Genomic DNA, 56,840 nt, shown 5'->3' with positions numbered 1-56,840 from the left:
GCCAATGTATTGCGTGGTCGCAATGTGGAACCATTCGTTCCGACGCCGCCGCCACGGCTCATGATCTCCATCACTTGTTTACGATGATCCGAAATGCCTTCGCGGGAATCCGCAACAAACGGCATGACGTAACAGTTGAAAAATGTCACTTCCGTGTCTGACCCTGCACCATATAACACACGCCCCGCCGGGATGAAGTTCATATTAGACAGTTGTCCATAAAATCGATTGAAAGAGGTTTCGCGTTGCTCTTCTGTCTTTTCAACTGACGCGAGACCAGTCGCATTCCTTTTGGCAATCTGTTCATAAAAGACTTCAAGCGGCTTTTCAATAACGTCGATCGGTCTCGTAATAATTCCTGTTTCCATACTCTCAGGATTATCGATTGCACTGCGGTATTCCTTTTCAATCCAAATATCCGCTTTTCTATTTTCTTTATCAAGAGCTGTGATGAACCCAAGACCTCTCGCCGGGAATTTCGGATCTTCCTTCACTGTTAAGACGACGAAATCACCGACTTTCAGTGTTTTCTTTTCGATATCCTTAAAAGAATAACGGTCGATCATGACGAGGCGGGACACCCCGCTGTGTTCAATATTCATATCTTCTGTAATTGGATGCACTTGCGGGAATTCGGCAATATCCGCGTTCAACCGCAACTTGTCCAGAATTGGTTCCTGATGCTTTGAAACAACTAACATTAACGCATCCTCCTTCTGGTATATTTTCAGCAACACAACATGTTGTGCTGATTCTATTCCCTAATCTACTACATATTGAAACATCATTCAATATGATCATCTTTTACATTTCTATCCAAATGGCGCAACTAAGATGTTTACCGTCTAAAAATAGAACAAAAGTGCCACTGCTCACATTTTAAAAGTCCAATCTTTATTCGCATATTTCCTTTGTTCGATTTCCTTCACGAAAAGCAATTGTTCTGGTGAAAGCTCCAACGGATGGAGTTCAATTTCTAATGCCGCCTCAAAACCTTTGGCAAAGGCGCCTACGCACTCTTCCATCGAAATTTCCCTATCCGTCAATCGATCGACAGCAACAGCCTTTTCAGGAAGACTTCTACGCATTCGCTCTCTGCTCTCTTCAGAATCAAATTTGAACAAAGAAATCAATTTCTCCTCATCCAGACCTAATAAAATTGCGCCATGCTGCAAAATCACGCCTTTTTGACGAGTTTGTGCACTGCCTGCAACTTTTTTTCCTTCAACGACGAGCTCATACCAGCTGGGAGCGTCGAAACAAACTGCGCTCTTTGGCTTCTTCAGATCATTGTTCTGCTCCTCGGTGACAGGCACTGAGAATTCTGCATGCAAGCCGAGATTTCGGAACCCTTGCAACACTCCGCCCGAAATGACCCGGTAGGCTTCCGTGACGGTCTCCGGCATGCCTGGATAGTCTTCCGTGACGATTACGCTATATGTAAGTTCATGCTCATGTAAGACACCTCTTCCACCCGTCGGACGGCGAACAAATCCGAGGCCATGCTTCTCGACGGCTTCCAAATCGATTTCCTTCTCCACTTTCTGAAAGTAACCGATCGACAAGGCAGCCGGCTCCCATTCATAAAAACGCAGAACAGGTCCGATCTCCCCTCTGCTATGCCATTCCAATAATGCCTCATCAAGTGCCATATTGTAGGAAGGTGAACACTTTCCTGAATTTATGAAATGCCATTTAGCTAAAACCAAACTGAATCTCCCCCCTCCACAACAATGCTTTTCATTCTAACATCCCTTTGTTCATATGTGCTATTTTTTCACACACAATATCTCAATAGTACCACGAAGCCTTTTCTCAAATAAGTATTGATTTTTTATTAAACGTGAGTTCTGCATATTCTTCCCTTATAAAAATCATTCCCATTGAACAAGCGCCTTTCATTCTATATAATGATACTATATATCGAAAGGGGAAAAGTGGTTGTGAATTACTATGTTTTAGGTGCAGTTGTATTAGCTATGATTTTATATTTTGTCATTACCATGCTGCGTTTGCGAAAAGCAGTATCTAACTTGACACAAGAGCAATTTATCGAAGGTTATCGTAAATCTCAATTGATTGATGTGCGTGAACCGAAGGAATTTGAAGCGGGCCATATTTTAGGTGCGCGCAACATCCCATATTCCCAGTTCCGTCAGCGTCATAATGAAATCCGGCCTGATAAGCCCGTCTATTTATACGATCAAAATACCGGTAAAAGTTCCAGAGCAGCACTGTTCTTGAAGAAAAAAGGTTATACTCAACTGTTCCAATTGCAAGGCGGATTCCGCACTTGGACAGGCAAAGTGAAAAGCAAATAACTGAATAACGTCGTATGCAGAAATTAAGTTCTTCCATCGGAGGAACTTTTTCTATAGGAAAAAGATAGGAGACTTGAATGGATAAAAAGACTTTATTACCAATTGACGATTTTTTTCGAGATTCGCATCCTAATTATGAAAACTATGCTTTCATTATCAGGAATGTCATCGAGCGCTTAAATGAACGAAAAGAACAAGACTGGAAAATCATTCAGGCGGATGCACTCATTTCTCATGCGGAATCGGTCATTGATGAATTGATGAAAAAAGGGAAATTACAATTCGAATCGCTCGGTCTTGTCTATGGAACGCGTCCTTCCGGGAAGGTTGAAAAAACCGAGTCAGATCGTTCATTTGAATTGCGGGTTTCTGAAACATTGGAAAATCAATTGTTCTATTTCCCCGACTATAATATCGCTTTCACGCAAATGCTTTATTATGTCGACAGTGGTTCTACATGGCCCGAACACCATATATTTGCGCCATCATCCGAAAATGTATTGCTCTTCATCGAAGATGTGAACCGATTACAACGTGAACAGATGAAAACGACAATTACCTATTTAGTGGACTCAGAGAGCGGTGTTGTTAAAAAGAGTTTTGCATATGAACATAAGATTACTCGCGGCGATGTTTTTCTTGAAGACACGATAAAAAATGATATTTATCGATCCGTCGATGAATTTTTCAAAAATGACGGCATCTTTTATAAAGAGTACGGAATTCCTTATAAGCGCGGCATATTATTGCATGGAGCTCCAGGGAACGGCAAAACGACTCTCGTCCGTTCAATTACCGGTTCAACGACAGCTCCAGTGATCTACTGGCAAATCACAGAGTATACAGGCAGTTATTCTGTCGAAGAGGTATTCAGCACCGTAGCAAGGATGGCGCCCGCGATCCTTGTCATCGAAGATATCGACTCGATGCCTGAGCATACGAGGAGTACATTCCTGAACACATTGGACGGCGCACGGGTTCGAGATGGGCTCTTTATCATCGGCACGACCAATTACCCGGAGCGTATCGACCCAGCACTGATCAATCGTGCAGGACGCTTTGACAGTACGTACGAAATCCCCTCGCCGACGACGAAAGTAAGAAGAGCATACTTAAAACAATTGGACATTAAAAACCTTTTCAATGGTGAACAGCTTGACGACATGGCCGGAAAAACAAAAGGACTGTCAATTTCCCAGTTGAATGAACTATATATGTCCATAGCGATCGGGTATCACTATGACGGGAAAATCACCTATGATCGAAGGATTGAAGATCTTCAAAAACAGCATAGACGGTCTACAAAAGGTGAATGGGAACAAAACGGTTCCATCGGCTTTTAATACACATTTTAAAAGGAGAGCCCCAAGTCGGGACTCTCCTCTTTTCATTGCTATTCTCAAGCATTTACAAGCTCTTCTTCTTTTACATAACGCAGAACCGGTTGACGGGCCGCTTTCGTTTCATCAAGGCGGTTGATGACTGTCGTATGTGGTGCTTCCTGAACGATTTCAGGGTTCTCATCGACTTCCTTAGCAATTTGGATCATTGCATCGATGAACGAATCAAGCGTTTCCTTTGATTCCGTTTCTGTCGGCTCAATCATCATTCCCTCTTCAACATTCAACGGGAAGTAAATTGTAGGTGGATGGAAGCCGAAGTCTAGCAGACGTTTCGCCATATCCAAAGTACGGACGCCCAATTTCTTTTGGCGACGGCCGGACAAGACAAATTCATGCATACAATGCTGTTTGTATGGAAGGTCGAAATACGATTCCAGTTTGCGCATCATATAGTTCGCATTCAATACAGCATACTCAGTTACAGCTTTCAAGCCATCTGGCCCCATGGAACGGATATATGTGTATGCGCGTAAATAGATGCCGAAATTACCGTAAAACGGCTTCACTCGGCCGATTGATTGCGGGCGATCATATTCGAACGTATATTGATCGTCTTTTTTTACGAGAATCGGCTTCGGCAGGAATGGAGCTAATTCCGTTGTCACGCCGACTGGACCAGATCCTGGACCGCCGCCACCGTGAGGACCTGTAAATGTTTTATGCAAGTTCAAGTGAACTGCATCAAAGCCCATGTCTCCCGGGCGTACTTTTGCCATAATGGCATTCAAGTTAGCCCCATCATAGTACATCTTGCCGCCAACTCCATGTACGATTTCCGAAATTTCAAGGACATCTCTTTCAAAAAGTCCAAGTGTGTTAGGATTTGTCAACATGAAGGCAGCTGTGTTTTCATCAACCTTCGCTCTCAAGTCTTCAATATCCACCAATCCAGATTCATTGGTCTTGATTGTTACTGTATCAAATCCCGCAACAGTGGCAGAAGCAGGGTTCGTGCCGTGGGCAGAATCCGGTACAAGTACTTTTGTACGGTTGCCTTCTCCGTTCGCTTCATGGAATGCGCGGATCATCATTAACGCAGTCCATTCTCCATGCGCACCTGCAGCTGGTTGAAGTGTCACTTCATCCATGCCTGTAATTTCGGATAGATGCTGTTGCAAATCGTACATTATTTCCATAGCGCCTTGGACAGTCGATTCATCCTGCAATGGGTGAATGTTCGCAAATCCAGGGAAACGGGCAACTGCTTCATTGATTTTCGGATTGTATTTCATCGTACAAGATCCAAGTGGGTAAAACCCAGTGTCAACTCCGTGGTTACGATTCGATAAAGCCGTATAATGTCGCATAATATCAAGCTCGGAAACTTCAGGAAGTTCAGCAGATTCCTCCCTTACATAACCGTTCGGCAAGTGGCTGGATAAGTCGATTTCCGGCACATCAAGCTCAGGCAGACTATAGCCGATCCGACCTTCTTTCGTCATTTCAAAAATTAGCGGTTGGTTATCTTTATGCATGGGTAGCCTCCATTTCCTGCACGAGTGCATCGATTTCTTCTTTTGTACGCTGTTCAGTCACAGCAATCAATACATGGTTGGAAAGCTCAGGATATGTCAAACCAAGATCATATCCACCGATAAAACCTTTTTCAAGAAGTTTCGCATTTACTTCTTTAATAGGCTTCTTGACGTCAACGACGATTTCATTGAAATGCGCACCGTTATATTTCACGTCAAAGCCTGCTTTTTCAAATGCGCTTTTCGCGTAAGCTGTTTTTGCGATATTTTGGTAAGCAATCTCTTTTACACCGACTTTGCCTAATGCAGTCATTGCAACTGAGGCCGCAAGTGCATTCAATGCTTGGTTCGAACAGATGTTGGAGGTAGCCTTATCGCGTCGGATATGCTGCTCACGTGCTTGAAGCGTCAGCACATAACCACGTCTGCCTGCTTCATCTGTCGTTTCACCGACCAATCTTCCAGGCATTTTACGCATCAATTTTTTCGTTGAAGCGAAGTATCCGCAATGCGGTCCTCCGAACTGTTCCGCAATACCAAATGGCTGAGCATCTCCTACAGTAATATCCGCACCAAGTTTGCCTGGCGGTGTCAAAACACCAAGTGCAAGCGGGTTCGCTGATACGACGAATAAGCCGCCTTTTTCATGCGTCATTTCACCGATTTTCTGAAGATCTTCCACTTGTCCGAAGAAGTTCGGGTACTGGACGAGCACACCTGCAGTGTTGTCATCTATTAATTCCCCAAGCTGATCCAAATCAGTAACTCCATCTTTCTGAGGAATTGTCACGACTTCGATTGATTGACCTGTCGCATAAGCAAGTACAACGTCACGCGCTTCCGGATGAACCGTTTCGGAAATAAGGATTTTCGTACGACGTGTATGTCCTGCAACCATCGTGCCTGCTTCAGCAAGGGCTGTACCACCGTCATACATCGAAGAGTTTGCAATATCCATACCTGTCAGTTCACAAATCATCGTCTGGAATTCGAAGATGGCTTGTAATTCACCTTGTGAAATTTCAGGTTGGTATGGTGTATAAGCTGTATAGAATTCGGAACGTGAAATAACATGATCAACGATGATCGGTTTATAGTGATCGTACACACCAGCTCCAAGGAATGATGCATATGTACGAGCATCAGCATTTTTCGCGGCAAGTTGTGCTAGTTCCTTCGTCAACGCAGATTCGGACTTCGCTTTTTTTATATTTAGTTCGCCTTTAAAACGTACTTTTTCCGGAATGTCTTCAAAAAGTTCATCAACCGTCGCAACACCGATAGTCGATAGCATTTCATCGCGATCTGAATCCGTCATAGGAATATAACGATGCTTGAGCTTCATATCCACATTTCTCCTCTTCATTCAATTATCGTTTATAAAATGGTGTAGCAATTAAAGCTGCTTTCAAACGCTTGCCTCGGATTTCAACTTCGACTTCAGTTCCTACAGCAGTATGAACAGATGCCAGAAGTGCGAAACCGATGTTCTTTTTCAAGGTAGGTGATTGAGTTCCAGTCGTGACTTCACCGATTTCCTCGTCACCAACGAACACTTTGTAGCCAGTGCGCGGAATACCCTTATCAATCATTTCAAGGCCGACTAGCTTGCGAGATACGCCATTCTCTTTTTGCTTAGCAAGAGCTTCTTTACCGATAAAATAGGATTCTTTATTCAACTTGACGACAAAGCCCAAGCCTGCTTCAAGCGGTGAAATATCTTTTGATAATTCTTGACCATAAAGCGGTAAACCTGCTTCAAAGCGCAAAGTATCGCGGCAGCCTAAACCAGCAGGGACAACACCTTCCTCTTCCCCCGCTTTCAGAATGATTGGCCATAGCGCAACTACCGATTCTGGAGTTCCGTATATTTCAAAACCGTCTTCACCTGTATAACCGGTACGGGAAACTAGTACGTTATGTCCAGAGACATCGACATTCTCTTTGAAACGGAAAAACTTGATCTCTTCTAATGGCTCAGAAGTCAGTTTTTGCAATACTTCTTGCGCTTTCGGTCCTTGTAATGCAATCAAAGCAAATTCTTCTGAACGGTCTTCAATGACGACGTCCTTTGTCGCATGCTTCTTCATCCACTCAACATCTTTTTCAATATTAGAGGCGTTCACTACGAGCAGATAATCATTATCTTTTCTTTTATAGATTAATAGATCATCGACAGTCCCGCCGTCTTCGTAGCACATTGCTGTGTATTGTGCCTGGCCGTCCTTCAACTTGGAAACATCATTTGTTACAAGGTTCTGCAAGAATGCCAAAGCGCCTTCTCCGGAAATGAAAACTTCGCCCATATGCGATACATCGAATAATCCAGCCTTTGTTCTGACAGCTTCATGCTCAGCTTTAATGCCTGAAAACTGGACCGGTAATTCCCATCCGCCGAAATCGATCGTCTTGCCCCCATATTGTTGATAGCTTTCAAAGAGCGCAGTGCGTTTCAAAGTTTCTGTCACAGTCGTATTCCCCCTTGGATAAATTGATAAAAAAAGACAGAGGTCCCCTTTGAATTAAGAGAACCCCTGTCCGTGTACCTGAAAGTTTGACCTTGCGGCTTTCCTCGTTGGTGGCCGATAATGCCGGCACTCTCCAGAGATGCGTCATGAACGGGTCTTTTTGCCTGAGAGATTCATAACTTGAGTTACTTGCTCCTTCGGCGACGCCTAATGCGTGCTCTCCCCAATCCAATCATCCGCCATATGCAATTTATTGGTAAGTGTATAAAGTTTCGGACAACAAACTGTCCTTTCGCCTTATATCTTAACATTTCATATGTGGAAGCGCAATCCTTTTTAAAGCGGCTCGAAATTAACGAACATTTTTTATTTAATTACCGAATTTCGTTCGTGTTTTAATCATTCGAATTAATATTCATTGTATTTCTTAAACGTTTTAAATTGTTTTCCCTGAAAAGAATATGTCTTAGCCATCCTTAAACCTGGCAATCTGAAATGCTATATACTGTGTAATTTCTTTCAAGGACCTATTGGCAGTCTCGACTTTAAAATGAGCACTTTGGAGATACAGCGGCTTCCTCTTATTAAAAAGTGCTTCTAATTCACTTTTAGTGGATCTTTGGACGATCGGCCGATTTGTATCTGTGGAGATTCGCCGCCAAATATCCCGGAATGTGGAGTTCAAATAAAAGACTAACCCCGTTCTTCTCATAATTTCCCTATTTTCTTTACGCATCGCAACACCGCCGCCTGTCGCGATAATACAATATTCATCCCGGAATGTGTGTAGGAAGGTCGTTTCCATTTCTCTAAATCCTTCCTCGCCATACGTTTCAAAAATTTGAGGAATTGTCATTCCGGTCTGTTGCGCAATAACCGTATCCATATCATAAAAAGGCATATCCAACAAATTGCTTAAACGCTTGCCGATTGCGCTTTTCCCACTGCCCATAAAACCGACCAAATAAACTTTCTTCATATTTTAACCGCCTTGCCCCATTATCTTTGTTGTTTCATTCACATAATAAGTTTCAATTGAATCGAATGTTCTGTATAGATTACTATGCCACGAAACAAGGGTAAAAAGAAAGAGGCTAACGACAATTAGTAAAATAAGTGCAGCGGCTAAAATTGTCCCTTCTTCATTCTGGACTACGGCCAATGGCGAACCATTTTTCCCTTTTCCTGCCGTCAAGCATTTCCACCTCCAAATATAACTCATGTCCGTATTGGTTGAAAGACGCTGAAGATACATTCGTAAACATGGAAATATGGCCCCGGCCCTCATTACCAACTTTTTTACGTATGACCGTACTACTTCGACCGACCTCTATTTTCCCCCTTTCAGTGATAAATGAAATGGATTGGCCTCCCATTAATACATTAAACTCTTCCGCTTCTTTCAGCAGCGCTTGTAAATCAATTCCAAACAGCTCCCACTCTGTTTCATAATAATCTTTTATTTGGCGTTCAATGGGAGCCTTCCAATGGAAAAAGAGGACAAAAAAATGAAGAAATACCGCCATGATCAGCAATTGGAAAATAGATTCAAGAAGTGAATATCCAAATTCATTCTGATGTTTCATACGTCTATGCATTTCATGACTTCCTTTTCAAAGTTTCGGTACGTGACGCAAATGGAATTAGCCTGAATCGACCATCTATATACAGTCTGTTCCAACAAATTTTCCCCTTCTGTCAATCCATACGAGCTGTGAAGGACAGCGGCGTGGTAAGCAGTTTCAGCAGCATGCATATCTAGTTTTTTCATCTCCATTTGCGCAGACATATGAGAATACAGCGGCAATAACGTCCCGAAGATGATCATAAGTATACTGAGGGATAAAATGGATTCAGGCCATGAAAACCCCTTTTCATTGGTCATGGACGAGCACCCTCCCATGTTCCAATTGCAATGTTATCCGTTTATCACCGTTAGTCGTACGTACAATGACCGTGCCAGGATTGATGATATGCCCGTTCGGATGGAATTCCACCACGCTAGTTCGATGGTTGCCACTTACCCCATACATGCCTTCCGGGAAATGGGTCGTTGACTGCGTGACAGAAAGTGGTGCAAATAAGCTATATGACCTGCCCGAATTGTGAAACTTGATTGTTGTCGCCACATTATTCGCAATCGCATACGCTTGTGCATGATGGATCGTTGCAACCAGCGCATGCAACGCCTCATCTTCACTCTGCTTTTGAATCCAACGGTCGCCAATCGGTAATATGACGGCAGTCAGTACAACAACGACGCTAAGCACTAAAAGCAATTCAAGGAATGTAAATCCCGCTTGTCTTTTAGTCGTCATTTCCAGATGCCGAATCATTAGGGACCGAATCAGGACGAACTTCCCCGTCCACTATTGAAATTCCAGTTCCGTCAGGGCAAGTAGCACCACTAGGCAAATATCCTTCTTCTGTTAGCACATCTACCGTAGGAATCTCATGATGTTCCATCTTATATGCCTCCACTTGTCCTTGAGCCATTTTGACAAAAGCAGAACAACCCTTTTCATCGATTGTGCTGGAATGCTTTGCAACGTTCGGTATAGCGATCAAAACCAATACTGAAATGATGAGCAGGACGATCATCATTTCGATGAGCGTGAACGCTCTCTCTTCCTGAATAAACTTCACTTTTCCCCCTCCTTATAAAGTGTCAAACATCCCGTATACTGGCAATAGTAACGCTAGATAGGCGGATAGGATGCAAATGGCCAAAATGGTGAACAATACAGGTTGCAATACAGCTAACCACTTTCCAATTTCCTCTTCAATCAATTCTTGAAGGTTTTCGCTGTAAATGATGAGTTCTTTCGCCAAGTGACCCGTATCAGAACCATGTTTCGCATATGCACTCAAGTCTTCACGCAAGCCATCGGTCATATCAATTGCATGGTCGAAACTTTCTCCATAGACAACATGCTCTTTTACTTCTTTTGCAATTTCACTCATGATCGGGTCTACATTTTGTTCCACCAAAACTTCAAGGGCATCTTGCATGGATAAGCCAGAATGCAGCAGACTACCAATTTCTCCAGCAAAATCTCTTGTTTTCATTTTGGAAAAGAACTGCCCGGCAATTGGTATTCTTAAAGAAAATCGAATTTTCTTTGTCGGCGATAGCTTGCTGAATACGAACACCCCAATAACCGCAATAAGGATGCTAAACGTTCCAATACCGAGCATTACATCCGGGATTTTAGAGACGATAATAGGTAATAAGTTGACGAATCCAGTCGCTTCCTCATTCCTTGCAATCGCCAACGTTTGAAGATTCGGCAGGAAATAGTTTCGGAATACCACTAGCAAAATCCCCATGAACGTGAAAAGGACTATCGGATACAAAAGAAGATTCCTTAGCTTTTTCTTCCGTTCATCCGTTCGTTTTAACCGTTCAGCAATCCCTTTCAACGCTTCCGCCAATCTTCCGTCTATCTCAGACACGATAACAGGCAGAAGAGTACTGGAAGAAAAACCGAGCCTTTGGAGAACGGCCGTAGTCCCATGCCCTTTTTTAAAATCCGATTCTGTCTGTTCAATTAGCTCTACATAATGTTTTGTATGGTGCGGCAGTAAAACAACTAATCCATCATGAAAGGTGTATCCTTCGCGCAATAAAACAGAAAGTCTCTCTAAAAAAGCAGCTCGATTTTCAATTTCGTGCAAGGAGTTTCTGATAGACCATGTTCGAATTTTAACCATAGGAATTCTCTTTTTGAATGCCGTATTTTTTTCTGAGGTGTTCGATTTTCATTTCACGCGGAACTGCCACACGTTCACCTTTAATAATGCCTTCAGAAATCGCGTCCAATAAATCTCCTTGGACAATTTCAAAGACAGCTCCCGTTCCGCCGTTTTTTTTCTGAATGAGCCGTTGGGCAGAAATGCATACGATTGTCTGCCGTAACTCTTCCGGGGTGATGCCAAAATCCATCAGCCTATAAAAACAGCCTTCCGGATCTTTAGCATGTACAGTCGTCAGGACAAGATGCCCTGTCAAAGCCGCAGCAACTGCTGTCTTTGCTGTTTCAGAATCCCTAATTTCACCGATCATGATAACGTCAGGAGAGTGCCTTAAAATCGCTTTCAAGCCGGCAGCATACGTCATGCCAGACCGTTCATTCACCTGAATTTGAAGCAAATGGGAATGATTATTTTCCACAGGGTCCTCAAGTGAAATAACATGTCTTTCGAGAAGATTGACGCAGTGGGCTGTCAATGAATAAATCGTAGTCGTTTTTCCACTGCCGGTTGGACCTGTGACGATAATTAGGCCTTGTTGCTCTTCCGTCGCCCTCCGAAGTTTCTTCTCCCATTGAGGTTCAATGCATAGCTGATTCAACGGCATTATTTTGTCATGCTTTTGCAGTCGAATGACGACACTTTCTTTAAGTTGAATGGATGGAATAGTTGAAACACGGAATGAAAAATTTTCATCCTGTATTTTCTTGTGAAATGAACCGCTCTGAGGTTTTCGTTTGTCACTAATATCTAACGAAGAAAGGAATTTATAAAAGGAGATCATACGGGCCGCCAATTGTGGGGGAAATGAGCCGGTCCGTTCAAGTCTAGAATTCTTTTTGAAACATACGTCATAACGATCACGCAACGGAACAAGATGGATGTCTGTCGCCTCATTTGCAATCGCCCGTTCCAATAGCTCAAAGCATTTTGTTTCGATTAGATTGTTACGCTTGTCCATTGAACACCCCTCTTTCAATATCGAGGTGAAAGGCCGCTTTCCACCTTACAGTGAGTATACGATGAATGAATATAAAATGGAATGATTATACGGAAACTCGAAATAGAATGGCCAAATTCGGCAGATAATTAAATTAGAACCAGCTTTTTCGTCAGAAAAACAAATTTTCTACTGTTTTTCTACAATTCAGTACATCCATTTGTCACAATGTCGATCCGATAAGAGTTTACTTTTAGAGTTGCTATCCATTATAATGATTAGGAGATCTTTGCATTGTTTTATGTTAGGAGGGACGCACTTATGGATAACATGTTCAAGCTATGTGGTTTTTGGACTGGTATTTTCGCTGTAATGTTTTTCATTGGAGGGATGATGCCAGCAACCGTCATCTTTGTTGCCAGCACTATTTTCTTCCTGTTGCTTGGATATTTGAATCTTACAGAGCGTATGTATATGTACATGTTCGGAGCTTACCTAATGATTTTCATGGTAGGATTCAGCTATTATGCAACATTCATTCACGTACCAGGTGGCGGTCACTGATCGCCAAACAAAAAACCCGTCAGCTGACGGGTTTTTTACTTTTTCTATCCTGCTTCGGGCGCTAGAGGCGCCCTTCGCTTTTTTTCATTAAAATCCATTCAAAAATGGATTATGATCCTTTTCTTCACCAGGTGTAGTAGAGGGACCATGTCCCGGGTATACTATAAACTCATCATCCAATGATAATATCTTGTTATGGATGGAATTGAGCAATGTGTTTGTGTTTCCACCAGGCAGATCTGTCCTGCCGATACTTTGCCTAAAGAGCGTATCTCCAACAATGGCTACTTGTGCATCCGTAAAAATAAAGGAGACACTTCCAGGAGAATGCCCCGGTGTATGACGGACCTCGAAATCGAATGGACCAATTGTCAGCTGTCCTTCAGACAGGAACTTATCGGCCGATCCATTTTGAACTAACGGCAAACCAGGATATTTGGATGAACCATTAAGATCGGGATTCCCCAGCCAATCTTTTTCCTTTTTATGAACATAAACCGGTATGGAAAAATGATTTCTTACCTGATCTACAGCGCCAATATGATCGAAATGCGCATGTGTCAAAAGGATGGCTAACGGTTTTCGTTTCATCTTTTCAATTTCCGCAATAATCCGGTTCCCTTCCTCTCCCGGGTCAATTACTAAGCAGCCGCCTTCATTATAATGGATGATATAGCAATTCGTCTGTATCGGACCTAGTGGATATGTACGTACGTTTAACATCATTCACACCTCCCTCATTAAATAGTAATGGACTTGTGAAGCGATTTCAAACAAACGTCATTAATTTGCCTCGACAAAAAGTTTATTAAACAGTACAATAGAGAAGGAATATTGCTAAATCGGCATTCATTTTTTTTCTACTTGAAAGGAGTGTCTTCCACATGAACACGAGTATCATTCTAATGGTGATCTTCGGCCTAGTTGCGATTCTTTCTGTCGTCGGTACTGTACAAGGCTTCAAAGAGCGCAATATTTTAAGCATAGTCTTCAATCTTGCTTCTGCTGTCATCTTTGGCGGTTTTACAATTGCAACACTTGTATTCCAAGGATACCCAGCAACTCTACATTAATTAGAAATGGCGTACCAAAAAACATCCACTGCATAATTGCAGCGGATGTTTTTTCATTCGTTCAATTGAATCCACTTTCGCTTTTCTCCAGAATCAACCTCTATCAACTCATCAAAAGTATAACCATTTAAACAGCGATTACCCGAAGGGGAACATTTGAACGGCTCTGCTTCCAGTCCTTCCATAATCAGTTCGGAGCTTTCTGCTTCGTGTCGGTATAAGTTAAAATTCGATCCAATTTCATCCAACTGGCCAGTTTGGCGAGCGCCTTTGTAAAGAAACTGCCCTTCATTCGTCCATTCAACGTCTGGAATTACCCATTCCGAATAATTACTAACGGCAGGCATGTCCCAACTGGATAATATCGTACCTTTATCATTCCTAATCGAATACATGAAGAGATCCGGCTGCAGAGCTTGGACGATGAATAACGTATCTTTAAACGTATCAAAGTAAATAACATCCTTCTCTACAAAAGAAACCGATGAGCCAGTATCTAAATTATAAATTTGCATATCCCCGCCTTCAAGCGGATGGTCAGGAAAAAGCATATAGGCAATTCCGTTTTCGCCGGACCACTTAGGGAAAGGATCTTCCAATTCAATGATCGAAAGGTTTTCAGTATGTCCATCAAAGACAAATAAATCATAAGACCAGTCTTCATGAAATGCTGTGAATAAAATCTTCTCCGGGTCTAATTCATTCCACTCAATGGATAGCTCAGTCGACTCAATTTCCACCTGATGCTGTAATGATCCATCCGTGGAAATCACTTTAATAATTGCCGAATCAGATTGTTCACTCGTATGTATTAGTAAATAGTTTAGTGATGGATGAACATAGACATCAGTAATAAATGATGAATCTTCATAGATTTGTTTTATTTCACCCGTCTCAATATTAAAGGATTTCACTTGATACAGACCGCCGTTTTTTTCAACATATAAAAGTTCAGTATCTGAAAGCCAATCGGCGATGAAATGAAAGGTGGAGGGGTTTACTTTTAGCATTTCAAAAGGCGGTTCCTCCTTTTGCTTTTCAATCGATGGTTCCGGTTCTGTATCCGGCTGCACAAAGGAAGGCTCTTCTTTTTCCGAACATCCTGAAATGATTAGTAATAAAAAAAGCAAAAGAATAATTTTTTTCATCGCGTCCCCTCCTTTCTCTTTCAAATTATACTAACAAGTCAGCTGCTTTCCATTCCAAGCAATGGAAAGCGCTTTGCACATGATGTTTTAATAGAGCTTTACTTAGCCTCTATCCAATAAAAAAATCTGCACGGTAAGTGAACCCGTGCAGACTTAGTCGATATTAATGCATCTCAACCTTCGACTCTTCCCCGTCTTCCTCCGAGAATCGGAGCAAGTCGCCATTGATGATTAAATCGGAATAGCCAAGTTCAGTTGTGGCGCGTTCAATATAAGGCTCACAAGCTTCTTCATCCGTTTCTACTTCCCCGGTTTGGATATCGTAACATACATCATGTGCGTAAATATTATTTTCTGTCACAAGACGACCGTCTCTGAAAATAACGAACGGCTCATGGTCAGGTGAAAATACATCTGCTCCCATTTGCATGTCTTCTTTCGTATCGATGCCCAGTAAATGTAGAACGGTTGGTCTGATATCCATTTGACCTGAAAGTTCATTTGAAGTTTTCCCTTCACCGTATCCTGGGATATGGATGAAGAAAGGCACTTTCTGTAATTCTACATCGTCAAACGGTGTAATTTCCTTATCCATATACATGCCCATCGCTTTATTATGGTTTTCTGAAATGCCATAGTGATCTCCATACATGACGATGATTGAATTGTCATAGATACCACTTTCCTTCAAGTCATCAAAGAAGATTTTTATAGCTTCATCCATATAACGGACAGTTTGGAAATACTTATTCAACGTTTTCGAGTTTGAATCATATTGCGGGATAATCATATCTTCCTCATCCAAATCGAATGGATGGTGATTTGTTAAAGTAATTACACGAGTCGAAAAAGGCTGTGGCATTTCTTTCATCAATTCTACTGATTGTTCAAGGAAAGGAATGTCCTTCATACCCCAGTTAACCGCTTGCCCTTCCCCGATTTCATAGCTTTCCACGTCATAGAACTTTTGAATTCCTAACGCTTGGTACATAATATCCCGGTTCCAGAAGCTTCGGTTATTGGCATGCATCACGCTCGTAAAGTAGCCATTGTCTCCAAGCTTCTCAGACATGGAGTTGAATGTATTCCCGCTGTTCGTGAAGAAGACAGCACCGCCATTTCGTCCATACAAGGAATTTTCCATGATGAATTCCGAGTCGGATGTTTTTCCCAATCCGGTCTGATGATAGAAGTTATCGAAATAGAATGTATCCGGATCTCGTGTTAATTCGTTCAGGAATGGAGAAATTTCATATCCATTCATCTCATTATTAATGACAAAGTTTTGCAAGGACTCCAATGAAACAAAAATGACGTTGCGGCCTTTTGCAACTCCGAACATTTCAGGATCTGGTTCTGCATAGTTCGCATTGACGTAGTTAGCGACCTCAGAGAGCTCACTACCGTCAGCAAGTGCTCGTTGTGCATGTGTTTTTGATTGGATGAAAAAATCATAAATATGATAATTGTATGTTCCGATGTTTTTAACGAGGAGCTCCCTGTCAAAGCTCCTTGTAAGCAATTGTGGTCTTTGCGCTTCCGCTAATCCTAAGTTCACCATTAGTATTGTGGCAGTGACTACAAAGTATAGTTTACGGCCGATACTGCGTTGGCTTAAGACACTTTCTCTTTCGTTTATGAATTTCAAAGCTAATGCAATGATAATGACATCAGAGAAAAAGAAAATGTCCCATACATGGATATTTGCGACGACAGAAGAGGATAAATCCCCGAAATTATTTGTCTGGAATAATAAAGGCAATGTTATAAAGTCGCTGAAAAATCGGTAGAAAACCGCATTGCTGAACATGATGATAGATGTAATCAAACTGACAGAAAAAATATATATGTTACGACGTTTCGTACTCTTTATGAAAAGTGCAATACCGTATATGAATAACAGAAAACTTAGTGGGTTGATGAATAGAATGAATTCTTGCATCATGTTATCAATTTTCATATTAAAGCTAGATATATAGCCTATATAGGTTGTTAGCCAAGTAGCGACAATGGCAATGCCGAGTACGGAATGTTTGGGCCAAGTTACTTTCTTCATTCTTAATCTTCCTTTCATAGTTGAATCTAATTGTAAATTCACCCTATCATTTGTACATGCACTACACATAATAGACGGACGAGACATTAAAAAGTTTCATAATCCGCCATTGAAAATGTATTTCTAATTTTCAATCTCATTCAATTTCTTCTTTAAAACCATTTGAGCCTTTATATAATCCTCTTTCATAATCAACCCATTATCAAAGAGTTCTTTCACCTCGGACATCATCAGTTCAATGTCCGTTTTTCTATCCCCTGTATAAATAAAGATGCCAAATCGTTTAAGAAGTTGCAGGACACTATAATAATCCGTCATTTTTCATCACGTATTTTTCGGCATTGTATGACTTCATTTTCCGTAATGATCATATCGACTGGGATGTCATGTTCTTCAATCGGAACCGTCTTCCCTGTCTGGATGTCAAAAGCCAATGAAATGCAAGTACCAGGAAAGTCGGTCAAATACCTGTCATAATAACCGCCGCCAAAGCCAATTCTGTAGCCTTCTTTAGAAAAAACGACGCCTGGTACGACTTGAAGGTCGATTTGTTTTTTTTCGATTGTTTCTGTGCGCTCAATAGCAGGTTCCAGTAAATCCATATATACTGTTTCTAGATCTTCGAATGATGTTATGATCCGGAAATCCATTTCTCTTGTTGAAGGAATGCACTTAGGTACGGCAATTTGTTTGCCGGATTTCCAAGCGGTCTCAATTAACATACGCGTATCGACTTCAGGAAAACGCGAAATCGTAATACCGATTGTTCGTGCTGTTGTATATTCTTTTGAGGCAATTAGCTGTTCCATAATTGCAGCTGATTGATTAGCATGATCAGCTCGTTTCATACTTTTCATCATCGTTAACGTTTCATTTCGAAGCGACAATTTACTCATCAGTATTCCCCCAATCTTGAAATAAAAAACCAAAACCCGTGAAGGTTTTGGCATGAGCAATTATTTCGTTTCACGGTGCAAAGTTTGTTTCTTTTCACGTGAGCAATATTTTTTCATTTCAAGACGTTCCGGATTGTTACGCTTGTTTTTCTTTGTAATATAATTACGCTCTCCACATTCTGTGCAAGCAAGTGTAATATTTACGCGCATTGTTGTCCCTCCCACTCATTCGGCAATATAAATTAAAAAATATGAGCATGATTTATACGACTTTTTAATTGTATCATATCACACGTGTATGTAAAGAAGAAAGTTTCAAATTACATTCGTAATATACATATGATACTATGGGAACAAAGTAATCTATTCCCGGAGGCGTATTCAAGTGGATATACCATTAATTTTATTAATTATCGGCATCATTTTCATTGTACTTTCATTCTTTTTCGGCAATTCTTCACGAAGTCACGAGGATGAGATAGAAAATATCTCGATCAGCCTGCATCAGGAAACGAACCAATTGAAAAAAAGATTAAAGACTGTAGAAGAGGAATTGATGATTGGCACTGGCCCACTTGTTGGCAGCCAACAAAAAAAATCAAAGCCGGTACATGAAATCATCGTTAACCAAATTCTTTCCTTACAAGCACAAGGTTATTCAATCCAAGAAATTGCTAAGCGTTCGTCACTGTCTGACCAGGAAGTCATTTCCGTTTTGAAATCTCGCGGGGTATCGTTATGATAAAAGATATTTTAAGAGGAGTCGGGATTGGATGCATCCTGGCAGGTGGTATTTTGTATTTCACGGATTCTGCGGACACCAACACCGATTCACAATCTTACAAAACGCAATTGGACGAGTTACAAACAGAGTTAGATAAAGTGAAAGAAGAATTGGCAATTGCTCAAACGGCAACATCGACCTCCCGAGAAACAGAAGCGAAAGAAAAAACAGATTCCAATGTAAACGAGAATGATGAGAAATCTGAAAAAGAACAACAAACTTCTGAGCCAATAACCAAAATAATTCTATCAATCGAATCAGGGTCTAATTCCACGAGCGTAGCCGAGAAACTTGAAAAAGCTGGGATTATTGAAAACGCAAAAGACCTTGAAGCCTATTTAATGGAAAATGGCTTAGCCGGACGTATTCAAATCGGTGAACATGAAGTTGATACAACGATGGACATTCAGAAAATTGCTCGTATTATTACTAACACAAAATAAGAACATAAAAAAGGAAGCTGCCTATATCGATTTAATCGGTATGGCAGCTTTTTATTATTCTTCCTCATTGGTTTTCGTGTCATTATTACGACCGATTTCATGATCCGTCGTCTCAACTTGGTTAACTTTATCCCGCTTGTCTTTCAAATCGAAATAAATATCAAGTGCTTCCCTTACTAGCTTGTTCGCATCCCTGCTCGGATAATGGCCGCGATCAGTAGAAGCATAAGGAATGACGAGAGCATAGGCTACTTCAGGCTCATCAGCTGGAGCAAAACCAACATGTGTCAAGTTGACGGATGCCATGCCATACTTGCTCCGATCATCTCCATAATATGACGATTGGGCAGTTCCTGTTTTACCTGCTGCCGTATACGAGGCACCATTGAAAAGATTAGGCGCTGTTCCGTTTGGCCCGTAATATACATAGTTCATCCCTTTTTTCACTTGTTCAATTTCTGCTTCTGTATTATTAATACGGTTCAATACTTTCACTTCCGTCTCCTGCAGCAAAGCGCCTAGCGTTTCACCATCACTGGACGGCTCACGGATTTCTTTCAGAATCTTCGGAGCGACTCTGTATCCGCCATTTGCGACCGTTGACACATATTGTGCGAGCTGCAATGGCGTATACGTATCATACTGCCCTATCGCGAAGTCCAAAAGTTTACCCTTATCTACATCATTACCAATTTGCCCTGAATATTCACCAGGCAAATCGATTTCTGTCTTCACGCCTAGCCCGAAGGAGGCATATGCATTTCGCAGACGGTCAAATCCTTTCACATCGATAGGAAGGGGCATATGCGGTCTATATACCGCATTTCCGAGCGACATTGCAATACGGAACATATAAACGTTGGAAGACCTTCCGAGTGCCTGGATGTCACTAATTGCATATCGCCCATTCTGGTTGAAGAGAGAGCGCTTCGGATTAGAGCCTGCAATATAAATCGGCTCATCAATTTTTACGTCGCCGACCGATAATACCCCTTCACTATAGCCTGCCAATACAGTCGCAAGCTTTATTGTGGATCCGACTTCATAAGCCGATGTGAAAGTTCCATAAGCATAGTCACGTACTTCCCATCTACCGGAGTCCTCGTCCTTCACTAGTCTTTTCCCTATAAGGGAAAGCACTTCACCATTATTAGGATCCATCATGACAAGAAATGCGCGGTCCAATAAACCAGATGTAGAGTTTTTCTTTAACTCCAGCAGCTTATCGGAAAGAAGTTTTTCTAATGATTCCTGTAGTTCACTATCCACCGACAGAACAAGATCTTTGCCCGGCTCACCTTCCCGAACCGTTTTTGTCTCGATGACACGCCCTGTGCGGTCTTTCACATTTTTCACGATCGTCTTCTGACCTTTTAAAAGCTCCTCATAATATTGCTCAAAATAGCTTCGACCGATACGGTCATTACGTGAATAATCCCTTGCCAAATAATAATCCAGATGTGTGAGCGGAAGCCCTTCAATCGGACTCGTCATCGTGCCGAGAATGGTGCTATCGGAAAACTTCACGCGATCCCAATCAGTCGTCGTGTTGACTCCTTCAAAATCGCTCAGCCGTTCTGATACCGCGGCAAATTCCTCTTCTGTTACATTTCCGCTTTTTATAATTTGCGGAGAATAGGCATATCCTGACATCATTTCCCGATAGATTGCAAGCACTTCAAGCTCATGGTCGGAAAATGAATTCAATTCATCATCGGTGACTCTTTCCCGCGTCAGCTTGTTCACTTCACGCTGGATATCCTGTTTTGATTTCGTTCCATCTTCGCCTATTTCACTTATCTCTTCGGCACTGACTTTTGCTTTTGCTTCGTCAGGATTCAACAAAATCCAAAAATCCCGCTTATCGCCAATTGTCACCCTTTTTGTATCCTGTTCAATCAATTTCGAAAGCTCTTCGGCGATATCGTACATTTCCATTGCCGTTGTAGATGTTGCCTTCGTATATGTGATGGCATTCATCGGTTTATTATCTACTAGGATTTTTCCCGTGCGATCATAGATTCTACCGCGCGGAACGCTTGTATTAACTGCAATTTCCTCTTTCTGCTCCAACAATCTCGTATAATCTTCGCCTTTGACGATCTGCAAGTATCCAAGCCTGAAAATCAGCATTGAAAATAGGATGAAAATCGAAAAGAAAAGAAGGTTCATCCTGAAGGCAATATGTTTCCGTTGACGGATTTTTGCTTGGTCCACTTTACGCATCGGCTTTTTCATTTATATTCCCCTTACTTTATTAGTCCAAATTGAATTATAGCATTCTAAATTTAAAAAGCATACACCCTGACGAACAGGATGTATGCTTGGTTGCATATTTAATAATTATTTACCAAAGTTTTTTGAGACTTCTTCCCAGTTTACTACGTTCCAGAATGCAGAAACGTAATCAGGACGTCTGTTTTGGTAGTTTAAGTAGTACGCATGTTCCCAAACGTCAAGTCCTAAGATTGGAGTTTTGCCTTCCATCAAAGGAGAATCTTGGTTTGGAGTCGACATGATTTCAAGCTCACCGTTGTTTGACACGAGCCAAGCCCAGCCTGAACCGAAACGAGTTGCAGCCGCTTTAGCAAACTCCTCTTTGAATGCGTCAAAGCTACCGAATTTCTTATCAATCGCTTCAGCAAGCGCTCCAGTTGGATTTCCTCCGCCGTTTGGTGATAGGGTGTTCCAGAAGAATGTGTGGTTCGCATGTCCGCCACCGTTATTGCGGACAGCTGTACGAATGTTTTCAGGTACAGCATCCAAATTGGAAATAAGTTCTTCGACAGATTTGGAAGCCAAATCGTCATGCCCTTCCAATGCATTATTCACGTTCGTCACATAAGTGTTGTGATGTTTCGTGTGGTGGATGTTCATCGTTTCTTTGTCGATGTGAGGCTCCAGCGCATCGTATGCGTATGGTAATTCTGGTAATTTGTAAGCCATTTGTCCATTCCTCCTCGATTGATTCATAATTTATCCTACACTATAAACATTATCAAAATTGGATTGGTCAATCAATATATATGAACTACACAACAAAAGCGGAGAGTGGCGTTAAGCCTCGACAGGCACTGGAGGGCTTAAAAAAAAGGCGCTCTTTGCCTTTTCTTTAAGACCGAAGTGACCCGAGAGGCTGCCGCCCGAAGCTAGACGATAACAAAAGCGGAGGGCGCTCGCCCAGCTGCGACAGGCATAAGACAGGCATGCGAAACGGCGCTTTTTGCCGTACAGCAGGCCTGGCTTATGACCCGAGCAGCTAGCGACCGAAGCTAGACGACAACAAAGAAGACAAAAATAGCAATCATGAGCAGCATTATTGCACCTTTGGCAGCCACTGACGTAAAGAAACCTACTAGGGAGCCGATACCTGACTTCAAGGATTGTTTTAAGTCCGAGCGCGTAATCAGCAATTCTGCAAGTACAGCACCAATAAATGGACCTAGCAGAATTCCAGCCACAGGGATTACAAAAGGGCCGATCAGCAAGCCGATGGTGCTTCCCCACATGCCCGCCTTTGAACCACCAAATCGCTTTACACCGACTACATTCGCTAACGTGTCAGCTCCAAACAATAAAATGACAAATAGGATTTGGATAATCCAAAACAACCAATTCATCTCTTCGAAAGAGACGATCCATCCATACAGTAAAAAGCCAGCCACAATGAAAAGCACGGAAGGGATGATTGGGTAGACCAATCCGACAAACGCAACAATAAACATCATGATGGCCACTATCCAACCAATGATTTCCAAGCCCTTCCGCCTCCTTTACACTCTCTTCCCTAAAATCGCCTCAGCGATGTTCACTGCATGGTCACCGATCCGTTCCAAGTTGGAGACGATATCGACAAACACGATACCTGCCTGGGCAGAGCATTGTCCACCGTTCAAACGGACAATATGGTTTTTTCTAAACTTACGTTCCATTTTATCGATCAAATCTTCTTGTTCAGCGACTGTCTTCGCCAATTCAATATCATTCATGTCGAGCGAGCGAATTGCCTTGTCAACTGTGCCAATCGTCAATGTAAACATTTCCCTTAAATCATCCATTGCGTCTTCCGTCAACTTCACACGGTTCACTTCCCGGAAATCGATCAATTCGATAATGTTCTCAAAATGGTCGCCAATCCGTTCAATATCACGTACCGTATCCATCAACATGACATGTCTCGCCGATTCGATCGGAGAAATATTCACCGCTGAAATATCTACTAGATAATCCGTGATCTTTCTATCAAGATTATTGATAGCATCTTCAATTTGGTAAGCAGTTTCAGCATTTCGTTTATTGCTCGTCTTCAAATATTCATACGTCTCCTGCAATCCTTGGACGGCGAAATCACCCATCCGAATGATTTCCTCTTTTGCTTGTCCGATTGCAACGGCTGGAGATTGATTAATGAAGTTCGGATCCAAGTGTTTCGGTTTGTACTCAATGGTCACATCTTTGCCCGGTATAATCTTAGTCACAAATAATGCCCATGCTCCAATAAGCGGGAATTGCATGACAGTATTTAAGACGTTAAAAGTCCCGTGGGCAAATGCAATCTGCATTTTACTTTCCAAGTTTAAAATACCGGCAATCCATTCAACATATAAAGTGAATGGATAAAGGAATATCATGAACACGATCGTACCAACAATATTGAACAAAACATGTGTCGCTGCAGCTCTTCTTGCTGCTACAGATGCTCCAATCGCAGCGAGAATCGCTGTAATTGTTGTGCCGATATTGTCTCCGAAAAGGACTGGTAATGCAGCCTGCAAAGGGATGAGATTCTCCGCATATAGCCCTTGTAAGATCCCTACAGTGGCACTAGAGCTTTGAACGATAAGAGTAAATACAGTTCCCGCTACTACGCCTAATAAAGGGTGATCAGCCATCACTACCGTAAAATCGGAAAAAGCAGAAAGGGTACTAAGCGGTTTCATCCCATCACTCATCAGCTCAAGGCCAAGGAATAAGCCACCGAAGCCGAAAATGACTTCTCCGATGTTTTTCACAGAATTTTTTCTCATGAAGAAGATGAGGAAAGCACCTACTGCCATGATTGGCAATGCATATGCCCCCACGTCCAGTCCGATAATGAAAGCTGTAATCGTTGTACCGATATTGGCACCCATGATGACGCCGATCGCCTGACGTAGCGTCATGAACCCGGCACTGACCAATCCTACAGTAATTACGGTCGTACCGGAACTGGATTGGATGAGCACGGTCACAATGATACCGACGAGCACTCCCATGAAAGGATTTGTAGTGAATCGGTCCAATATCGTCCGAAGCCGATCACCTGCCGCCTTTTGAAGGCCATCCCCCATATATTTAATGGCGAAAAGGAAAATCCCTAAGCCCCCTACAAATTGAAAGAGCATTTCCTGCCAATTGACTTCCATTACTCAGTCTACCTCCATCATGCTTATGTATTTTCAATCTTATTATGTTGGCAGTATTAAGGAATTGTAAATAGAAGTGGGCTAATCTTTACATTCCCTTAACAATAGCATTTGAAAAAGTCATGATTCTGTCGAAATTCAAATCCATACTTTCACTGACAGGAAATGATAGACTGTTTATACAAAGGAGGTCTTGCTGTGAAGTTTCAACAACTGTTCCTGGCAGCAATACATGAGCCAAAAAAACTTGCGGCATTCAGGTTACTTCCAATAGGAAGGGTCTTCCGCTATGCTTTTTTATTCGTATTGGTGATGACTACAATTTCATTCATCCGTTTTTCACTTGGCGATGCCGATCTTTTTGAGGCTTCAGCTGAATTGGCCGATTACAGCAAGACGATAGGCGGGCTTATTTATCCGATGGCGTTCATTTTCCAATTCGTCATTTCGACGTTTTACGTATTTGTCCGCATCAGTATTTTTGCTGCCATCGGCATGATTATCGGCAATATAATGAAAAGACGTGTTGAATACCGCTTTTTATGGAGGACAACCGCAATTGCGATTACTGTTCCATTATTGATAACAATCATTCTTGATTTCTTCCCGATCCTCGAAACTTTCGGTACAGTTGTGACGTCCATTGTGCATATCGGATATGTGGCCTTCGCTCTCAAGTATTATCCAAAAGCAGCCAAATGAATACTTTCCCTTCTCACGCATATAGTGTCGAAGGGAGGGATTTTCATGCGTACTTTATTCATAGCTGTCATTCTTTTTCTTGCTATCCATATTATCCGGGTTGATTTGTTAGATGGGACAATCCCTCTTGCCGCTTTTTTCGGGGATGAAACCCCTTGCACCGAAACGACTATGAAAGTCATTCAAGTGACAACAATTGAAGGGGATACGATTGAAACACTGTTTTCCATGTACCCTGATGCCGAGTCGACATTTGTTGAGCGATTATCTAATTTTTATTCCCTCAACCCCCATCTTCGAAACCAAGAGCTCGTAGGTGGTCTATCCATCCAGCTTCCGCTATCAAAATCTATTCAAAATAATTGCGATTAAGGATAAAATGAGCTCTGTCCCTTGTCTTTTCATCCGATTGATTGCTAAAATAGAAACTAGTTACGAGTTTTTTAAGGAGAGAAAAATCCATGAGTGAAATGATACACAGATCTAAAACACGTCCCGTACGTGTCGGTAATTTAACGATTGGCGGTAGCGACGAGCTGTTCATCCAAAGTATGGCAACAACAAAAACACATGACGTAGAAGCGACCGTCGCTGAAATTTTGCGATTAGAAGAAGCGGGTTGTCAAATCGTCCGGGTAGCTTGCCCCGATGAGCGTGCAGCCTATTCGATCGGAGCCATTAAAGCTCGTATCAATATTCCGCTCGTAGTAGACATCCATTTTGACTATAAACTTGCGTTAATCGCGATTGAGCAAGGCGCTGATAAAATCCGTATTAATCCCGGAAATATCGGCCGTAAAGAAAAAGTCGAAGAAGTCGTCAAAGCAGCGAAAGCAAAAGGCATTCCTATCCGGATCGGTGTCAATGCCGGTTCTCTTGAAAAACATATTTTGAAAAAGTATGGCTACCCAACGGCAGATGGAATGGTCGAAAGTGCCTTGCATCATATTAAAATACTGGAAGATTTAGATTTTCACGATATTATCGTTTCATTAAAAGCTTCAGATGTGAATCTTGCTGTTGAAGCCTATAAGAAAGCAGCTGCTGCTTTTGATTATCCTTTACATCTTGGAATTACGGAATCCGGCACGTTATTTGCAGGATCCATCAAGAGTGCTGCAGGCTTAGGTACATTGCTTTCTGCAGGTATCGGGAATACACTTCGTGTTTCATTGAGCGCAGATCCTGTCCAGGAAGTGAAAGTGGCCCGTGAATTATTGAAAGTGTTCGGACTCTCATCCAATGCGGCTACACTTATCTCCTGCCCTACTTGCGGCCGTATCGAAATCGATTTGATCTCAATCGCCAATGAAGTTGAAGAGTACATCTCAACAATTAAGGCACCATTGAAAGTAGCAGTACTTGGTTGCGCTGTAAATGGGCCGGGAGAAGCGAGAGAAGCCGATATCGGCATCGCAGGCGCTCGTGGTGAAGGACTTCTCTTCATGAAAGGGAAAACAGTCCGGAAAGTCCCGGAAGCAACAATGGTCGAAGAGTTAAAAATTGAAATCGACAAGTTAGCGGAAGAATATTTCGAAAAAAAACGCCAAGAAGAGCTCCTTTTGCAAAGCGGGACTGCTGAATGAGGGAAATCCGTCTCGGGATTGATATTGACGGGACAGTCACTTGTCCAACGTCTTTACTCCCACATATCAATAAACAGTTTGGCTGCAATTTGGCTTTGGATGATATCAAAGAATACGATTTGACGAAAGCTTTCCCTGTTCAAGAAGAAGAGTTTTATGAATGGTATCGGTCAGCCGAAGAGCTTATTTATGAAACTTCTCCTGCTCAGGAATACGCGAAAATGATTCTATCCGAATGGCAACAACGCTTTGAGTTGTTTTACATTTCTGCCCGTGGGCAAAATGTTTTGGATTGCACAGTTCAATGGTTTGAACGGGAAGAAATCCCCTACGATCATATCGAGCTCATTGGCAGCCATCACAAGATCGAGACTGCAAAGAAATTTGAAGTCGATGCTTTCTTTGAAGATAAGCATGATAATGCTGTTGGCATCCATGAAGAATTGAATATTCCCGTCATATTATTCGACACTCCTTATAACCGAGAGCCGATTCCAAACGGGGTTATAAGAGTAACCAACTGGCAAGAAGCCAACGAATGGATCAACAAATTATTTCCAATAGAAGAAAAAGTGAATTAAAAAAAGGAGTAAGACCCCGAAGTTGAGGTCTTACTCCTTTTTATTGTTCGACGCAAACCGGACATTTACCGTAGATTTCAAATTTATGTCCTTCGACTTCATATCCTTGTAAATTCACAGAAACCGATTCCATCGGGCAATGTGGGATATTCCTCGTCTTACCGCAAGCTGTGCAGATGAAGTGATGGTGATGTACCCCATGATCACATTGCATACGGAAATGACGCTCCCCATTCAATTCGGTCTCTTCCAAAATACCAAGCTCTGAAAATGTCGTTAAATTTCGATATATCGTATCAAAACTAATACCAGGATTATCTTCTATCATGAAATTCCGAACTTCCATGGCAGTCAAATATCGGTCATTCTCTGAGAAAAACTCTAATATCGTTTCCCTATTTTTTGTCCGTTTAAATTGACGTCCCTGCAAAATTCTCCATGCTTCATCGAGTGTCATGCAAAGTCCCCCTTTACCTTCCGGGAATGATAGCTACCTTTCACTTTATTCCATCCTAACACAAACAATAAGATGATAATTGAAGTGATTACGATTGTCCCCCCCGGAGCAATATCAAGATGATACGCAACAAACAAGCCGACAATGACCGAAAGCTCACCGATGAGTATTGAGTAGAGCATCGCCCCTTTAAAGCTTTTAGCGAGCTGAATCGCTGCGGCAACAGGAATGGTCATTAGCGATGATACGAGCAAAATTCCGACGATACGCATTGATGCACCAATAACAAGAGCTGTAATGATCATGAAAACTGCCTGGATCACCTTGCCGTTAATGCCGGATACTTTTGCATATTCCTTATCAAAAGATAAAGCAAAAAGTTCTTTATAGAAAGATCGGATGAAAGCAATGACAACGATTGCGATAATTATAATGATCCATAAATCCTGTCTGCTGACAGCAGACACGGATCCAAACAAATAACCGACAAGGTCTGCCCCGAACCCTTTTGCCATTGAGATGAAAATCGCGCCAAAACCGATTCCCGTTGAAAGAATGATCGGTATCGCAAGCTCCTCGAAATGCTTATATGTACCTCTCAGCTTTTCAATCAATAGCGAACCACCTACCGCTGCCGCCATTCCTAAATAGACCGGATTCAATGCAGAGAAGAATAACACCGATTGGCTCAAGTAAAGGCTTCCTGCAATTCCAGCAAGCGCTACATGGCTTAAGGCGTCCGCAATGAGCGCCAGTCTTCTTACGACAATGAACAATCCTAACAACGGAGCGATGATACCGATGATCAGGCCGGATAAAAATGCATTTTGTAAAAATTCATAAGTAAATAGAGCGCTGATCATCGTTGTCCCTCCTTCTCGTCTTGATGGACACGCCGGACAGGATGACCATACCATGCCGAAATATCAGCATCATTCATCTTTTTATAATCTGATCGGTTCCCATGGAAGTGAATGGATCGATTCAAACAAGCTACATGTGTCGCAAGCTCCGTCACTAGATCGACCTCATGTGTAACTAGTAAAATTGCAATGCCGTGCTCACGATTTAAAGCATTAAGCATAGAATAGAACGAAGCAACATTTTTCTGATCGATTCCTACAGTCGGTTCATCCATGATCAATAAGTCCGGTTCGCCAACCAAGGCTCTTGCGATGAAGACACGCTGTTGCTGCCCACCGGATAGTTCACCGATATTTTTGTTTGCGAAATCATCCATCTTGACGACGCGCAATGCATCCATCGCCTTTTGCTCATCATGTTTTGTAAACGATTTGAACAGGCCAATTTTTCTGGCAAGACCACTTTTCACAACCTCAAGTACTGTGGCCGGGAATCCTGAATTGAAGGAGTTCGATTTTTGGGAAACGTAGCCAATCCTTTCCCTCTGTTTGAACGAATCTATATTTTGTCCAAACAGCTTTATATTTCCTTGATCAGGCTTTAAGAGACCTAGAATAATATTGATCAATGTAGATTTACCGGAGCCATTCGGACCGATCAGCGCCCAGAACTCCCCTTCCTTTACTTCTAGGGAAATGTCTTCAAGTACAGTCGAATGCTCATAATGAAAGCTGACATTATCACATTCTATAATTGTTTTTTCCAAATTAAAAATCCTTTCTATATTTCCGGGTAAACAGGAACGATTACGATTACTAGTAAAAGTATATATGAATTGGCGGCGGGTCACAACTATTTGAGAAGGAATGGTGAATTTTGGATTACCTTCAACTATTGAATGATATAAAAATGAAAAGCGACCATGAAGCGAAAGTTTTAGCGGATTCATACGGGATTAATTTATCTGTACAAGAAATAAGGGCTTTGAGACCCTTAATAGACGAGATTTCCTTTCATTGGCTATTTACCGGTGTTCCAGAAAGCTTCATTGCTAAAGTGAAGTCTGCTGTCGGTGAAAAAAAAGGCGAGGAACTATTCCGCCAGTATTTAGATATGATTTAAAAAACGCCCTGCCAATTGCATGATGCAATTGACGGGGCATTTTTTCACACTAACAAAAGTTCACGTCGTTCGGGTTGAAAGGCTTTAGCTTTCAACATTTCGATTTCATATTGATAAGGTGCCTTTTTGTTTTTCGAATCGTTGCCGACAAATGGGGTTTCAAGGATTTTAGGGATCGACATGAATTCTGGATGATGAACAATATAGCTGAGCGGTTCAAAGCCGATATGGCCATGCCCTATGTTTTCATGGCGGTCTTTCATTGCACCCCGCTCATTTTTACTGTCATTCACGTGAATGACTGAGATTCGGTCTTTACCTACAATCCGGTCGAATTCATCTAACACTCCGTCAAAGTCATTGACGATATCATAGCCAGCATCGTGGACGTGGCATGTATCGAAACAGACCGAGAGGCGTTCATTGTTCTTAACCCCGTCAATGATCTTGGCGATTTCGTCGAAATTCCTTCCACATTCGCTACCCTTACCCGCCATCGTTTCAAGTGCAATCCGCACAGTCGAATCTTCGGAAAGGACTTCGTTCAATCCTTCAATGATTTTAGCAATGCCAAGGTCAGCACCTGCACCTACATGGGCGCCAGGGTGAAGGACGATTTGATCGGCTCCTAGTGCTGCAGTTCTTTGAATCTCCTGCTGAAGGAAATCTACACCTAATCTGAATGTTTCAGGCTTCGTCGTATTACCGATATTGATGATGTAAGGGGCGTGTACGACTATATTGGATAATCCATTCTCTTCCATATGCTTACGGCCCAGTTCTATATTCAATTCTTCAATCGGTTTCCTTCGCGTGTTTTGTGGAGCTCCCGTATAAATCATGAAAGTGGTCGCCCCGTAGCCTAATGCCTCTTCACTCGAACCAAGAAGCATTTTCTTTCCGCTCATAGAGACGTGTGAACCTATTAATAATGGTTGATCATTTGCCATTTTTACGTTTCAATCTCCTTTCCCTTTTCTTGAACTTCTCTATTTCTTTCGTCATTTTCTTTTTATAGCCCGGTTTGACTTTATCGGGTTTACGAACATATGAGACAGCTTTGCGATCTAACTCATCAACTTCTTTGACACGTTTCTTTCGAGCATTCCGTTCCTTCACTTCAATCCATTCGCCGTTTTTCACGTCTTCATGAATAAACGGAATACCCATCTTTTCGATTTGGACGATTTTGTCGTCCTCGGAAGGTTCATACATTGTAATAGCGATTCCTTCCAGACCCGCTCTTGCAGTTCGACCGACACGGTGGATGAAGAATTCCAAATCATCAGGGAGCTCATAATTGATGACATGGCTGACCCCTGGAATGTCGATGCCTCGCGCCGCTAAATCCGTTGCTACGATATACTGATATTCAAGATCACGGATTTGCTTCATCATCCGAGTTCGTTCACGCGGTGAAAGGTCACCATGGATCCTACCGGCTTTTATGCCGTGGTTCGCAAGATAATTGGCAATTTCATCAGCATTCTGCTTTGTGTTCGTGAAGACAATCGCTAAATAAGGATTGATGGCATGTAAAACATGCAACAGCTTTTTCTTACGGTCCATGCTTCGTACCGGTACTAAGGAATATTGCATTCCTTCCGTCAATGGTTTTTTATTACCGATTTGCACGTGTACCGGGCTATCCATGTATTTTGATAAAAATGGTTTAAGCTTTTCAGGAATTGTCGCTGAAAAAACATACATTTCCAGGTTCGTAGGCATTTTTGACGCGAATTGATCGATATCCTCAATGAATCCCATGTCAAAAGCAAGATCCGCTTCATCGATCACTAAAATGGACGCAGTATGGATTGCCAAAGCACCATTTTCCGCTAGATCCCGAATCCTGCCGGGAGTCCCTACTACGATGTGTGGATTCGATTTTAGCTTATCGATAGACCGTTGCTTATCGGTCCCCCCAATAAGGATCGAGCTACGGATCATAGTGTTTTCAATCATCTTATTTAGTTCTTCGTACAGTTGCATAGCAAGCTCCCGAGTAGGAGCCGTTATGACGGCTTGCAGCTCATCTTTCGTTTCATCCAAACGTTGTAAAATTGGTATGAGAAAACTATGTGATTTCCCTGTCCCTGTATGGGCCTGTCCGATTGCATTGGCACCTTTCAGTATTAAAGGAATCATCTCTTTTTGTATAGGGGTCGGTTGTTCGAAACCTAGTCGACCAATCGCTTCTCGAAGAAACGGTTTGAATTGATAATCAGTGAATTTAGACATTCATATGCCTCCTAACGTATTCCTATTGTAGCACGATTCCGTTCCGCCGTATGTGATTTTGGCATAGTATATATTGTGAAAGTTTACAATGACCAAATGAAAGGGGTTAACAATGAGATACGAATCCTTCTATCCATTTGCACGGACGCAAGCCTCGCCGTTTCAAATGAGGCAACCGATTTACAGCCAACGGCCACAGCCGAACTTCGCCCAGCCGCCGAGACAACCTTTTCAAGGGTCTCCAATGGGAAATCCGTTTGGACCGCAATCCATGCCTGGGCAGGCGCCGAATACTTCCAAGATGGAAGCGTATATGCAAACCGCCAACCGTTTTTTAAACACTGCACAACAATATGCCCCCCTCGTCCAACAAATCGCGCCAATGTTCCAAAATCTGCCTGCAATGTGGAGATTATATAAAGGCTTCCAATCACTTCCTTCCGCAGGCGGCGCAGCAGCTAGCGGAAGCGCAGCAGCTGCAGTTCCGCGCACCGCTCCGGCAGGGCCACCAAATCCTCCTGTCGGCTCGTCAAGTCCAAGAATTTTTCAACCACCTAATTTATAATTTTGAAACCAGTGCCTGACTCCGCTATAATAGATCATAGAACCCTTTTTGAGGAGTGAGGAACGAATGATAGTAAAGAAGATTTCCCCGCGTGGCTATTGTTACGGGGTTGTCGATGCAATGGTTATAGCAAGAAATGCAGCGCTCGACAAAACATTGCCGAGACCTATTTATATATTGGGCATGATTGTGCATAATAAACACGTCACAGACGCATTTGAAGAGGACGGCATCATTACATTGGACGGGAAAAACCGATTGGATATCCTGGAGAAAGTAGAAACAGGCACTGTCATCTTTACGGCGCACGGCGTTTCCCCTGAAGTGAGGGAGCTGGCACGCCGGAAAGGTTTAGTTTCCATTGATGCAACCTGCCCTGATGTGACGGTAACCCATGATTTGATCGAAGAAAAAACAGCAGAGGGTTACGATATCATTTATATCGGTAAGAAATATCACCCTGAACCTGAAGGAGCAATCGGCGTAGCTCCTCACGCTGTCCATCTGATTGAAACGCTCGACGACGTTGACGGCCTAAAGCTGGACAATAAAAAGCTGCTCGTTACAAATCAGACGACGATGAGCCAATGGGATGTCGTCCACATTATGGATGCACTGAAAGAGAAATTCCCACATATTGAAGTGCATAAAGAAATTTGCATGGCTACTCAAGTAAGACAAGAAGCCGTGGCGGAACAAGCCGGCGAAGCGGACCTGTTAATCGTTGTCGGTGATCCGAAAAGCAATAACTCCAACCGTTTGACACAGGTTTCTGTAGAAATCGCCAATACACCTTCGTATCGTATTTCAGATGTGTCAGAAATTGATATTAAATGGCTTGAAGGAGTAGAAACAGTTGCGGTCACTGCCGGGGCCTCTACTCCGACAATCGTTGTTCGTGAAGTGATCGGTTTCCTGGAAAGCTTTGATCCTGAGGATCCATCGACCCACATGCCGGAACGTAAATTCAAATTGGAGAAAATCCTGCCAAAAATCAAGAATCCTACTCCAGTCGAACGAATCGAACCATATGCGATCACTGAATAACTAAACTAAAAGTGCTGTCCATGCTGAGTTTTAGCCATGGACAGCACTTTTCATATCGAATCAGAAGATGAATCGGAACGGCTCAGTATTAACCTCGGATTGGATAAATAATACATCAAACCCTTTTTCCTGTGATGCATGTTGCATATATTTCGCCACCCCTTCAATCATCACCTTTTCAACATGATGACCTGGATCGACAATCGCAAGGTCCAATAACTCGGCGTCTTGGGCACTATGGAAATCCATATCGCCAGTAACGAAGACATCCGCTCCTTTTCGCTTCGCCGCTTGGATGTATTTACTGCCGCTTCCTCCTAACACCGCCACTTTCTTCACTGGCTTCTTTAGATTCCCGACAATCCGAACAGCTGGCACGTCAAGCACACGTTTCACATATTGAGCGAACTGTTCCAAGTCCATAGCTTCAGCCAGCTGCCCAACTCTACCAAGGCCGAATTCTTTCGTCCGTTGATCAAGAACAAAGAAATCATATGCAGGTTCTTCATATGGATGCGCAGCAAGCATCGCCTTCAAAACTTTAGATCTGATTGGACCGGGAAGAACGACTTCTATCCGTTCTTCGGCAACCGTTTCACCTTTGCCGATTTCCCCGATGAAGGGATCCGCACCTTCCGTTGGAATAAACCGCCCCGTACCGGCAGATGTGAAGCTGCAGCCAATATAATCACCGATGGCACCAGCTCCGGCTTTCGCTAATGCAGCTCGCAATTCATCCGCTTGTTCGACAGGGCAAAAGACAGCCAATTTATAAAGCGGGTCCGAAATCGTCGGACTCATCACTTCTAGATCAGCTAATTCAAGACGGGATGCTAGCAGGTCATTGACGCCGCCCGGCGCAACATCTAGATTCGTATGCGCTGCGTAGACAGCTATATCGTTCTTGATGCACTTTTCGATAAGCCTGCCTTGGGGTGTATCCGTCCAAATGTTTTTCATTGCACGAAATATCGGCGGGTGATGCGCGATAATCAAGTTGGCTCCTTTATCGATTGCTTCATCGACCACTTTTTCATTAACATCCAATGTAATAAGAACTTTTTCGACTTGACGGTTCAACTGACCGATATGCAATCCGACCGGATCCCAATCCTCAGCGAACCGTTTAGGTGACCATTTTTCAAATAGAGATATGATTTCATGCCCATTCACTCTCTTCAATTTGACAAAAACCTCCCGACCAACTCCATTTTCTTTTGCAACTGTTCTTTTCTCTTACTGATGTCTTCCGTTTGTCCTGCCTTTTCTAATGAATCAAGTACCCTGCTCCATTCAACAGATTCCCTTTTCCATTTTTTCAGGAAGACTGGTGATTTTTCTTTAAGTAAATAAGGCCCAACCATCATTTCCAACTCATCGTACTCGGCCGTTCCTCTTTCAAGTACAATAATTTCGTAGATTTTATTATCCTCTTCTAAGATTTGTTCCTTGATTATGGTCCAACCATTTTGTACAGCCCATTCCCGAATTGCTGAAGCATAAATATTTGGTTGTGTGATGATCCGTTTCACTTGGTCAAGTTTCATGTTGCCTTCTTTTAAGATTGAAGCGATCAAGGGACCACCCATACCTGCAATCGTGATCGTATCAACTTCATCAGTTTCTTGTATAGCCTGTAAACCATTACCTAAGCGAACTGTAATATTGGTGGATAATCCTTCTTTTTCAACATTTTTCACAGCCGATTCAAAAGGACCTTTGACGACTTCACCGGCAATCGCTTTATTAATTTTTCCAGTTCGTATTAAATAGCACGGCAAATAGGCATGATCGCTTCCAATATCCGCAAGAATCGCGCCTTGCTCGACGTAAGAAGCGACAGCCGTCAACCGCAATGATAGTTTTTCTGAATTCAATTGACCTCCGCCTTTCCAATATCACCATTATAAAGGGATTCCATTTTCTTTGCCACAAATGACGGCAGGAGCCAGAAATGAAAAAAGCCATCGAAACGGCGTTTTCACGCCTGCTTTCGATGACTCCTGTCTTATTTAAGTGATAAAATGTACTCAGCCAATTCGTCAATTTCCTCATCGGATGCTTTGTCGCCGAATGGTGGCATTCCGCCATCTGTACCATTTTTAATGATATCATGTAGCTCTTCTTGCGATAATGACAAACCATGTAAATTCGGTCCAAATGAACCAGTCAAATCGCCACCATGACAGCTAATACATTGTCCTTGAGCAAAGCTCTCAGGGTCGAAATCTTCAGATGCAGCTGCATCGTCGGTTGCTTCTGTTTTTCCTTCTTCATCCGCTCCAGCAATTTCTTTTTTCTGATCAATACCGTATAGGGACATGAAGAAAATAAGTCCTAATCCTAGCGCGAAAATCAGGATATAAGGCACTACAGGATTGCTTTTCATTGAATTACCCTCCTTCACCAGGAATTATTCTGTAAAATTATACAGTGCACATCTAATATTGTACTGTATCCTGCTGAAAACTGAAAGAGTTATCCATATACATTTCTCCGATTGTGACAAATTCGACAAACTTTTTCACAGTCTGGGAAGTTTTGGCGACCATCTCCGCTTTTATCTATATATGTTGAATTAAAGTGTTGGAATCCGGATTTCCACTCCAGGCGGACGCTTTCCGCGGGAGTCGCCACCTTTAGTTCCAATCTTAGAGCGAATTTATAACATTTAAACTCACTAAATTAACATCCAATTTGACGAGCAATTACCATACGTTGAACTTCTGACGTTCCTTCGCCGATTTCTAATAGTTTTGCATCACGCATATAGCGTTCGACTTCGTATTCTTTCATATACCCATAGCCTCCATGAATCTGGATGGCTTGATCTGCTACTTCCATTGCAATTTCGGATGCATATAATTTACACATTGCAGCTTCTTTTGTAAATGGACGGCCTTGGTCTTTCATCCAAGCCGCTTTATACACCATAGTCCGAGCTAACTCAATCTTCATCGCCATATCGGCCAATTTGAATTGCGTAATTTGGAATTCAGATAAAGTCTTACCGAACTGTTTCCGTTCTTTAGAATACTTCAATGCTCTTTCAAAAGCAGCTTGCGCGATTCCGACAGCCATTGCACCGATTCCAATTCTTCCTCCGTCCAAAGTTACAAGGAATTGTCGGAAACCATGTCCGCGCTTGCCCAGTAAGTTCTCTTTTGGCACCCGTACATTATCAAGCACCAACTCTGTCGTATTCGAGGCGTTCAAGCCCATTTTTTCATAGTTGTCTATGATCGTGAATCCTTCTGCATCGGTCGGTACAATAATAGCGCTTATTTCTTTTTTGCCATCGCTGCTTTGTCCCGTGATCGCAGTTAGTGCCAAGTGTTTTGCGTGACTGGCGTTCGTTATATATACTTTGGAACCATTAATGACAAATTCGTCTCCGTCTTCTTTTGCTGTCGTTTGCGTCCCTCCAGCATCCGATCCTGCATTCGGTTCAGTTAAACCGAAAGCGCCAAAAGAATCTCCTGTGCAAATTGGTGTTAAATATTTGCGCTTCTGTTCTTCAGTACCAAAAAGGTTGAGCGGAGCCCCTCCTAATGAAATATGGGCAGAATATGTAATGCCTGTGGAAGCACATGCTCTGCTAAGCTCTTCGGTCACGATGGCAAAGCTTGTTGTATCCGCCCCTGCTCCTCCATACTCTTCTGAAAAAGGAAGCCCCATCATTCCCATCTCAGAAAGTTGTTTAAATATCTCGGTTGGAAACTCTTTTGTTCGATCACGTTCGATAGCACCGGGTGCCACGACTTCATCGGCAAATTCCCGCATCATCTTTCTAATCATCTGTTGCTCATCTGTTAAATCAAAATTCATGTCTTCATCCCCTTTATTGTGAACGTTTACATTTCTATTATACCGAAATATGGCGAAGTATCACAATCTTTCTTTCGGAGGATGTTAGTTTGCTTGATTAAAACCTACGCTTTCACTGTTGATTTCCGCTACAATCAAAAAAACACCTACACCATCATTTTAAAGATAAAACCAGTAATAAGTAATAAACCGGCAGCCCCTGACAGTGTGAAATATAATAATTTTAAAAGTCTGCCTGCAAAAAGCCAAAGCAAGCAGTTAAGTATCAATAATCCAATTAAAATAGTTGTCTGACCTTCGAAGAAGACGCTCCATGTTTTGAGAGACATTGCCAGCAACAAGAAAGCCGAGAGTATGTATAATAATGGCGCCATTCCTCTTTGTATCGTTTTGCCGAATATTGTTCTTGCTAACATCCCGATAGTTACAATAGCGGCTAAAGAAAGGGTCACCACAAAATGATCTTTGATGAGGAACAGACTTCCCCCTACTGCTAAAGCTAGTAGAATGAAGACAATGAAACTTAATCTGCCTTTCTTTTTGTCTCTAACTAAGATGGCATCGGATAACTTGATTTCACCTTCCTGGTCCCCCCGAGTGTAGAGCGTAATCAAAAAGTCACAATAATGTTCTGGTAATAGTTTGTTTTTCTTCCAGTAATTAATTTCCGTCATAATGATCTTTTTCCGTTGATCATTCATCCTCTATTCGCCCCTAACTCTTTTCAATCATGGAACCAACAAAACGCATCGGCATATTTTTTATGCCGATGCGGGTAGATCACTCTAAAAAGTCCTTTAATCTTTTGCTTCTGGACGGATGTCTCAGTTTACGAAGTGCTTTTGCTTCGATTTGACGGATCCTTTCTCGTGTAACACCAAAAACTTTACCAACTTCTTCAAGGGTTCTTGTCCTTCCATCGTCCAATCCGAAACGCAGACGCAATACATTTTCCTCACGGTCAGTTAACGTATCGAGCACATCTTCCAGTTGCTCCTTTAATAATTCATAGGCCGCATGGTCAGATGGCGATTGGGCTTCGGAGTCTTCGATGAAATCACCTAAGTGTGAATCATCCTCTTCACCAATTGGTGTTTCCAATGAAACAGGTTCCTGAGCGATTTTTAAGATTTCACGTACTTTTTCAGCGGTTAAATCCATCTCTTCGCCAATTTCCTCTGGGGATGGTTCACGCCCTAGATCTTGAAGCAATTGACGTTGTACGCGTATTAATTTATTTATCGTTTCAACCATATGAACGGGAATACGAATTGTACGCGCTTGGTCTGCAATTGCCCGGGTGATGGCTTGGCGAATCCACCATGTCGCATACGTACTGAACTTGAACCCTTTTGTATGATCGAATTTTTCTACCGCTTTGATCAGACCCATATTTCCTTCTTGAATCAAGTCAAGGAAAAGCATACCGCGTCCGACGTATCTTTTAGCGATACTGACGACTAAACGAAGATTCGCTTCTGCCAGTTTCTTTTTTGCATTTTCACCGTTCGCGACAATTTTCAAAAGTTCCGGGTCGCTTTTTTTCATATCGGCAAGTTTTTCTTCTGCTTCAACGCCTTCTTTAATGGCAATTGCAAGTTTCACTTCTTCATTGCCGGTCAATAGGTCGACTCGTCCGATTTCTTTCAAATACATACGTACAGGATCATTGATTTTGACGCCAGGAGGAACGCTAAGATCATTCAAATCGAACTGTTCGTCATCTTTTGCTGCCGCTTCTTCATCATCTTTACGTTCCATTTCAATGCCTGCGGCTTCAATCTGATCTAAAAACTCTTCAAATTGTTCAGGTTCCATCTCAAAGACAGACAGTTTCTCTGTCACTTCTTCAAGAGTCAGTTCCCCCGCCTTTTTTCCTGCTTCCAGTAAACTCGCTTTTACTTCCTCTATTGTCATTTCGTGCTCCATCTCTCCGGATTGTTCTTTTTTAGTCATAATACCCGTTCCTCCTTAATTCACCGGAATACGGCCTATAGTGCCGATAATGATTTCCGGAGCTGTATAATTTCCCTGGCCAGCTCCAGTGCCCGGGTATAGTCGTTCATCTTTTCCGCTTCTTTCGATTCATGAATCATTTCATCGATTCGTCTTAAAATCTGATGTTTTTCAAGATGATGAATGCAATCAGTTATTTCTAGTTCGGCAAACTCAGGATCCCTCTCCAGCATTGCAGCTTCCATGACAATCTTCCGAAGCTCCCGATCCTCCAAGGATTCTGCAAATCTGTGGAAATCTGGCCGCTTATGCTGCTCGTAAAACCCAGCCAATTTCACATAAATCGTCGTATATTCCTCATGGATGAAGATGCCTTGGTTTTCATCCCGAATTCTGTCGAATAAGATTCCGTCGCTTAACAGATGACTTAACAGAAGTCTTTCTGCGCGTTCGATGCCGGTAGGACTGCGGCTCGTATCTTTGAAGACTATTTGCTTTTCTTGTTCATCCTGTCGCTTTGCCTTATCCTGTTTCGCCAACGTCCCTACCTTTTTCATCAATTGCTCATTGAGGGCCTCTTTTGACACGCCAGTTTCTGATGATAATTGGCGTATCATTAAATCCCGTTCAATCGGCGATACTTTCCGGGCAAGCTCTTCCATAACTTCATGAATATATTGCAACACATCATTTTCATGTGATAAGTTTTTTGACCTTTTGTAGTAGGCCATAATGAATGACATATATGAATGCGGATTACCAAGTATTTTATCGGTAAAAGCTTCTCCCCCATAAGTGGAAATATATTCATCAGGGTCCATTTTCCCTGGTAGGAGAGCTATTTGTGCATCCAATCCTTTTTCGGAGGAAAGGAGTGCGAACCGCTTTGCTGCTTCCCAGCCAGCATTATCACCGTCACAACAAATGATAAGCTGATTGGCAATTCGCTTCAATTTTGTAAGATGAGTGTCTGACAAGGATGTACCCATGACCGCCACACTATTCATGACTCCCGCTCTTTCTGCAGAAATCGTATCCATAAAACCTTCGAACAGTATTACTTTACCCGTTTTACGTACATTAAGACGTGCATGATGAAAATTATAGAGCAATCGGCTCTTTTCAAAAATTGGTGTTTCGGGACTATTTAAATATTTTGCTTCCTCTTTCGTATTCGTCAATATCCTTCCGGAGAAAGCTACAACATTACCATTATCGTCATGTAACGGGAACATAATACGTCCACGAAACCGATCGAAATATCCAGTCCCATCATTTTTCATTATGCAAAGACCCGCTCGCTCCATCTCCTTCATATCAAATTTCTTTCTTTGTAATAATTGGGTAAGCACTTCTCGGTCATCGAGAGACCATCCTATACCATACTTTTCGATATGATCACGGGAAAATCCTCTTTGTTCCAAATAATGTAATGCTTTTTCACCCTCCACTGTGTTTAGTAATAAATGACTATAAAAATTAGCCGCAAGCGTGTGAGCCTCAATCATATGCTGAAACTCATTGGACTGCCCGCTCTTTGAACTTTCATTGAACGTATATCCCAATTCAATGCCTGCGCGATCAGCAAGTTTGGCGATCGCTTCGGTAAATGGACTGTTTTCAATGTCCATGACAAACGTTATGGCATTGCCACTAGCTCCGCAGCCGAAGCAATGAAACAATTGCTTGTCCTCTGCAACTGAAAAAGATGGCGTGCTTTCGCCATGGAACGGACATAATCCGAACCAGTTTCTTCCTCTTTTCGTCAATTGGACATATTCACCAATCAAATCGACGATGTCGGTTTTAGATCTGACTTGTTCAATTGTCTCTTCTGGAATTTTAGTCATTCTATCACCATTTCTTTTCTCATATACTTGAATTCTAGATTGTATCCATAAATCCTGCTTATTCGACAAAATAAATTCAAGAATCTCCAAAAAAAATTTAAATGTAAACTTCAACGCCAATTTACTATTGTACACAATCCGCAAAAGAAGAACCAACCATTTTTTTCTGGGTGGTCCTTCTAGTCCGTATGTTATAAGTGGCGATTTGTCACTTCGGCTAAAATGAGGTTTGCGGTTTCCTCGACAGCTCTGTTGGAAACATCGATCACTTTGCAGCCGATTTTCGAAACAACTTTTTGGAAGTGATCCAGTTCTTGTTTAATGCGTTCGATTTGCGCGTAATTTGCATCGTCTTTCAACCCGAGCGCAATCAATCTTTCTTTCCTAATAGAATTCAAGACGTTAGGAGAGATGACTAGACCAAAACACTTTTGCGGATCAATTTCATATAATTCCTCTGGAGGATCCACTTCGGGAACAAGCGGTACATTCGCTACTTTAAAACGGCGGTGTGCAAGGTATTGGGATAATGGGGTCTTTGATGTCCTGGATACTCCTACTAGGACGATGTCAGCCTTTAAGACCCCTCTTGGGTCACGTCCATCATCATATTTCACCGCAAATTCGATTGCTTCAATTTTCTTGAAGTAGTCTTCATCCAACTGTCGGACAAGACCTGGCTCTTCAAATGGTTTTTCTTCCAGTGCATTTCCGATTTCATTTACAATCGGCCCTAATAGATCGACACATTTCAAACCATTGAGTTGGCACTCTTCTTTAATTTTCTTTCGCATACAACTTTTCACGAGCGTATAGATGATAATCGCTTGCTGTTGTTTTGCCAAATACGCTATTTCACGTAATTGGGATTCATCCTCCACGTGTGAAAAGCGTTTCATCGACACTGTTTCCAAGTCTTGTCTGAATTGGCTAGCCGCTGCCTTGGCAACTAAGTCCGCTGTCTCACCGACAGAATCGGAAACGATGAACAATGTCAACTTTCTCATTGTATCACTCCTCTTTTATTTTGCTCAAAGGCAACTGCTTATAATTCATGGTCTTCTGCTAGCGAGAGGAACGCCCGAGTAATATTCGTTTTCGTAATTCTTCCGACAACCTCGAGTCCTTCCTCTTTGGCAGAAATGACAGGAAGCGAGTCGATTTGCTGATCAATCATTCGCTTTGCCACTTGGATAAGTGAATCTTGCTTTTTACAATAAGTTATATTCGGCATTCGCGTCATGATGACGTGAACTGGTATTTTATCAAGTTCACTGTTTCCTAGACTTGTTCGTAATAAATCCTTTCGTGAAAGGACTCCAGATAGAAATGAAGATTGGTCAACGACAAACAACGTGCCAACGTCGTCTAGGAACATTTGGCAGATAGCATCATAGACTGTTACATTTTCATTTACGACTACAGGAATAGATTGGAAATCACCGACCTTCATTCCAATCATACCGTCAGTCACTGATTGGGCCGGTTTCTTCCCTGAATAGAAATAACCAACGCGCGGCCTCGCATCCAAATAACCCGCCATCGTTAAAATAGCAAGGTCAGGCCTAATAGTGGCTCTAGCCAAATTTAACCGTTCGGCAATCTGTTCACCAGTAATAGGACCATCCAATCTGACAATGTCAAAGATTTCAGTCTGGCGCTTATTCAATTCCATATGAATCACCGCCCTAATCGTTCGATATTATATCCTCGAATAGTATAGCATTTTACAACTATAATTCCTAACCCGATGGCTTCCTCTCTGTTAATACGGAAATTGTTCGGATAATAATTTGCAGGGAAAGAGGAAGCATGCTACACTGTTTAAGAATTCAATAGGTGTGGATAGGCCTATAAGTAATGCCACTTTGAAGCGAACGGGGATGGTGAAAGCCCGTAATGGCATGAAACGGCAGCCTGGAGCCAGTTTTTTTAAGAGGGTTGTTCGTTACAACCAATCGAGGTGGAACCGCGGGTCATTACGCACTCGTCCTCGGACTATATGTCCGGGGATGGGTGCTTATTTTAATTGGAGGGATAAATCATGTTATCAATGGAACAGATTGTCAATTTATCGAAACAGAGAGGTTTTGTTTTTCCAGGCTCCGACATTTACGGCGGCCTTGCAAACACTTGGGATTACGGTCCCCTCGGCATTGCGCTGAAAAACAATATTAAACGCGCATGGTGGCAGAAGTTCGTCCAAGAATCACCTTACAATGAAGGTCTTGACGCTGCAATTCTAATGAATCCAAAAGTTTGGGCAGCTTCCGGTCATATCGGAAATTTCAATGATCCGATGATTGATTGTAAAAAATGTAAAACACGTCATCGTGCAGATAAACTAATCGAAGATGCATTGGATGAAAAAGGAATTGAGCTTGTTGTAGATGGCATGCCATTTGAAAAAATGGAGGAACTTATCAAGGAACATAACATTGTTTGTCCAAATTGTGGTGCTATGGATTACACCGGCATCCGTCAGTTCAATTTAATGTTCAAAACTACACAAGGTGTTACGGATTCTTCTGCTAATGAAATCTATTTACGACCGGAAACGGCTCAAGGGATTTTCGTCAACTTCAAAAATGTACAAAGATCCATGCGGAAAAAGATGCCATTCGGAATTGCTCAAATCGGAAAAAGCTTCCGTAACGAAATCACACCTGGTAACTTTACATTCCGTACACGCGAATTTGAGCAAATGGAATTGGAATTCTTCTGCAAACCAGGCGAAGACATGAAATGGTATGAGTATTGGAGAGACTTCTCCGAAAAATGGTTGTTGGACCTTGGCTTGACAGTGGAAAACATGAGACTGCGTGAGCACAATTCTGAGGAGCTTTCACATTACTCCAAAGGCACTGTTGATATTGAATATAAATTCCCATTCGGTTGGGGCGAACTATGGGGAATTGCGAACCGGACAGACTTCGATTTATCGAGACATATGGAACATTCCGGCGAGGACTTCCATTATCAAGATCCGATCACGAATGAAAAATTCGTCCCTTACTGTATTGAACCTTCTGTCGGCGCAGACCGCGTAACTTTGGCATTCCTTTGTGATGCATTTGATGAAGAGGAACTGGAAGGGGACGACAAGCGTACCGTTATGCGCTTCCACCCTGCACTTGCACCAATCAAGGCTGCAGTCCTTCCATTATCGAAGAAGCTGTCTGAGGGCGCGGATGAGGTATATGCGGAGCTTCGCAAACATTTTGCGGTACAGTATGATGATTCCCAGTCCATCGGCAGACGTTATCGCCGTCAAGACGAAATCGGCACGCCTTTCTGTATCACATACGATTTCGATTCCGAAGAAGATCGCCAAGTGACCGTTAGACACCGCGACTCCATGGAACAAGTACGCATGCCAATCGCTGACGTAAAAGCATATATCGAAAAGCATTTAGTATTTTAATTCACAGTAGTTTGTAACATGTTTCCGCTTCAGGCGGACGCTTTCCGCGGGCGAGGCTGAGCCTCCTCAGTCGCGAAAGGCGCGCTCTTTGCAGGGTCTCAGCTTTCTCGCTTTTCCCGCAGGAGTCGCCGCCTTCCGCTCCAACATAAATTCACAAATAGTATTAACGACTTAGTAATAAGTACAGAAAACCGCAAGAGAAGGTTAGTCGCCTTCTTCCCGCGGTTTTTCTTTTTTCGGCAACAATTCAGGAGTCCTTTCCAACTGATCGAGAAATGACCTTGATTTCAACCGTACGCCGACCTGTTCATCATAAACCGTCCGAACGATTTTCTTCATAAATTGCTTCGTTGCTTTTTTCAAATTCAATGATCCGACCTGCTGAATCGGCACCGTGAAAAATGTACGGATCAACCGTAATTGGGTCGGTGTAATACGGACAATATACGGATCGATTGCGAAACAACGATGACACAGGAAACCAATTTCCTGAAAAGAAAATGCAAATTCACCGTCAGTCGCCCCGCAATTCGCACATTGATGAAGGACAGGATGGACACCCGCCACCGGCAGCATCTTCCACTCCACAAACAACGAAATCGCTTCAGGATCATATTGCTCATTGATCGCATGAAGGGCATCATGGAGAAGTCCAAACACATTCGGACTGGCTCCGCTATCTTCTGTCAATCTATCAATCAGCTCGACGATATAACTTGCATACGCCGTTGCCTCAAGATCCTCCCGAATATGCCTCATGGAATCAATTGGCTCGCCTTGTTCGAGCGTCCCCATCCCTCTCCCCGTCCGCAGTAGATAAAATCCATATGTGAATGTTTGGGTGACGGCAGCTAAACGGCTTGCCGGTTTTTTCGCACCTCTTGCCATTGCGGTCATTTTACCCGCTTCACGGGTATAAAGTGTGACGATTTTATTCGCTTCCCCGTAAGGGATGCTTTTTAGGATGATCCCTTCCCACTTATTCAGCAAGACCGTCACTCCTTCTTAATTACAGATCAATATTCATCTTCCCTAAATCCAAATTCACGTAATTGGCCAGGTTTATTGCGCCAATCTTTTTGTACCTTTACCCAAAGTTCCAAAAACACTTTCGATCCAAGAAGCATTTCGATATCATGTCTTGCCTTTGTACCGATTTCTTTTAAGAGCGCTCCTTTTTTACCGATGACAATTCCTTTTTGGGAATCCCGGTCAACGACGATCGTTGCAGAGACGTCAACTAGTTCACGAGTTTCATCCCTTTCGATCTTTTCAATGACGACTGCCACCGAATGCGGAATTTCCTCCCGTGTCAAATGCAGAACCTTTTCACGGATCAATTCGGAAATAATAAAACGTTCGGGATGATCGGTCACTTGGTCATCCGGGTAATATTTAGGCCCTTCCGGCAAGTATTTCGTCAACGTTTCCATTAATCGTTCAACATTATTGCCATTCAACGCAGATAACGGAACGACTTCCGCGAACTCATACACTTCCGTATACGATGTAATGATTTGCAATAGCTCATCCGGATGCACGAGGTCAATTTTATTGATCACCAAAAAGACGGGTGTTTTCGTGTTTTGTAGCATGTCGATGATGAATCTGTCCCCGCCCCCGATCGGCTCATTAGCATTCACCATGAACATGATGACATCGACTTCCTTCAACGTATTTCGTGCTGATTTCACCATGAAATCACCGAGCTTATGCTTCGGTTTATGAATGCCTGGGGTATCAATGAAAATTAATTGTGATTCATCTGTCGTAACAACGCCTTGCACTTTATTTCTCGTCGTTTGCGGTTTGTCGCTCATGATGGCGATTTTTTGACCGACGACCCGGTTTAAGAATGTGGACTTTCCGACATTCGGTCTTCCGATTATCGAAATGAACCCTGATTTGAATTCATTGTTGTCCTTCTGCATACTTTAAATCCTCCTTGGAAAAAGCACCCGGCAGCAATTGTTCGACTGTCGTCTCTAGGACATGGCCCTTTAGATTCGTCAAATAGACAGGCATTGATGGGTCGCAGAATTCGGCAATTACTTGTCTGCATGCACCGCATGGCGATACTGGGCCATCCGTATCCGCAACTACAGCAAGCGCTTTAAAGCTTTTTATGCCATCGGATACCGCTTTGAAAAACGCCGTTCTTTCAGCACAATTCGTCATGCTATATCCTGAGTTTTCAATATTACAACCGTGGAAAACCTGTCCGCTTTCAGATAAAAGTGCTGCTCCAACCGGAAATTTCGAGTAGGGTACATATGCCTTCTCACGTGCTAACTTTGCTTCGTTCATTAACTTTTCACTATTCATAATTTCACTCCTATATTATATAAACCATTTTGGTATGAAGATGATCATTCCTATGATTGCACTGCATACTGCAAATACAAGAACAGCCCCCGCTGCCAGGTCCTTCGCAAGACCGGCCAGGGGATGGAAATCCTCCGTAATAAGATCTACTACTTTTTCGACCGCTGTATTTACCAACTCTAAAGCAATCATCCCGCCAATCAGAATGATGATGATCATCCATTCGTTCGCGGAGAGGCCTGTTAAATAACTTGCGCTCAAAACGACAGCAGCAGCAAAAACGTGGAATTTCAAATTCCTTTCAGATCGGACTCCGTGCAGAATCCCCTTTATCGCATATTGAAAAGATTTAAAGAAAGGGTGCATCCCCTCCTCACCTCTCAAGTCCGAATGAGGATAGAATTTCCCGCTGCCTTCCGAACATCTCTTTCTCATCTTCTTCAGTCATATGATCGTACCCAAGTAAATGGAGAAATCCGTGTAAGGCAAGGAATCCAATTTCGCGCCGCTCGTCATGACCGTATTCAGCTGCCTGCCGATTTGCAGTTTCGACTGAAATGAGAATGTCTCCAAGGACGATCGGCATATTTTCTTCTTGTATAATCGCTATTTCACCTTCAGACATTTCTTCAAGGGCAAATGAAATAACATCCGTTGCTTTGTCTTTGCCCCTATATTCTGCATTGATTTTTCGAATTTCTTCGTCTGTCATAAATGTTACGGAGACTTCAGGGTTACCCGAAAGTTCTTCCATCTTGGCAGCATGATTTAAAACATCCTGAATTAGTTGTCTACTATCATCTGTCACTTTTCCTGTTTCATCGTTAAAATAAATATCCAGCATTTTATCGCCTTCCTTCTGATCATTCCGGATATTCAATCCGGCTATGGAAAATGCCGTTCAATGTTTCGCAAATGACTTTTTCGATTTTCCTTAATTCCCGCATGGAGAGATCGCATTCATCGAATTGTCCGTCGTTCAATTTACCGGCTATAATCGATTTGACTAGCTTTTCAATTTTTTCCGGAGTCGGTTCCTTCAACGATCGGACTGCCGCTTCACAACTATCCGCAATTGAGATGATTGCAATCTCCTTTGTCTGCGGCTTCGGTCCGGGATAACGGAAATCATCTTCTACTACATCTTGTCCCATTTCCTTAGCCTTTACAAAAAAGAATTTTAATAAGCTTGTACCATGGTGCTGTCTTGCAATATCGACAATCTCAATCGGCATTTTATGTTTCGCTAAAATTTCTGCTCCATCAGTTGCGTGGGCAATAATGATATCACGGCTTTTATCCGGTGGCAATTCATCATGCGGATTCATGAGCCCATGTTGATTTTCAATGAAGAAGTGAGGCCTCACAGTCTTTCCGATATCATGATAATAGCTTCCGACACGTGCAAGCAATCCATTCGCGCCGACAGATTCACAAGCCGCATCCGCTAAATTAGCTACCATGACGCTATGATGGTATGTACCTGGCGTTTCAGTTAACACTTTCTTCAGTAAAGGATGATTTGGATTCGATAATTCAATGAGTCTCATATCGGAAAGCAGGCCAAATGCTGATTCGAAGAAAGGCATAAGACCAATCGTTAATGCACCGGACAAAATTCCTGAAGTCAACGCTGCAATTAAGTAAAAGGCTAACTCTGACAACTCGTATGACGACTGTGTCATAAGCAAATAGAAACCAATGAATAGAATATTAGAAACTCCTACACCAAGGCTTGTCCGTAAAATATTTGACCGGCGACCATTATTCCCAAGTATATAAATGCTTAGCACTCCGCCGAACAGAATGTATAGGGCAATTTCCATTTGCATAATGGCAGAAAAGCCTTCTTGCAGCATGATACCTGCTGTAGCAGCTGTAATGATTGTCATCATGTACGCAAGTCGCTCGTTCGTTAATAATTTTACGAGCAAGGGCGCAAGGGCTGTAGGGAATAAAAAAGCAACCTGAACGTCAAATTCCTTGTCAATCAAACTAAGCAGTTTCATCATAATGACTAGAATGAAAAAGATCGTGTAGATGATCAGCAATGATTTTTTCTTCTTGCCGTTTTCCTCGTCCCACGTCATAAAATGTAAATAAACGATTGCTGAAACAAAAATGACGTATAAAATCAAACCGATCATCGGTTTAGATGAGGATTGATTTGTCAATAAACCTGTCAATTCCAATTGACGGTAAATTTCCGAGTCGATGAACTGCCCTTCCCTGACGATAACTTGTCCTTGCAGAATTCGGGTCGGTTCAACCGCATTTTTTTCTTCTTCGATTCTTTTATCCGTCAATGTTTCATTAATTGTTTCCGTTTCCACAACGAGCGACCGACTAAGTGTAATCAGTGTCTGCAACTCTGTTGGAGGGATAGCATCCGACAAGCGCAGCTTTCGTTCCACTTCATAACGTACAGTGGAAAGATCACCACTTCGAACAGGCTTGGATAATTCCTCACCTATTATACTTACAATCTCTTTCTGCATTTTTCTTAGTTCAGCGGTTCCCTTCGTCAAAAGACTCGCAATTGCCTCATCCGTCAGGCGCAGGCCTGGCTCCTCTTCCGCAAGTTTCGAAAAGTTCTCACTGACTTTCTTAATCTGTTCGGATTTACTTCTTTCTTGTTTCTCCGGATCTTCAGGACCAGGAACATTCTCTTGCTTCACTTCAATAAGAAAATCGAATAATGATGTTGCAATGGCTTGTCTATTCTTTACAATGTCTTCGGAAAACTGATAGAAAGGTGTTACTTCGGCTTCGATTCTACGTTTTTCCTGCTCGGTCTTTACCGTGTCCTCTACTGTTTTTAAGGAACGGATTGTTTTTGGAGAAATCTTAAATTCATGTAATTCATACGTCTCCTGCTTTACATTGCCAAACATCAATGAAAATAAAGCGATAGCAGCCAGGCCAATTACGAATAAAGATAAATATTTGAACTTCAATGACTTAAAAAGTTTTATCACAGGTCTGAACACAAATACCCCCCCTATCTCTTTATCTATTCATTGTACATTGGAATGTTGAAAGAGCAGTCATTTTAAGATGACTGCTCACTTTCATACGCTTCAATGATTTTTGCCACAATTGGATGCCGGACTACATCGCCCTGTTCTAAATATTGAAAGTGTATTTCAGACACTTTTTTCAAGATAGACTCAGATGCGATAAGTCCCGAACCTGCGCCGCGAGGGAGATCAATCTGCGTTTTATCGCCGGTAATGACCATTTTCGATCCGAAACCGAGTCGTGTCAAAAACATTTTCATTTGCGCTTGCGTTGTATTTTGGGCTTCATCAAGGATGACGAAGGCATCATCCAGTGTACGCCCTCTCATATAGGCCAGTGGAGCGATTTCAATAACCCCGCGCTCAATTAGCCTTTCCGTATGCTCGGCGCCCAGAACGTCATGCAGAGCGTCATACAACGGACGCAAATAGGGATCTACCTTTTCTTTCAAATCCCCGGGAAGGAAGCCTAGGCTTTCTCCGGCCTCGACAGCAGGACGCGTTAAAATGATCCGTTTGACAGATCCCGTTTTCATCGCCTGGACTGCCAGTACAACCGCTAAGTACGTCTTTCCCGTACCTGCAGGACCAATACAAAAAACGAGATCGTTTTTCCTGATCGCTTGAATATACTCCCGTTGGCCTATTGTCTTAGCGCGGATCGCTTTTCCTTTTGTCGTCCGGGCAACTTCCTCATCATATAGCTCAGCAAAATATTCAATAGTTCCGTTCTTCACCATTTCAATCGCTGTTGAAATATCGCGTAAATTGATGTTGATCCCTTTTCGTATTACCTTCAAAAGCTGTTCAAGTAGAAACTTTCCTGCAATGATATCTTCTTCCTGCCCGGCTAATGAAATTGTATCACCACGTGTAAGGATAGAAATATTCATTGATTCTTCAATCATTTTCAAATTCTGATCGGAAATGCCAAGAAGCATGACGGCCTCATTCGGTTCCTCAATATGAAGTTGAATCACTTGTTCGCTCAATAGTTTCAGTCTCCTTGGGATATCGGTCTTTTTATCGCTATATTCTCATTCATTAAAAATAATATAGTCCCCTCAACTGTATCATTTCCGAACGTCAGGTGTAAAATGTTTTCATCCTTTATAATTAGATCCGACTGCATTTCTGACAAAATCTTGTACTTTATTAATGGAAGGATGATTGTTTCCTCCATGCCTTCCGATAGTTCAAATTGTTCGATGCGATCATTCCTGACATGCTCGGTTTGGATGAAAGAACGGAATAAAGGTAACTTCCCTTCTCTCCAAACAATCGGTGATTGCCAATTAACGATGACATTCTCTTCCCCTAGCAAATGATAATCGATCGTCTTTGGAATTTTAAAGTTATATTCTGACCAAAAGTCTGCATATACCGAGCCTTCTGCGCCAACGACTGCTGTTTTATCCCCTTGCTCCAATATACCCGTTGCAAGTAAATCGCCCTTTTTCACCGTTTCGTGTATACGGGCCACCCTTTCACCCCTGCTCAATTGAAACCCAGTAACGACACCCCCTGTCCTAGCAATCAAATCGGATGGTGCTCCGTCTTTCTCAGCAAGTTCATTCAATTTCGGTGAGAGCATTGGAATGATCGTCAGTGTCGCCCCGGATCTTTTGAATCTTACCCAGGAAAGAGCTGGGTCTTCAGACATGAGCACCCTACGTATTTCCCCTTCATCCGGAATGGTTGAAAGTGGGCGGTACTTCAAGATAGATGCCTTTTCCAGTTTGACTTCAATCCGATCAGCCACCTCTGGCGTATCGGTTTCAATCTCGATTTTCCACAGAAATAACGATGCGGCTAGCGGGATGATACATGCTATCAGAAAGCGATAGGATGTGAACAGCCGCTTCTCCACCGATCCTTCATCCGCCCGTCTAATCGATACTTTCATCTTAAACCGACGCCGATTTTTGCGTATGAATGCTATGCCCTTCTTATCTGTCTTAAACTGCACTCCATCTCCGGTTTCCGTAATACTTACGATTTTAACTCCTGATCTTGCAATGAAACTTAGAAACTTGGTCGGATCATTTTTCCCTGAAAACGCAACTACGTATCGGTTATGAATCATAGGCATCCTGTCCGTCTCTGATTTCTTTGATCGTCATATGGGAAATGGATTCAAATGAAAATACTGCTATTTCTTCCGACAATGTTTCCACAATCAATTCCTCTCCAGTTGCCTCAATGACGTGGTCCCCGCTACGGATAGCGGCATAATCGGGCCCCAATTTCAATAAAGAATAAGGGCCTGTTATCCGTATAGATGTAAATTCATCAATCGTTACGGATGAGTTCATTTTAAATAGTTTTTTCAAGATAAAACCCCCTATCCAAGCCTATGATTTGGATAAGGGGTCAATGATTATTGTTTTGATTTAGGTGGTCCTAAAATTTCGGAGAAAATGATGCCTTTTATGAGATCTTGGTCACTTCTAGGAATCAATTCGTGATTTTCGACAGGTTTTTCCCATACAGGCTTACCTTGATGAGCTGATAAACGACCGCGATGGGTTTCCCGTGCAGATGATCTATCCTGTTTTTTCTCCTTAGTCGGACGAGTTTGTCGTGAAGTTTCCGGCCGATCAACTTTAGGGGTTTCTCTCGGAACTGTTACGACCGGAGCTTGAGTAACCGGCGGCGATTGCCTGCTCGGCGGCTCCTCAATTTCCGTCTGAAACTCCCGTTGAATTTCCTTATACATTTCTTGGGACATCTCTTTTAATTTCCGTAATGGATCTGGCACTTCCGTTTGTGCAGGAGGCCGTTTCGTTTCTGTCTTCGGTGCTTCTCCGGTTTTTTTCCCTTTGAAGAGCATACTGATGATACCGAAGACAACCAAAATTAGTATTTCCATCTGTGCATCCCCTTTCCGGGAATTATCCGCTCAAACGTCACTCTTTTGTTGGGTCCGGTTTCTGCTGCTCTCCACCGATTTTACTAATGGAATCACGCATACCTGTATCTGCTTGAATATTTTTGTAGTTCATATAATCCATAATGCCAATATTGCCTGTTCGAAGCGCTTCTGCCATCGCTAAAGGAACTTCAGCCTCAGCTCCAACCACTTTCGCACGCATCTCTTGGACTTTCGCTTTCATTTCCTGTTCGTTCGCAACAGCCATCGCACGGCGTTCTTCCGCTTTCGCTTGTGCAATATTTTTGTCGGCCATCGCTTGTTCAGTTTGAAGCTCGGCACCGATATTTTTGCCGATGTCAACGTCCGCAATATCGATGGATAAGATTTCAAATGCCGTCCCAGAGTCAAGACCTTTTGCCAACACTGTTTGAGAAATCAAATCCGGATTTTCAAGAACTTTTGCATGGTCCACTGAAGAACCGATTGTAGAAACGATACCTTCACCTACACGGGCAACTACAGTTTCTTCACCCGCACCACCGACAAGTCGGTCAATGTTTGCACGAACCGTAATCCGCGCCTTCGCTTTCACTTCAATACCGTTCATCGCAACACCAGCAATGAATGGTGTTTCAATAACTTTCGGGTTAACGGACATTTGAACTGCTTCCAGTACATCACGACCCGCAAGATCGATCGCTGCTGCACGTTCAAATGTCAATTCAATATTTGCACGATGTGCCGCAATTAAAGCATTAACGACACGGTCAACATTACCACCAGCAAGGTAGTGACTTTCCAATTGATTGATTGACACAGTCAGGCCCGCTTTATGTGCTTTAATTAGCGGATTGACAACCCTACTCGGGATAACCCTACGTAGACGCATACCGATCAATGTGAAAATGCTAACGCGTACACCAGCAGCCATTGCGGAAATCCACAATGTTACAGGGACGAGCGTGAAAAACACGGATAATAAGATGATCACTCCGATGATGATTGCGACAGTTACAATAAAGCTGCCAGTACCTAATAGTTCAGCCATTATTCATTTCCCCCTTTTCTTCGACTTCCCTTACAACAATCCGGGAACCTTCAACCTTCACTATGATAACATGTTTGTCTCGGTCGATGTAACTTCCTTGTGAAACGACATCGATTCTTTCTCCATCCATATCGATCGTTCCCGACGGTCTGAGTGGAGTAACCGTTTTCGCCTTCTTGCCAAGCAGTTCGGTTCTATTGACATTCGAGACATACCCACTTTCAGTATCTGTCGAATCCATGAGCACCATCTTGTTGAGCAAGTGCAATTTCCTTCCAAAAAACTTCATTATGATCACCATCCCACTGACGGCAACAGCTATCGCGATCAAGACAGCATAAGCCATGAACATCGGATTGCCACCCGCCAAAATGATACTAACAACAATAGCAACCGCACCGAGAACCCCGGCAATTCCACCTGCTATGAAAAACTCCAACGCAATGAGCACAACGCCCACCAGAAAAAGAATCAGCGTCTCATAACCCGCAAGGCCTGCGACAAGATGTCCGAAAAAGAAAAGGAACAACGAAGTAATCGCCATTGTACCCGGAACACCAAAACCAGGAGAATACAGCTCAACGACAAGGCCGAGGCCAGCGATCGACAGCAAGATCGGTACAACAATCGGATGTGTGATGAAACGCGCAATCCCTTCGGCAAAAGACACTTTCGTCGCAACGATTTCGGCATCTTGCAGTTCGTTCACTTCCAAAAGCTCATCGAATGAAGAGACAGTCCCATTACTGTAACCGACTTCTTCCTCCGCTGCTTCGCTTGCTGTGAGCGTCAACAATTTTCCTGCTCCTGCTCGATATTTATCCAGTTCGATTGACGGTTCAGCCATAGCCATCGCATACATCGGATTACGTTCATGTGTTTCGGCAGCGCTCTTCATTTCCGCCACCCAATAACTATGCGCTTTAACGTCCACGGCATTTCCGGTAGTACCTTCAACGGCCTGGGCAGCGCCGATTTTACCGTTTGGAGACATGTAGATTTTTTCTGCATGGAGTGCGATATATGCCCCCGCAGATATAGCCTTGTAATTGATGTAGGCTATGATTTCAGGTTCCGTCTCATCCATCAGTTTTCCAATCTCGCCTGCCGCGTCGGTAAAGCCTCCAAGTGTATCGATTTCAAGGATGATCGCTTTGGCTTCCGCAGCTTCCGCTTCACGAAAAGACCGTTTTAAATAAGCGTAGAGTCCTTTTTCCACTTCTTTATTAATTTTCACATGGTACACTTTATCTGCATTTGCTGAAGTGTGTGAAAATGGAATAGAAATGACGGATAGAAATAAAATGAACAGGATGAACTTCCCTATCATTTTACGCATCTTTTTGTTCACCTCTTTCTCTATTTACAATTATACCTTCTTTACGTATCGGATTGCTAAAAAGTTTCATTCTATTAGAATGAATTTTGTTCATTTATAAAAATAAAAAACCGGAAAATCCAATGGACTCTCCGGTTTCATGCATAACATGCTTAAATTGCTATTTCAATATGGACAGATATTAGAATTTACGCTTACGAGCAGCCTCAGACTTCTTTTTACGTTTGACACTTGGTTTCTCGTAGAACTCACGCTTTCTTACCTCTTGTATTGTACCACTTTTTGATACAGTACGTTTGAAGCGGCGAAGAGCATCTTCAAGCGATTCATTTTTGCGAACGACAGTTTTCGTCATATCTCTTGTCCCTCCCTCCGAGCACACTTCGAACAAGGTTTTACTCCTTGTACAAAAAATTATATCTTAATATCCCAATATGGTCAATAAAAAACTTTCAAAATATCTTAGTAAAATAGTGGAATGCGTTTTTTTAAGATTTCAGCCCATCAATATGCTGTATCGCCTTGCAACCCTTGCATGATTTGTACGCCGGAACTTGCTCCGATTCGTGTTGCGCCTGCGTCGATCATCTTTTGCAAATCATCGAAGCTGCGGACCCCGCCAGAAGCTTTGACGCCCATTTCCGGTCCTACTACGCCACGCATCAGCTTAACATCTTCAGCAGTGGCTCCGCCAGTGGAGAAACCTGTTGACGTTTTAACAAAATCCGCTCCAGCCGCGCGTGACAATTCGCAAGCCTTACGTTTTTCCTGGTCTGTAAGCAATGAAGTTTCAATGATCACTTTTACAATCGCTTTACCTCTTGCAGCCTCAACAACAGCCGCAATATCTTGGCCGACCAAGTCATCATCACCGCTACGCAATGCTCCGATATTAATGACCATATCGATTTCCCCTGCGCCATTTTCAATCGCATCTTTCGTTTCGAAAGCTTTGACTGTTGTTGTGGAAGCCCCTAAAGGGAAACCGATAACGGTACAAACCTTCACTGTTGTTCCTTGTAGAAGCTCTGACGCCGTTTTGACCCATGTTGGATTAACGCATACTGATGCGAATGAATAAGTTTTCGCCTCTTCACATAACGCAATTATTTCTTCTTTCGTAGCATCTGCCTTTAATAATGTATGATCGATATATGCAGCGTATTTTTGATTCAACAAAAACCCTCCTCAAGTTGTACGTACCTCTACCATCATAGCAAATAAACTATTTTACCGCATTAAATAACAGTCCATCAAATTAAAGATGGACTGTTTTTGTAA

Annotated in this window: 63 protein-coding genes, 1 pseudogene and 1 riboswitch (1 of these 65 running past the window's edge); of the genes and pseudogenes, 14 read left to right on the top strand and 50 right to left on the bottom strand. The window is 42.5% G+C overall.

Annotated elements, in window-relative coordinates; translation table 11 throughout:
* Positions 1-701 (bottom strand): annotated as a pseudogene (locus SLU01_RS13555) (ribonucleotide reductase barrel domain-containing protein); its annotated part reaches 91 nt to the left of the window's first position; the annotation flags it as partial.
* A 171-nt stretch (positions 702-872) separates the two neighbouring features.
* Positions 873-1,709: an octanoyltransferase LipM gene (gene lipM, locus SLU01_RS13550; protein ID WP_507772825.1), complete on the bottom strand. Its 837-nt coding sequence runs from the start codon at positions 1,707-1,709 to the stop codon at positions 873-875.
* 270 nt (positions 1,710-1,979) lie between these two features.
* Between lipM and SLU01_RS13545 the strand changes: the two genes are divergently transcribed.
* A complete protein-coding gene (locus SLU01_RS13545; protein WP_246110987.1) occupies positions 1,980-2,321 on the top strand; it encodes a rhodanese-like domain-containing protein in 342 nt (113 codons plus the stop codon).
* Between the two features lie 77 nt (positions 2,322-2,398).
* Positions 2,399-3,664, top strand: a complete 1,266-nt coding sequence (locus tag SLU01_RS13540) for an ATP-binding protein (protein WP_147059218.1) — start codon at positions 2,399-2,401, stop codon at positions 3,662-3,664.
* A gap of 56 nt (positions 3,665-3,720) precedes the next feature.
* Here SLU01_RS13540 and gcvPB read toward each other — a convergent pair whose 3' ends face one another.
* From gcvPB to comGA, 10 genes are all read right to left on the bottom strand, one after another.
* Positions 3,721-5,199, bottom strand: coding sequence for an aminomethyl-transferring glycine dehydrogenase subunit GcvPB (gene gcvPB, locus SLU01_RS13535; protein WP_147059216.1), 1,479 nt, complete (start codon positions 5,197-5,199; stop codon positions 3,721-3,723).
* Positions 5,192-6,544: an aminomethyl-transferring glycine dehydrogenase subunit GcvPA gene (gcvPA, locus tag SLU01_RS13530; RefSeq protein WP_147059215.1), complete on the bottom strand. Its 1,353-nt coding sequence runs from the start codon at positions 6,542-6,544 to the stop codon at positions 5,192-5,194. The genes gcvPB and gcvPA overlap by 8 nt, the downstream gene beginning before the upstream one ends.
* A gap of 25 nt (positions 6,545-6,569) precedes the next feature.
* Complete coding sequence (gene gcvT / locus SLU01_RS13525) at positions 6,570-7,667, bottom strand: glycine cleavage system aminomethyltransferase GcvT (RefSeq protein WP_147059213.1); 1,098 nt, start codon at positions 7,665-7,667, stop codon at positions 6,570-6,572.
* Positions 7,668-7,809: 142 nt separating this feature from the next.
* Positions 7,810-7,902, bottom strand: a riboswitch (glycine riboswitch).
* A gap of 231 nt (positions 7,903-8,133) precedes the next feature.
* On the bottom strand, positions 8,134-8,646 hold the full coding sequence (locus SLU01_RS13520) for a shikimate kinase (protein ID WP_147059211.1): 513 nt from the start codon (positions 8,644-8,646) through the stop codon (positions 8,134-8,136).
* Positions 8,647-8,809: 163 nt separating this feature from the next.
* Positions 8,810-9,265, bottom strand: a complete 456-nt coding sequence (locus tag SLU01_RS13510) for a ComGF family competence protein (protein WP_147059207.1) — start codon at positions 9,263-9,265, stop codon at positions 8,810-8,812.
* Positions 9,250-9,552 carry a type II secretion system protein gene (locus SLU01_RS13505; protein WP_147059205.1) on the bottom strand — a complete coding sequence of 101 codons (303 nt, stop codon included), beginning with the start codon at positions 9,550-9,552 and terminating at the stop codon, positions 9,250-9,252. Before SLU01_RS13505 ends, SLU01_RS13510 begins: the two co-directional genes overlap by 16 nt.
* Positions 9,542-9,985 (bottom strand): GspH/FimT family protein, encoded by a 444-nt coding sequence (locus tag SLU01_RS13500; protein WP_170232717.1) that lies wholly within the window; start codon positions 9,983-9,985, stop codon positions 9,542-9,544. The genes SLU01_RS13505 and SLU01_RS13500 overlap by 11 nt, the downstream gene beginning before the upstream one ends.
* Positions 9,975-10,313, bottom strand: a complete 339-nt coding sequence (gene comGC, locus SLU01_RS13495; protein ID WP_174842657.1) for a competence type IV pilus major pilin ComGC — start codon at positions 10,311-10,313, stop codon at positions 9,975-9,977. Before comGC ends, SLU01_RS13500 begins: the two co-directional genes overlap by 11 nt.
* Before the next feature lie 12 nt (positions 10,314-10,325).
* On the bottom strand, positions 10,326-11,381 hold the full coding sequence (comGB, locus tag SLU01_RS13490; RefSeq protein ID WP_147059201.1) for a competence type IV pilus assembly protein ComGB: 1,056 nt from the start codon (positions 11,379-11,381) through the stop codon (positions 10,326-10,328).
* A complete protein-coding gene (comGA, locus tag SLU01_RS13485) occupies positions 11,374-12,381 on the bottom strand; it encodes a competence type IV pilus ATPase ComGA (RefSeq protein ID WP_147059199.1) in 1,008 nt (335 codons plus the stop codon). The genes comGB and comGA overlap by 8 nt, the downstream gene beginning before the upstream one ends.
* Positions 12,382-12,681: 300 nt before the next feature.
* On the opposite strand from comGA, the gene SLU01_RS13480 reads away from it, so the two are divergent.
* Positions 12,682-12,924 carry a DUF2626 family protein gene (locus tag SLU01_RS13480; protein ID WP_147059197.1) on the top strand — a complete coding sequence of 81 codons (243 nt, stop codon included), beginning with the start codon at positions 12,682-12,684 and terminating at the stop codon, positions 12,922-12,924.
* 87 nt (positions 12,925-13,011) lie between these two features.
* Here SLU01_RS13480 and SLU01_RS13475 read toward each other — a convergent pair whose 3' ends face one another.
* Positions 13,012-13,647, bottom strand: coding sequence for an MBL fold metallo-hydrolase (locus SLU01_RS13475; RefSeq protein WP_147059195.1), 636 nt, complete (start codon positions 13,645-13,647; stop codon positions 13,012-13,014).
* A 161-nt stretch (positions 13,648-13,808) separates the two neighbouring features.
* On the opposite strand from SLU01_RS13475, the gene SLU01_RS13470 reads away from it, so the two are divergent.
* The gene (locus tag SLU01_RS13470) at positions 13,809-13,997 is read left to right on the top strand and encodes a DUF2759 domain-containing protein (protein WP_147059192.1); all 189 of its coding nucleotides are present in this window, start codon (positions 13,809-13,811) and stop codon (positions 13,995-13,997) included.
* 53 nt (positions 13,998-14,050) lie between these two features.
* Here SLU01_RS13470 and SLU01_RS13465 read toward each other — a convergent pair whose 3' ends face one another.
* The 5 genes from SLU01_RS13465 to rpmG all read right to left on the bottom strand — a co-directional run bounded on the left by SLU01_RS13465 (position 14,051) and on the right by rpmG (position 18,307).
* A complete protein-coding gene (locus tag SLU01_RS13465) occupies positions 14,051-15,145 on the bottom strand; it encodes a YqgU-like beta propeller domain-containing protein (RefSeq protein ID WP_147059190.1) in 1,095 nt (364 codons plus the stop codon).
* Between the two features lie 163 nt (positions 15,146-15,308).
* Entirely contained in the window at positions 15,309-17,201 is a 1,893-nt protein-coding gene (locus tag SLU01_RS13460; RefSeq protein WP_147059188.1) for an LTA synthase family protein, read from the bottom strand.
* Positions 17,202-17,324: 123 nt separating this feature from the next.
* The gene (locus SLU01_RS13455) at positions 17,325-17,519 is read right to left on the bottom strand and encodes a YqgQ family protein (protein ID WP_147059186.1); all 195 of its coding nucleotides are present in this window, start codon (positions 17,517-17,519) and stop codon (positions 17,325-17,327) included.
* Complete coding sequence (locus tag SLU01_RS13450) at positions 17,516-18,097, bottom strand: 5-formyltetrahydrofolate cyclo-ligase (protein WP_147059184.1); 582 nt, start codon at positions 18,095-18,097, stop codon at positions 17,516-17,518. The genes SLU01_RS13455 and SLU01_RS13450 overlap by 4 nt, the downstream gene beginning before the upstream one ends.
* 60 nt (positions 18,098-18,157) lie before the next feature.
* The gene (rpmG, locus tag SLU01_RS13445; RefSeq protein WP_060210366.1) at positions 18,158-18,307 is read right to left on the bottom strand and encodes a 50S ribosomal protein L33; all 150 of its coding nucleotides are present in this window, start codon (positions 18,305-18,307) and stop codon (positions 18,158-18,160) included.
* A gap of 175 nt (positions 18,308-18,482) precedes the next feature.
* On the opposite strand from rpmG, the gene SLU01_RS13440 reads away from it, so the two are divergent.
* Together SLU01_RS13440 and SLU01_RS13435 are read left to right on the top strand one after the other, a co-directional pair.
* Positions 18,483-18,839 carry a hypothetical protein gene (locus SLU01_RS13440; RefSeq protein WP_147059182.1) on the top strand — a complete coding sequence of 119 codons (357 nt, stop codon included), beginning with the start codon at positions 18,483-18,485 and terminating at the stop codon, positions 18,837-18,839.
* On the top strand, positions 18,836-19,324 hold the full coding sequence (locus SLU01_RS13435) for an endolytic transglycosylase MltG (RefSeq protein ID WP_147059180.1): 489 nt from the start codon (positions 18,836-18,838) through the stop codon (positions 19,322-19,324). The genes SLU01_RS13440 and SLU01_RS13435 overlap by 4 nt, the downstream gene beginning before the upstream one ends.
* Before the next feature lie 54 nt (positions 19,325-19,378).
* On the opposite strand, the gene SLU01_RS13430 is transcribed toward SLU01_RS13435, so the two are convergent.
* From SLU01_RS13430 to SLU01_RS13415, 4 genes are all read right to left on the bottom strand, one after another.
* Complete coding sequence (locus SLU01_RS13430; protein ID WP_147059178.1) at positions 19,379-21,562, bottom strand: peptidoglycan D,D-transpeptidase FtsI family protein; 2,184 nt, start codon at positions 21,560-21,562, stop codon at positions 19,379-19,381.
* 105 nt (positions 21,563-21,667) lie between these two features.
* Positions 21,668-22,270, bottom strand: a complete 603-nt coding sequence (sodA, locus tag SLU01_RS13425; RefSeq protein ID WP_147059176.1) for a superoxide dismutase SodA — start codon at positions 22,268-22,270, stop codon at positions 21,668-21,670.
* A gap of 326 nt (positions 22,271-22,596) precedes the next feature.
* Positions 22,597-23,082, bottom strand: coding sequence for a DUF456 domain-containing protein (locus SLU01_RS13420; RefSeq protein WP_147059174.1), 486 nt, complete (start codon positions 23,080-23,082; stop codon positions 22,597-22,599).
* A gap of 15 nt (positions 23,083-23,097) precedes the next feature.
* Complete coding sequence (locus tag SLU01_RS13415) at positions 23,098-24,729, bottom strand: Na/Pi cotransporter family protein (protein WP_147059172.1); 1,632 nt, start codon at positions 24,727-24,729, stop codon at positions 23,098-23,100.
* Positions 24,730-24,927: 198 nt separating this feature from the next.
* Between SLU01_RS13415 and SLU01_RS13410 the strand changes: the two genes are divergently transcribed.
* The 4 genes from SLU01_RS13410 to SLU01_RS13395 all read left to right on the top strand — a co-directional run bounded on the left by SLU01_RS13410 (position 24,928) and on the right by SLU01_RS13395 (position 27,598).
* Positions 24,928-25,431: a DUF1189 family protein gene (locus SLU01_RS13410; RefSeq protein ID WP_147059170.1), complete on the top strand. Its 504-nt coding sequence runs from the start codon at positions 24,928-24,930 to the stop codon at positions 25,429-25,431.
* 45 nt (positions 25,432-25,476) lie between these two features.
* Entirely contained in the window at positions 25,477-25,803 is a 327-nt protein-coding gene (yqfZ, locus tag SLU01_RS13405; RefSeq protein WP_147059168.1) for a protein YqfZ, read from the top strand.
* A gap of 89 nt (positions 25,804-25,892) precedes the next feature.
* Positions 25,893-27,017, top strand: a complete 1,125-nt coding sequence (gene ispG / locus SLU01_RS13400) for a flavodoxin-dependent (E)-4-hydroxy-3-methylbut-2-enyl-diphosphate synthase (protein WP_147059167.1) — start codon at positions 25,893-25,895, stop codon at positions 27,015-27,017.
* Complete coding sequence (locus tag SLU01_RS13395) at positions 27,014-27,598, top strand: 5' nucleotidase, NT5C type (RefSeq protein ID WP_147059165.1); 585 nt, start codon at positions 27,014-27,016, stop codon at positions 27,596-27,598. Before ispG ends, SLU01_RS13395 begins: the two co-directional genes overlap by 4 nt.
* Positions 27,599-27,638: 40 nt before the next feature.
* On the opposite strand, the gene SLU01_RS13390 is transcribed toward SLU01_RS13395, so the two are convergent.
* From SLU01_RS13390 to SLU01_RS13380, 3 genes are read right to left on the bottom strand one after another with little or no spacing between them, the layout of a single operon-like run.
* Entirely contained in the window at positions 27,639-28,055 is a 417-nt protein-coding gene (locus SLU01_RS13390) for a Fur family transcriptional regulator (RefSeq protein WP_147059163.1), read from the bottom strand.
* On the bottom strand, positions 28,052-28,918 hold the full coding sequence (locus tag SLU01_RS13385) for a metal ABC transporter permease (RefSeq protein WP_147059161.1): 867 nt from the start codon (positions 28,916-28,918) through the stop codon (positions 28,052-28,054). The genes SLU01_RS13390 and SLU01_RS13385 overlap by 4 nt, the downstream gene beginning before the upstream one ends.
* A complete protein-coding gene (locus SLU01_RS13380; RefSeq protein WP_147059159.1) occupies positions 28,915-29,685 on the bottom strand; it encodes a metal ABC transporter ATP-binding protein in 771 nt (256 codons plus the stop codon). The genes SLU01_RS13385 and SLU01_RS13380 overlap by 4 nt, the downstream gene beginning before the upstream one ends.
* A gap of 110 nt (positions 29,686-29,795) precedes the next feature.
* Here SLU01_RS13380 and SLU01_RS13375 point away from each other — a divergent pair, with 110 nt between their 5' ends.
* Positions 29,796-30,041: a hypothetical protein gene (locus tag SLU01_RS13375; protein ID WP_147059157.1), complete on the top strand. Its 246-nt coding sequence runs from the start codon at positions 29,796-29,798 to the stop codon at positions 30,039-30,041.
* 44 nt (positions 30,042-30,085) lie between these two features.
* On the opposite strand, the gene SLU01_RS13370 is transcribed toward SLU01_RS13375, so the two are convergent.
* Positions 30,086-30,991: a deoxyribonuclease IV gene (locus SLU01_RS13370; RefSeq protein WP_147059155.1), complete on the bottom strand. Its 906-nt coding sequence runs from the start codon at positions 30,989-30,991 to the stop codon at positions 30,086-30,088.
* Entirely contained in the window at positions 30,981-32,282 is a 1,302-nt protein-coding gene (locus tag SLU01_RS13365) for a DEAD/DEAH box helicase (RefSeq protein WP_147059153.1), read from the bottom strand. The genes SLU01_RS13370 and SLU01_RS13365 overlap by 11 nt, the downstream gene beginning before the upstream one ends.
* 112 nt (positions 32,283-32,394) lie before the next feature.
* Between SLU01_RS13365 and vrrA the strand changes: the two genes are divergently transcribed.
* Positions 32,395-32,847, top strand: coding sequence for a VrrA/YqfQ family protein (gene vrrA / locus SLU01_RS13360; protein ID WP_147059151.1), 453 nt, complete (start codon positions 32,395-32,397; stop codon positions 32,845-32,847).
* Positions 32,848-32,913: 66 nt separating this feature from the next.
* The gene (locus SLU01_RS13355) at positions 32,914-33,894 is read left to right on the top strand and encodes a 4-hydroxy-3-methylbut-2-enyl diphosphate reductase (protein ID WP_147059149.1); all 981 of its coding nucleotides are present in this window, start codon (positions 32,914-32,916) and stop codon (positions 33,892-33,894) included.
* 60 nt (positions 33,895-33,954) lie between these two features.
* Here the strand turns inward: SLU01_RS13355 and SLU01_RS13350 are convergent, their stop codons facing one another.
* The 9 genes from SLU01_RS13350 to ccpN form a co-directional block, all read right to left on the bottom strand.
* Positions 33,955-35,076, bottom strand: a complete 1,122-nt coding sequence (locus tag SLU01_RS13350; protein ID WP_147059147.1) for a Nif3-like dinuclear metal center hexameric protein — start codon at positions 35,074-35,076, stop codon at positions 33,955-33,957.
* The gene (locus SLU01_RS13345; protein ID WP_147059145.1) at positions 35,073-35,771 is read right to left on the bottom strand and encodes a tRNA (adenine(22)-N(1))-methyltransferase; all 699 of its coding nucleotides are present in this window, start codon (positions 35,769-35,771) and stop codon (positions 35,073-35,075) included. The genes SLU01_RS13350 and SLU01_RS13345 overlap by 4 nt, the downstream gene beginning before the upstream one ends.
* Positions 35,772-35,902: 131 nt before the next feature.
* A complete protein-coding gene (gene cccA / locus SLU01_RS13340) occupies positions 35,903-36,283 on the bottom strand; it encodes a cytochrome c550 (RefSeq protein WP_147059143.1) in 381 nt (126 codons plus the stop codon).
* Positions 36,284-36,579: 296 nt separating this feature from the next.
* Positions 36,580-37,722, bottom strand: a complete 1,143-nt coding sequence (locus SLU01_RS13335; RefSeq protein ID WP_147059141.1) for an acyl-CoA dehydrogenase — start codon at positions 37,720-37,722, stop codon at positions 36,580-36,582.
* Between the two features lie 146 nt (positions 37,723-37,868).
* Positions 37,869-38,423, bottom strand: a complete 555-nt coding sequence (locus SLU01_RS13330) for a hypothetical protein (RefSeq protein WP_147059139.1) — start codon at positions 38,421-38,423, stop codon at positions 37,869-37,871.
* Positions 38,424-38,502: 79 nt separating this feature from the next.
* Positions 38,503-39,678, bottom strand: coding sequence for an RNA polymerase sigma factor RpoD (rpoD, locus tag SLU01_RS13325; protein WP_147059137.1), 1,176 nt, complete (start codon positions 39,676-39,678; stop codon positions 38,503-38,505).
* A gap of 35 nt (positions 39,679-39,713) precedes the next feature.
* Positions 39,714-41,528, bottom strand: a complete 1,815-nt coding sequence (gene dnaG / locus SLU01_RS13320; protein ID WP_147059135.1) for a DNA primase — start codon at positions 41,526-41,528, stop codon at positions 39,714-39,716.
* Between the two features lie 191 nt (positions 41,529-41,719).
* The gene (locus SLU01_RS13315; RefSeq protein ID WP_147059133.1) at positions 41,720-42,535 is read right to left on the bottom strand and encodes a pyruvate, water dikinase regulatory protein; all 816 of its coding nucleotides are present in this window, start codon (positions 42,533-42,535) and stop codon (positions 41,720-41,722) included.
* 38 nt (positions 42,536-42,573) lie between these two features.
* The gene (gene ccpN, locus SLU01_RS13310; RefSeq protein ID WP_147059132.1) at positions 42,574-43,203 is read right to left on the bottom strand and encodes a transcriptional regulator CcpN; all 630 of its coding nucleotides are present in this window, start codon (positions 43,201-43,203) and stop codon (positions 42,574-42,576) included.
* A 369-nt stretch (positions 43,204-43,572) separates the two neighbouring features.
* Here ccpN and SLU01_RS13305 point away from each other — a divergent pair, with 369 nt between their 5' ends.
* Positions 43,573-44,952, top strand: a complete 1,380-nt coding sequence (locus SLU01_RS13305) for a glycine--tRNA ligase (protein ID WP_147059130.1) — start codon at positions 43,573-43,575, stop codon at positions 44,950-44,952.
* 204 nt (positions 44,953-45,156) lie between these two features.
* On the opposite strand, the gene recO is transcribed toward SLU01_RS13305, so the two are convergent.
* The 14 genes from recO to deoC all read right to left on the bottom strand — a co-directional run bounded on the left by recO (position 45,157) and on the right by deoC (position 56,735).
* Positions 45,157-45,942 (bottom strand): DNA repair protein RecO, encoded by a 786-nt coding sequence (gene recO / locus SLU01_RS13300; protein WP_147059128.1) that lies wholly within the window; start codon positions 45,940-45,942, stop codon positions 45,157-45,159.
* Positions 45,943-45,968: 26 nt separating this feature from the next.
* Positions 45,969-46,883 (bottom strand): GTPase Era, encoded by a 915-nt coding sequence (gene era / locus SLU01_RS13295; RefSeq protein ID WP_147059126.1) that lies wholly within the window; start codon positions 46,881-46,883, stop codon positions 45,969-45,971.
* Positions 46,864-47,277, bottom strand: coding sequence for a cytidine deaminase (locus SLU01_RS13290; RefSeq protein WP_147059124.1), 414 nt, complete (start codon positions 47,275-47,277; stop codon positions 46,864-46,866). The genes era and SLU01_RS13290 overlap by 20 nt, the downstream gene beginning before the upstream one ends.
* Before the next feature lie 15 nt (positions 47,278-47,292).
* A complete protein-coding gene (locus SLU01_RS13285; RefSeq protein ID WP_147059236.1) occupies positions 47,293-47,643 on the bottom strand; it encodes a diacylglycerol kinase family protein in 351 nt (116 codons plus the stop codon).
* A 7-nt stretch (positions 47,644-47,650) separates the two neighbouring features.
* Positions 47,651-48,121 carry an rRNA maturation RNase YbeY gene (ybeY, locus tag SLU01_RS13280; RefSeq protein WP_147059234.1) on the bottom strand — a complete coding sequence of 157 codons (471 nt, stop codon included), beginning with the start codon at positions 48,119-48,121 and terminating at the stop codon, positions 47,651-47,653.
* A gap of 19 nt (positions 48,122-48,140) precedes the next feature.
* Entirely contained in the window at positions 48,141-50,267 is a 2,127-nt protein-coding gene (locus SLU01_RS13275; protein WP_246110986.1) for an HD family phosphohydrolase, read from the bottom strand.
* Between the two features lie 62 nt (positions 50,268-50,329).
* Complete coding sequence (locus tag SLU01_RS13270; protein WP_174842655.1) at positions 50,330-51,289, bottom strand: PhoH family protein; 960 nt, start codon at positions 51,287-51,289, stop codon at positions 50,330-50,332.
* Positions 51,290-51,294: 5 nt separating this feature from the next.
* Positions 51,295-52,389 carry a sporulation protein YqfD gene (locus SLU01_RS13265; RefSeq protein WP_147059122.1) on the bottom strand — a complete coding sequence of 365 codons (1,095 nt, stop codon included), beginning with the start codon at positions 52,387-52,389 and terminating at the stop codon, positions 51,295-51,297.
* Positions 52,373-52,630: a hypothetical protein gene (locus SLU01_RS13260; RefSeq protein WP_147059120.1), complete on the bottom strand. Its 258-nt coding sequence runs from the start codon at positions 52,628-52,630 to the stop codon at positions 52,373-52,375. Before SLU01_RS13260 ends, SLU01_RS13265 begins: the two co-directional genes overlap by 17 nt.
* Before the next feature lie 47 nt (positions 52,631-52,677).
* Positions 52,678-53,169 (bottom strand): hypothetical protein, encoded by a 492-nt coding sequence (locus SLU01_RS13255; RefSeq protein ID WP_147059118.1) that lies wholly within the window; start codon positions 53,167-53,169, stop codon positions 52,678-52,680.
* Positions 53,170-53,206: 37 nt separating this feature from the next.
* A complete protein-coding gene (gene floA, locus SLU01_RS13250) occupies positions 53,207-54,220 on the bottom strand; it encodes a flotillin-like protein FloA (protein ID WP_147059117.1) in 1,014 nt (337 codons plus the stop codon).
* Positions 54,213-55,559 (bottom strand): NfeD family protein, encoded by a 1,347-nt coding sequence (locus SLU01_RS13245; protein ID WP_147059115.1) that lies wholly within the window; start codon positions 55,557-55,559, stop codon positions 54,213-54,215. Before SLU01_RS13245 ends, floA begins: the two co-directional genes overlap by 8 nt.
* Positions 55,560-55,740: 181 nt before the next feature.
* On the bottom strand, positions 55,741-55,914 hold the full coding sequence (gene rpsU, locus SLU01_RS13240) for a 30S ribosomal protein S21 (RefSeq protein WP_009496905.1): 174 nt from the start codon (positions 55,912-55,914) through the stop codon (positions 55,741-55,743).
* Positions 55,915-56,063: 149 nt separating this feature from the next.
* Positions 56,064-56,735: a deoxyribose-phosphate aldolase gene (gene deoC / locus SLU01_RS13235; RefSeq protein WP_147059112.1), complete on the bottom strand. Its 672-nt coding sequence runs from the start codon at positions 56,733-56,735 to the stop codon at positions 56,064-56,066.
* Between the last annotated feature and the right edge of the window lie 105 nt (positions 56,736-56,840).

It is taken from the genome of Sporosarcina luteola (assembly GCF_007991495.1).
Classification (GTDB): Bacteria; Bacillota; Bacilli; order Bacillales_A; family Planococcaceae; genus Sporosarcina; species Sporosarcina luteola.
This window is presented reverse-complemented; position numbering and strand designations above follow the sequence as displayed.

What these genes read in the sequence shown, in the direction of transcription:
- SLU01_RS13545 (WP_246110987.1), top strand. Translation starts at nt 1,980, where the DNA reads ATGATTTTATATTTTGTCATTACCATGCTGCGTTTGCGAAAAGCAGTA.
- SLU01_RS13540 (WP_147059218.1), top strand. Translation starts at nt 2,399, where the DNA reads ATGGATAAAAAGACTTTATTACCAATTGACGATTTTTTTCGAGATTCG.
- gcvPB (WP_147059216.1), bottom strand. Translation starts at nt 5,199, where the DNA reads ATGCATAAAGATAACCAACCGCTAATTTTTGAAATGACGAAAGAAGGT.
- gcvPA (WP_147059215.1), bottom strand. Translation starts at nt 6,544, where the DNA reads ATGAAGCTCAAGCATCGTTATATTCCTATGACGGATTCAGATCGCGAT.
- SLU01_RS13520 (WP_147059211.1), bottom strand. Translation starts at nt 8,646, where the DNA reads ATGAAGAAAGTTTATTTGGTCGGTTTTATGGGCAGTGGGAAAAGCGCA.
- SLU01_RS13510 (WP_147059207.1), bottom strand. Translation starts at nt 9,265, where the DNA reads ATGCATAGACGTATGAAACATCAGAATGAATTTGGATATTCACTTCTT.
- SLU01_RS13505 (WP_147059205.1), bottom strand. Translation starts at nt 9,552, where the DNA reads ATGACCAATGAAAAGGGGTTTTCATGGCCTGAATCCATTTTATCCCTC.
- SLU01_RS13500 (WP_170232717.1), bottom strand. Translation starts at nt 9,985, where the DNA reads ATGACGACTAAAAGACAAGCGGGATTTACATTCCTTGAATTGCTTTTA.
- comGB (WP_147059201.1), bottom strand. Translation starts at nt 11,381, where the DNA reads ATGGTTAAAATTCGAACATGGTCTATCAGAAACTCCTTGCACGAAATT.
- comGA (WP_147059199.1), bottom strand. Translation starts at nt 12,381, where the DNA reads ATGGACAAGCGTAACAATCTAATCGAAACAAAATGCTTTGAGCTATTG.
- SLU01_RS13480 (WP_147059197.1), top strand. Translation starts at nt 12,682, where the DNA reads ATGGATAACATGTTCAAGCTATGTGGTTTTTGGACTGGTATTTTCGCT.
- SLU01_RS13475 (WP_147059195.1), bottom strand. Translation starts at nt 13,647, where the DNA reads ATGTTAAACGTACGTACATATCCACTAGGTCCGATACAGACGAATTGC.
- SLU01_RS13470 (WP_147059192.1), top strand. Translation starts at nt 13,809, where the DNA reads ATGAACACGAGTATCATTCTAATGGTGATCTTCGGCCTAGTTGCGATT.
- SLU01_RS13465 (WP_147059190.1), bottom strand. Translation starts at nt 15,145, where the DNA reads ATGAAAAAAATTATTCTTTTGCTTTTTTTATTACTAATCATTTCAGGA.
- SLU01_RS13460 (WP_147059188.1), bottom strand. Translation starts at nt 17,201, where the DNA reads ATGAAGAAAGTAACTTGGCCCAAACATTCCGTACTCGGCATTGCCATT.
- SLU01_RS13455 (WP_147059186.1), bottom strand. Translation starts at nt 17,519, where the DNA reads ATGACGGATTATTATAGTGTCCTGCAACTTCTTAAACGATTTGGCATC.
- SLU01_RS13450 (WP_147059184.1), bottom strand. Translation starts at nt 18,097, where the DNA reads ATGAGTAAATTGTCGCTTCGAAATGAAACGTTAACGATGATGAAAAGT.
- rpmG (WP_060210366.1), bottom strand. Translation starts at nt 18,307, where the DNA reads ATGCGCGTAAATATTACACTTGCTTGCACAGAATGTGGAGAGCGTAAT.
- SLU01_RS13435 (WP_147059180.1), top strand. Translation starts at nt 18,836, where the DNA reads ATGATAAAAGATATTTTAAGAGGAGTCGGGATTGGATGCATCCTGGCA.
- SLU01_RS13430 (WP_147059178.1), bottom strand. Translation starts at nt 21,562, where the DNA reads ATGAAAAAGCCGATGCGTAAAGTGGACCAAGCAAAAATCCGTCAACGG.
- sodA (WP_147059176.1), bottom strand. Translation starts at nt 22,270, where the DNA reads ATGGCTTACAAATTACCAGAATTACCATACGCATACGATGCGCTGGAG.
- SLU01_RS13415 (WP_147059172.1), bottom strand. Translation starts at nt 24,729, where the DNA reads ATGGAAGTCAATTGGCAGGAAATGCTCTTTCAATTTGTAGGGGGCTTA.
- yqfZ (WP_147059168.1), top strand. Translation starts at nt 25,477, where the DNA reads ATGCGTACTTTATTCATAGCTGTCATTCTTTTTCTTGCTATCCATATT.
- ispG (WP_147059167.1), top strand. Translation starts at nt 25,893, where the DNA reads ATGAGTGAAATGATACACAGATCTAAAACACGTCCCGTACGTGTCGGT.
- SLU01_RS13395 (WP_147059165.1), top strand. Translation starts at nt 27,014, where the DNA reads ATGAGGGAAATCCGTCTCGGGATTGATATTGACGGGACAGTCACTTGT.
- SLU01_RS13390 (WP_147059163.1), bottom strand. Translation starts at nt 28,055, where the DNA reads ATGACACTCGATGAAGCATGGAGAATTTTGCAGGGACGTCAATTTAAA.
- SLU01_RS13385 (WP_147059161.1), bottom strand. Translation starts at nt 28,918, where the DNA reads ATGATCAGCGCTCTATTTACTTATGAATTTTTACAAAATGCATTTTTA.
- SLU01_RS13370 (WP_147059155.1), bottom strand. Translation starts at nt 30,991, where the DNA reads ATGGCAAATGATCAACCATTATTAATAGGTTCACACGTCTCTATGAGC.
- SLU01_RS13365 (WP_147059153.1), bottom strand. Translation starts at nt 32,282, where the DNA reads ATGTCTAAATTCACTGATTATCAATTCAAACCGTTTCTTCGAGAAGCG.
- vrrA (WP_147059151.1), top strand. Translation starts at nt 32,395, where the DNA reads ATGAGATACGAATCCTTCTATCCATTTGCACGGACGCAAGCCTCGCCG.
- SLU01_RS13355 (WP_147059149.1), top strand. Translation starts at nt 32,914, where the DNA reads ATGATAGTAAAGAAGATTTCCCCGCGTGGCTATTGTTACGGGGTTGTC.
- cccA (WP_147059143.1), bottom strand. Translation starts at nt 36,283, where the DNA reads ATGAAAAGCAATCCTGTAGTGCCTTATATCCTGATTTTCGCGCTAGGA.
- SLU01_RS13335 (WP_147059141.1), bottom strand. Translation starts at nt 37,722, where the DNA reads ATGAATTTTGATTTAACAGATGAGCAACAGATGATTAGAAAGATGATG.
- SLU01_RS13330 (WP_147059139.1), bottom strand. Translation starts at nt 38,423, where the DNA reads ATGAATGATCAACGGAAAAAGATCATTATGACGGAAATTAATTACTGG.
- rpoD (WP_147059137.1), bottom strand. Translation starts at nt 39,678, where the DNA reads ATGACTAAAAAAGAACAATCCGGAGAGATGGAGCACGAAATGACAATA.
- dnaG (WP_147059135.1), bottom strand. Translation starts at nt 41,528, where the DNA reads ATGACTAAAATTCCAGAAGAGACAATTGAACAAGTCAGATCTAAAACC.
- SLU01_RS13315 (WP_147059133.1), bottom strand. Translation starts at nt 42,535, where the DNA reads ATGAGAAAGTTGACATTGTTCATCGTTTCCGATTCTGTCGGTGAGACA.
- ccpN (WP_147059132.1), bottom strand. Translation starts at nt 43,203, where the DNA reads ATGGAATTGAATAAGCGCCAGACTGAAATCTTTGACATTGTCAGATTG.
- SLU01_RS13305 (WP_147059130.1), top strand. Translation starts at nt 43,573, where the DNA reads ATGTTATCAATGGAACAGATTGTCAATTTATCGAAACAGAGAGGTTTT.
- era (WP_147059126.1), bottom strand. Translation starts at nt 46,883, where the DNA reads ATGCAGAAGGACAACAATGAATTCAAATCAGGGTTCATTTCGATAATC.
- SLU01_RS13290 (WP_147059124.1), bottom strand. Translation starts at nt 47,277, where the DNA reads ATGAATAGTGAAAAGTTAATGAACGAAGCAAAGTTAGCACGTGAGAAG.
- SLU01_RS13285 (WP_147059236.1), bottom strand. Translation starts at nt 47,643, where the DNA reads ATGCACCCTTTCTTTAAATCTTTTCAATATGCGATAAAGGGGATTCTG.
- ybeY (WP_147059234.1), bottom strand. Translation starts at nt 48,121, where the DNA reads ATGCTGGATATTTATTTTAACGATGAAACAGGAAAAGTGACAGATGAT.
- SLU01_RS13265 (WP_147059122.1), bottom strand. Translation starts at nt 52,389, where the DNA reads ATGCCTATGATTCATAACCGATACGTAGTTGCGTTTTCAGGGAAAAAT.
- SLU01_RS13255 (WP_147059118.1), bottom strand. Translation starts at nt 53,169, where the DNA reads ATGGAAATACTAATTTTGGTTGTCTTCGGTATCATCAGTATGCTCTTC.
- floA (WP_147059117.1), bottom strand. Translation starts at nt 54,220, where the DNA reads ATGGCTGAACTATTAGGTACTGGCAGCTTTATTGTAACTGTCGCAATC.
- SLU01_RS13245 (WP_147059115.1), bottom strand. Translation starts at nt 55,559, where the DNA reads ATGCGTAAAATGATAGGGAAGTTCATCCTGTTCATTTTATTTCTATCC.
- rpsU (WP_009496905.1), bottom strand. Translation starts at nt 55,914, where the DNA reads ATGACGAAAACTGTCGTTCGCAAAAATGAATCGCTTGAAGATGCTCTT.